This is a genomic window from Paenibacillus sp. URB8-2, from assembly GCF_013393385.1.
Taxonomy (GTDB): domain Bacteria; phylum Bacillota; class Bacilli; order Paenibacillales; family Paenibacillaceae; genus Paenibacillus_AQ.
In genome coordinates, this window is record NZ_AP023239.1 from 3,573,439 (window position 1) to 3,631,109 (window position 57,671).

Here is a 57,671-nt window from a genome sequence, read left to right on the forward strand (position 1 = left end):
AAAATCCTCCTCAGTTTTAGCAAAATTCTCATATCGAAATTTCAAAGCTTGTCCTCCTCACGCAGACAAAAAGCAGCTATTTCAGCAGATGTTGTACGGGTGGAGGGGACTTTCACGTAAAAAAGGTTTGGGCAGACTATTACGTCCGCCCAAACCTTTTTCTTCCCAATGCCCGCTGCCCTGTCCTGCACGGCTGCGGCGGCCTACAAGTTATTCCGCCTGCTCGCGGTCCAGAAACGCCCGGTTCTTTCGTTTGTTCTCGAACGCAATCAGCTTGCCCATCGCGTCCTCGACCGTCCCCCTGCTGGAATACACCGTGATTCCGATCTGCTTCAGCCTCTGCTGCGCTCCTGGTCCGATCTGAAGCACAAGCACCTTGCTACAGTCCTTCAGCATATCGACCGTCCGGCTGAGTTCATCCGTGTGATGCTCTCCCTCCGCCCGTGTGGTTACGTTGTCGCGGACTTCCAGCAGCGTCCATTTCCCTTCATCGTCGACTTCATAGATATAAAACCGCTCGCTTCTTCCAAAATGCTGATCGACAAGCTCCCCGTCGCTGCTTCCTACCGCCAGTTTGTAAGACATTCTGTATTCTCCCTCCTAAATCGCCGCTTGAAAGCCTTCCACCTGAAACTCCGCACGGCATACAGCCGCCTTTACGCGGCACTGCGTAGCGAAATTCTAGCATGAAAGCTGCAAATCTATCAATGAAAATAGATGCACCGGGAGGATAGTCGGAAGAGATAGTAAGAAAAAATGCAGCAATATAACGGAATTAACGGCTCATTGTCAGCTTACCAGCGCATTGGCGGCCAAGCTCTCGCGACCGTAACGGTCGGCTGTGAGAATCGCTTCCTTCAGAAGCGGGACGCTCACTTCAAACGCCAACTGCTTCTGAGCGTCGGGTTCAATGACCACACCCTCGGCCACCTTTGCCGCCAGGACGGAAATGTCGCCGCTAATGCCCAGTTGCTCCAGAGTGACAGGAAGCGAAAGCTCGTTCAAAAAAGAAAGCAGCTCTTTAATTTCCGGCAAAGACTTGCCCGCCAGTACAAACTGGACGATTAAGCCGAAGATGACCTTTTCTCCATGAAGGCTGCCGTGGGCAGCGGGCAGGAAAGTCAGGCTGTTATGAATCGAATGGGCCAACGCCACCCGTGGATTTCCTTGCGTAATGCTGCCTGCAAGTTCGGCCAGCGCAATGACGGCATCCACTGTCTCGGTGAACGCTTGCGTAATGGCGCCGCTGCCCGCCTCCCGAGAGGCCTCCACCGCCTGCTCATGAAGGAGATCGAGCGCTAGCCAGGATACGCTTAAACCTATGCTCAACGACAGATCGGGCCGGCCGGCGGCATTAGGCTCCGCTTCATGCCATTTGACGATCGTATCGGCGATGCCTGCCTTCAGATAACGGGCGGGGGCGGAAGCTAGAACAACCGTATCCGCCAGAACAAGCAGCGGGGATTCTTTAAGCGGACGGGGAGCCACATATCTTCCTTCTTCATCGTAAATAATCGTCAGTGCGGACCAGGCTGCGCAGGTTGCGGCTACCGTCGGAACGCTGATGACCGGAACACCGCCGTCCTCCGCGGCCGCCTTCGCCAAATCCAGCACCCGTCCGCCGCCGATGCCAATAACGCAATCGGCACCGGTCTCGCGTACGAGACGGGCGTAGCGGGCGATTGCTGCGGCGGTACATTCACCCTCAAACGTATGCACGTGATAATGTACGCCCGCGTCGTCAAGGCTTGGGAGCAAGTGCTTGCCTGTCAGTGCAAGCGCCGTATTTCCGCCGATAATGAGAGCGTTTTGGCCAATTTCGGCGATCAGCGGACCTGCCGAATCGAGAATGTTCTTCTCGCGAATATAGGTCTTCGGGGCTTTCAACGTTATCATAAAACCGCTCCTCCTCTGATTTTGCCAACAAAAAAGCCAGCCGTCCGGGTTTCCCCTTGGATGAATATCGGCTTGGCTTCCTGTTGATCCGTCAACTAATTTGGCTGTCTCTGAAATAACGGTAATAACGGCCGCATTCGGCCAGCAGCTCCTGGATTCCGCCTTTGCGCGTGATCGCCATAATATCGGCCTGCCGGAGTTTCTCCTGCGGATACTCGCCGATTCCCGAGCACAGCAGAATGCGGCAGTCGCGAAGAAGATGTATAGTGTCTTCAAGAATAGCTCCTTTGTCCGCCCCTTCGCCGCAGTCGGCCGTGCCGTTGCAGTACGCCTGGATTTTGCGGATGCCCAGCAGCTTGCTCTCCCGGCCATGAACTTCATAGATCAGAAATTCTTTGGCATGGCCGAAATGCATGTTTACCTTACCGCTTCCACGTGAAGCCACAGCGATTCGTATGCCCGTCGCCGCATCTCCGTTATTTGCAAAGCGTCGCCGGTGCCTGCTTTCCAATTCGGCATCCAGCTCTGTGAGCAGCTGCTCCCTCTCCTTGAAGGAATAGACCGGCAGCGGATCGCTATTTCCGGTATCGTACAGGTCCTGTCCCCTGTCTTCACCCAGCAATCCAACCGCATCGGCCCGGCACTGGCGGCAATGCCTCATAACCGGTATAATCGCCGCCGACTCCTCCTGCACCTTGACGGTCAGCTCCGGATCGGGCGCCTGTCCGCCTTCCCGCTCATAGCGGCTCCCCGGTGAAATGATAAGCGGCATAATGTTATGCGAGAATGCCCCCAGATCCCGGACCGTGCGCGACACTTCGGCAAGATGGCCGTCGTTCACCCCTGGAATTAACACGGAATTCACCTTGACCCGAATGCCTCTGGCGGCAATCTCGCGGATTCCGGCAAGCTGTCTTTCAATCAGGATGGCGGCGGCTTCCTGCTCCCGATAAGCTTTCCCTTTGTAAAAGATGGCCTGGTAAACCTGGCTTCCGATCGCGGGATCGATTGTGTTCATCGTAACCGTAACATGGTTGATCCGGTAACGCTCGATCTCGTCCGCGTAATCGGCCAGCATCAGGCCGTTTGTGCTTAGGCACAACTGCAAATCCGGCATTCCTTCGGCCAGCAAGGAGAACGTCTCAAACGTCTCTTGCGGATTGGCCAGCGGATCACCCGGTCCGGCGATGCCCACAACCGTCAATCGGGGGAGAACCTCGACAGTGCGCTGAACCTTCCGGTAAGCCTCCTCCGCCGTAAGCACGCGGCTGACGACGCCGGGTCTGCTCTCGCTCACACAGTCGTATTTAATATTGCAGTATTTGCAGCTGATATTGCATTTAGGAGCAACGGCGACATGCATTCTGGCAAAATATTCATGCGCCAATTCATCGTAACAAGGATGCCTGGTGCTTTGCTGCAAAAAACTCACCGCCTTTCATCTCTTTTGTCATGGCAACTGAAAAAGGCCAAGCTCCGTCAACGATGTGACAGGGCTTAGCCTCCAGTTTACCAGTGAGCTCAACCGTAATGACAAGTAATTTTATCGGAATTGTTTATATATTGATGATAATACTTGTTATTCCCGTTTGTCAACAAAATTTTCCAGATATGTTTCGGGAAAAGATTACCGTACGAACGGAAACAGCAGCTTCTGATTTTCCGGCCACAGCATATTATCAAGATCAATCAGCTTGGTCCCTGTATCAACCCGCTCAGGCACTTTGATGCCCTGGAGGATTTCAACGGCATTCTTGACCGCCAGATAACCGTTGCTGAACGGGTTCTGGATAACGGTCGCCTGCACGATGCCTTCCTGAATCTGCTCCATCATGGTTGGGGAGCTGTCGAAAGCGACCATCTTGATACTGCGGAGACCGCGCTCCCGAAGCACGGCCGCTGCTCCCTGCGACGCCGTCTCGTTCAATGCCGCGATGCCGCGCAGGTTCGGGTGCTTGATCAGCATCAGCCGTGTAAGCTCCTCGGCTTCCGATGTAACGGAGGGCGTATAGGAAATATCCACCACATGCACGGACGGATAACGGGCGACGTAATTCAGAAATCCCTTCTCACGCTCGTCCGCGTCCCGCGCGCCGTAATCAATCTCGCTCTCCGATCCGCTCTCTTGCTTTTCCGGAGTGTTCGTAAAATTCAAAATACCGATTTCACCGGAGCCGTTCAGCAATTGAACAAGCCGTTCAGCGGATTTCTGCCCCGCTTCATAGCCGTTGGAGCCGATGTAGGTCGTCACTCTGGCCGAGCCGACCTCGGCGTCGACCGAAATGACCGGAATCCGGTAGTAGGCCGCCTTGTCGACAACCTGGGCCAGGCCCATATAGCTGCTAGCCGCGAGGATAATCACGTCCGCCTTCTCCTTGATGGAATCTTCGACCATGGCGATCTGCTCCTTCACATCGCTCTCCGTACCTGGAGCCTTAAAGGTCAGCTTCACGTTGAATTCCTTGGCGGCGGCCTCCGCCCCCATCTTTACCGTGTTCCAGTAATCGCCCCTGTTCATTTTAACGATCATGTGAATGTTGCGGGTCTTGTCTGTGGCGATGTGCGGCGGGGACGATCCCAGGCAGGAGGACAGCGATGCCGCCATAAGTATCCAGAGTAACAGAGTCAGCCATACCCGTATCCTTTTCATAGAGATTTCGCTCCCTCCGTCGCCGTTTCGCCGTCGCCATCCGCATCCCGAGCCGGAAAAGTAACCGTAACCGTGGTGCCCGCTTCAAGCTCACTCTCGAAGGATAAGCCGTACTCCCGCCCATAGTACAAGCGGATTCGCTCATGCACATTGCTTACGCCGACGCCGGACCCGCTCCCGCTTTTTACGCCGCCCTTTAAAATGCCCTTCAGCGTTTCCCCGGACATTCCGAGACCGTTGTCGCTGACTTTAATCACGACCAGACCGTTCCGCAGCTCCGCCGCGATTTCGATCAATCCTTCGTCGGGCATCATTTCGATGCCGTGATACAGCGCATTCTCGACAATCGGCTGGAGAATCAGCTTGACCGTGAGACAGTTCAGCACTTCCGGCTGCGCCTTGATCTCGTAGCGGAATTTATTTTTGAACCGGAAGCTTTGGATGACAAGATAATGGCGGATATGATCGAGCTCCTCCCGGAGCGTAATAATATTCTTGCCCTTGCTGAGACTGATGCGAAAAAACTTGGAGAGCGACTGGATCATCGTCACAACCTCCTCATTCTTGCTGCGCTCGGCCAGCCGGATGACGGAATTAAGCGTATTGTACAAAAAATGCGGATTGATCTGGGATTGCAGCACTTCCAGCTCGCCCTTGCGCTTCGTTTCCTGCTCGTAAATAATCTGGTCCATCAATTTGCGGATGCGCTGGAGCATCAGATTGAACCGTTTGGACAGCTGCTCTACCTCGTACGCCCCTCGGACATTGATCGAGGTATTCAAATCCCCCTCCACGACCTGCTGAACGGTACGCTCCAGCTTGGAGATCGGGCGGGCAATTCTGGCGGACAGCAGCACGGATACAACGATGACGCACAGGATGGACAGGGGGAGGAACAGCAACATGAATTGATTGAGATCCCGTTTGGTCGTCACAATCTCGTCGTAATAGGCGACGCCGACGATTTTCCAGCCGGTCTGATTCAGCGTGCGCACGGTGATGAACCGCTTCTCTCCCATGGATTCGTCCAGATAGCTGCGGTAGGCGTACTCCAGCACAGGCTCTACATTTTCATATTTCAGCCCGGCGTAAATAAGCTGCTGCTGCGGATGGTACACGATATTGCCAAGCGAATCCAGAATATAGGCATACCCCCTTTTTCCCAGCTTGACCTGCTTGCTCAACTCGTCGATGGTGCGAAAATTGAAGTCGACAAGCAAAATCCCTCTCTTTCTTGTTCCATGTTCCGTGTAGGAGATCATTTTGCTCATGGACACAACCCAAGTGTAACGCTGCTTGAATAAATTCTGGACATGCGGCTGGGAAAAAGAAATGACTCCCGTCTTCCCCGGGGCGATGAACCAGCTTTGTTCTACCATTCGGGTGTTGCGCCTCATCGGCGCGGACGGAACGTCCAGCACAAGGCTGCCACCCGGCGTAAAGACGGCAAAGGATACCAGATCCTCCCGCGATTCGAGCAAAGTGGACAGGCTCTCATGCAGCATCGGGGAATCAATGGACGCATTCTGCTCAATTTGTTTCTCCGCTTTCTCGTATATATTGCGCATGCCGTTCACATACAGCCCCAGGTTGTAATTGACTTGCTCAATAATTTGCTGCATATTCAGGCTCGCATTCTCCTCCGCGGTCTTCGCGAACTTGTTATACAGCGTAAAGCTGACGATAACCGTTACAAGCACGGCGATCGAAGTCAGGGTTAGCGTCAGAATCACTTGAATGCTTAGCAGCCGGGAGGTGAATTTGCCCCTGCGTGTGCCGCGCCGCTGCGGACGAAGCGGAAAGAGATGGGCCCGCTCTTTGGGCATGAATTACCCTCCTCTGGCGCCGTTCTTGTATTCTTTGGGCGACTGGCCGTACTTCTTCCGGAAGCAGAAGCTGAAATAGTTCGGATCGGCAAAGCCGATTTTGTCCGCGATTTCAAAAGCCTTAAGCTCCGACGTGCGCAGCAGCTCCTTCGCCGCTTCAAGCCGGATTTGCAGCAAATAGTTCACGAACGTCATTTTGGTTTCTTTTTTGAAAATACTGCTGAAATACCCGGTGCTGATATGCAAATGCTCGCACACCTTGCCGATCGAAATATCGGATTCGTGATAATGGCTCTTGATAAAATTCTTCGCCTGCTCGACCAACTGCTTGTAGCTGGATTGCCGCTCCAGGGCGATATGGTTCATCAGCCGGGTGCAGACACCGATAATCCACTGCTTCGCATCCTCCATGTTATTGAATTTATTCATATCCGTAAGGGAGGTAATGCCCGAGCCGAACAGCTCGTTCGTCTCGCTTCCGGACTCTTTGGCCATCCGCAAAATGGAAGTGATGATCTCCAGCAGAAAAATGCGGTATTCGTTCGCGGTCACCTGACTTCCGTCCAGCGTTCCGAACAATTCATTGATGATGTCCGTCAGCTCCTGTACGGTCCCCAGCTTCACGGTGCGGATAAGCGACTGCTCGGTCAATTCGTCATAGACGGGCAAGCGGCTGGTACGCGACTCGACGTCTTCAATCCAGATCACCCGGTTGTTGCCGAGAATGAGCCGGTAATCCAGCGCCTGAAGCGCGTCCGCGAACGAGTGGAACAGCATCTCCGGCGTCCGGCATACCGTTCCCGCGCCGATGGTGACGGTCAGCTTCAAAAAGCGCTGCACGTTCTGGCGGATTTCCTCCAGCACCTCAAGGGTTCTGCCGGTCATCTCGCTTTCATCCTTTCCCGCGAGGGAAGACAGCATGACAAGATCATCGCGGTGGATGAACACTCTGCCGAAGCCGTGCTTCATGCAGATTTCTTCGGCAATGTTGAGTACGGCGAACAGCTGCAGATTGCGGTCACCGGTATCACGCAGGGAGACCGGATGCTCCGCTCCCGCTACTGCCTGTCCGCGAATATAATCCAGACTGATCACGGAGGGCTGAAACCAGTCTCCGGAGAGAGAGATGCCGTACTCCATGCTCTTCGCCGCAATCTCATCCGGCCGGAGTCTGCGGGACACGAGCGAGGAAAGAAACTGCTCACGCAGTACGAGGCCACTGAAAAACTTACGTATTTTTCTTTGACGGCTTATGTCTCAAACAAAAAGACATCCATTTCCCACCTTTTAGGAACGGATGTCTTCTTTTTTAGGTCAAGTACGGCTCCATCATTCGGTAATTCTTAGTCTGTTAACTTTAAGATTCGTTTTAAATTCACAGCGAAAATTGTCATCGCCCCTTGCATTTCCATGCCAAGCAGACCCGAGGATGTCGCGACATCATACCCGTGTCCATGTTTGAGTTCACTGTTCTTCGCTTCAATTTTGTAGCGTTCCTTGGATTTTTCCTTGAAATACTCTGAATCTTGGAACGTCATTTGCTCGGTGTGCTCATCGGATTTAATACTTACCGAATAGCTTTTGCTTTTAGCGCCTTCTTTGTAGCACCCTTCCTTGAACGGACAATGCTTGCATAGTTTCACATCAAAATAATAGGTGTCTGTTTGATTTTTGCCGACCCCTTTTTTACCCTGCCGAGCCTTTCGAATGGCCATATGTCCAGCTGGACATACGTACATGCCTGCATCTTTGTTGAATAAAAATTCGTCTTCTTTCTTACGCGCACCTTGCGTGACGAGGGGATTTAGTTTGGCCACAAGTTCAATTTCATTTGTTTTCGTGTACGCAATATTATCTTTTTCGGAATATGCAGTATCCCCAATCACCGTTTTGACCTGCATGCCAGCTGCCTTGCTTTTTTCGATAAGGGTCTGCAATTGCTTGCCGTCATTCTTTTCACCGGTTGTAATGACAGCCGCCGTAATAAGGCGTTCCTCAGTCATCGCTAGATGAGTTTTGTATCCAAAAAATGCGGAATCTGCGCTCTTGTGGCCAACGCGCGCATCCGGATCCGCCGCCAGGCGAAGTTGCTCGACGTCATCCGCAACCGTTTCTTTCAGCAGGTTAAGCGGCTCCAGAATTTTTGGCACTTGTGCAATGCCACTCTCATTTTCGATGAAGTTGACGAGTTTTTGGCAGTACGCAATTTCATCTTCGAGTTCGCTCGTTGTATTCTTTGCCGGCATTTTGACCTTGACTGACTCATCCATGGTGTACACGGCTTTTCGCAATTTCCGTGCACGGTCTTGTAGAATTTCTTGAGGCGTTTTCTGGTTGTAACGTGCTTTCGTATGCGTGGCGTCGACGATGATGGAATTGCTCTTTAGGATATTTTGCTCGATGGCAAGTTCTACGGTCTTGCCGATGAGCATGTCCAAAAGGTTGATATCTTTCAAACGTAGTTTACGGAACTTCGTTAAGGAACTCGGATCGATGACCGGGTCTTCCGGCGCCATGCCGAGGAAGTACTTGAACGACAGGTCGTACTTTGAACGCTCCACGATGTCGACGTCAGAGAGTTCAAAAATGGCTTTCAGCAGTAAATATTTAAACATGCGCACCGGATCAATGGCGTTGCGTCCATTATCCAAGCAATACTTTGTTTCCAGTTCTTCGTATATGAAAGTGAAATCCACCAATTCATTGATTTGACGGAGTATATTGTCCTTCGGGACAACGATGTCATACAATGCCGCATAAGGACTCAAAACTAAGGTTTGTTGTTGCCGAATCATCCACTCACACCCGCTTTTTTGTTAGATGACTTCAGTATAAAACAAAAAAGGTACAGCCTCTTCAATTTTCTTGAAGATCTGTACCTTTTCCTATGAGACGGACTTTTTCAGTGGCCTCCGCAGTACGGGGAGGCTTTTGCGGTAATGCTCGCTGAGCACATGAATGTTCTCCTTTTCGGCGATTTCCGCTTCAATCGTTCCCTTGACCTTCAGCAGCACATCGATCAGCTCCTGGGAAGAGAACGGCTTCAAAATATATTCGTCAATTTGCAGCTTGATGGCGCGCTGCGCATACTCGAATTCATCGTAGCCCGTCAAAATAATTATTTTCGTGCCAGGGTGACGGCTGCGGATATATTCCGCCAGCTGCAGTCCGTTCATAAACGGCATTTGAATATCCGTGACGACGACGTCGGGCAGCACCCGGTCGATGAGTTCCGCCGCTTCTTTGCCGTTCTCCGCATGGTCGATTACCTCAAAGCCGTAGCGTTCCCAGTCGATCTGTCCGATGATCCCCTCTCTGACATCCTCTTCATCTTCAGCCAAAATCAATTTGTACAAAACCCTGATCCTCCTCGTAACCCTCACAGTATGCGCTTTCATTTTTTATTGTAAGGCTGACGGGTTTATAATTCAAACAAGAAGAAACGAAAAAATGCACCCCATCTGCAGACCCGTGTTTCAATCCTCCGCCGGGTGTTTAAATAATAATATTGTGTCTTGTCCGGCGTTCACTATTTCTGACTTTTAGCCCTTGCTGTCTCTCAAAAAAAAAGCCACCCCTGCGAAAAGGCGGGATGGGGATGGATGCCAAGTAACGTATACGTTATTACAAAACGATTTATAACAGCGATTTGCTAAAGCGATAACCGTTCTGGTCGAATCCAAGATGACGGTAGAAAGCGTGCGCCGGGGCGCGTTCCACCCGGTTGCCGCTGCACAGGTAAATTTGCTTGCAGTTCAGGCTGCGCGCCCATTCTTCCCCAGCTGCCATCAGCCGTCTTCCCAAACCGCTTCCTCTGAGTTGTTCCTCTACGATAATTGCGGTAATCTCGGCGACGGAATCCTGGTTCTTGCAGTAAGAGAGAACCTGACGGAGTTCAATCATTCCGACGGTCTGACCATCCACTTCTGCGACAAGCGTGCAGCAAGCCGGATCGTTCTGCACAGCTTCCAGTCTCTCTTTCATTACGTTAAGGGTTGTCGGATAGCCGAATCCTCTCAGCAGTGCCGTAATTGTCTCCAGATCGTTCATACCGATGTTGCGAATCTGCAGTACTGGTGCCTGAGTACTACTGTTCATCCTCGTATACCTCCACTTTTAGCAGGGACGCCGCTTCATTGGCAGTCGCCCGCGCTTTCTCCACATTATCGGCCGCACAGAGCGCGACCGCCATCCGCCGTCCCGGGCGGACTTCCGGTTTGCCGAATACACGGACCTGCGTACGGGGAAGCCGCAGCGCTTCATTCAGTCCGGTAATGGCATAAGCCTGTCCGGCAGCATCTTTCCCGGCTTTAAGCGTCGCCGACGCTCCCGGTGACAGCAATTCCACCGGTCCAAGCGGGAAACCGAGAATCGCTCTGACATGCAGAGCAAACTCCGACAAATCCTGAGTAACCATCGTCACCATTCCGGTGTCATGCGGTCTCGGGCTTACTTCACTGAAAAGAACGCCCTCACGCGTCAGGAACAGCTCAACGCCAAAGATACCGTAGCCGCCCAGCTCGTCCGTCACGTTACGCGCAATTTCCTGCGCTTGGGCCAGCTGTTCTTCCGTCATTTCATGCGGCTGCCACGACTCCACATAGTCCCCATCCTTCTGGATATGCCCAATCGGCGGGCAGAACACCGTACCGGAGGAGGAGCGGACGGTCAGCAGCGTAATCTCGCTCTCGAAGACGACGAAAGACTCCACAATGACCCGCGTTCCTTTCGCTCTGGCTCCCTCAAGGGCCGTGTTCCAGCAGTTCTCGGCATCCTCGGGTTTCCGGCAGACACTCTGTCCTTTCCCGGAAGAGCTCATAATCGGCTTGATCACGCACGGCGTTCCCAGTTCCCCCACCGCCTGCCGCAGCTCTTCAAGACTGTCCGCGAACCGGTACTCCGCCGTAGGATACCCGAGCTTCTCCGCGGCGAGACGGCGGATGCCTTCCCGGTCCATGGTCAGCCTGGTCGCGCGCGCGGTCGGAACGACGCAAAATCCTTCTTCTTCCAACTCCAAAAGAGCGTCCGTGGCAATGGCTTCAATCTCCGGAACGATAACATCGGGCTTCTCGGAACGGATAAGCTCCTTAAGCGCCTCTCCATCCAGCATATCAAGCACAAAGGAACGGTGGGCAACCCCCATCGCGGGAGCGCCGTCGTAACGGTCTACGGCTACCGTCTCCACGCCCAATCGCTGGGCTTCAATGATCACTTCCTTGCCCAATTCTCCGCTGCCCAGCAGCAGCAGCTTGCGGCTGTAAGCAGAATAGGGAGATCCCCACATGTCGGTATTCAACCTCTTTCGGCAAAATCCGCTCCTTCCTGCAATTCCCATGCAAAAAGCAGCAGTTTCTCTGCAAATTTTCAGGCTACTTTATTTTCTTCCAAGACGCGGCAGATTGCAAGTGTTCTTCGACAATTTCCTTCAATCTTCACACTTCCATATTCATCCTGTCGCCAAAAGCGGTTTCCAGCTCCCGCAGTCCGTGAACGAGAAAGTTCCAGCGTTCCGCCGAATCACCTCCTTTCAGCATCGCGGACATGGCCAGATCCTGCTCTTCCAGCGTTTCCCTCAGCGCCACGACCGCCCTTGCCAGCGCCTGCACCGCAAGCGATTCGTAGTGATCGAGCAGCAGCGTCTCCAGCCTGGATGCGGCCTCTGCTAGGGCTTCCTTCAGCAGCGGCTCGGTCGCGTTCCTTAAAGCGTCCCGGCCGCCGCCTTCAAAGAAATGCTTCGGTGATTTGAACAGTCCCCACAGTTTTCCCCAGTCGGCCGGAGGCAGATCGCCTTCCAGACCTTTCGGAGCCGGCCAAGCCTCATCCTCTTCCGATGCGGTGGACGGAGGGTCCGCCGGCAGACCGAGCTCCAAGGCGGCGGCTGCCGAAGCCTCACGGACCAGCCTGCGGCCGGCTGCCGTAAGGCGGAGAGTCGTCGCCCACAGCTCGGCCTCCAGTTCCCGGCCCGCGGTCCGCCACAGCTCCCGGCCGCAGGCGGCGAAAATCTCTTTCAGCCCACCGGCGCCTTCCCGCAGCAGCGACGGGTGGAAAGATTCCTGATACATCCGGCCAAACGCGAATCCGATCCGCTGCCGTACATGGAACAGCAGCTCCCCGCCTTCGCGGCGCAGGTCTCGCAGGGGACGCTCCTCGGCTGTCAGCCGCATAAGCCGTTCGTCCGCCCTGAGGCGGCGTTCTTCCATACGGCGGCTCTCGTCCTCCCGTTCCGACTCCGCTTTTAGCGCTATGTCCCGCCATTCCTCCGCGCGGCTGCAGACCGATGTCAGACTGTCCAAGGCCGCCTTCAGCGACAGCGCGGGCAGCTCTTCACCGGCGAACCGCCAAAGGGCGGTCTCAAAGGCGCCGAACCGCGACGCTTCATACGACGAGCCGCCCGCCTTCCCTTCCAGCGCTTGCATGCTGGAGAGTGCATAAATGCGCGGGTTGCCAAGCCCCGCAGACCGGAGGTTCAAGGCGACATGCTCCTTGACTTCCGCCAGTTCCTCCTCATCCGCCGCAAGATCGGACGCGTTGACGATAAAAAACATTTTGTCCAGCGGGAAGCTCTCCCTGATCCGGCCAAGCTGCGCAAGCAGCTGGCGGTCGGTCTTGGAGAAAGCATGATTGTAATAAGTGACAAAACAAATCGCGTCAGCTTCCTTCATATAGCCGAAGGTGACGCCGGTATGCCGGGCGTGCAGCGAATCCGCCCCCGGCGTATCGACCAGCACGATGCCGCTTGCCGTCAGCGGGCAGGCATAGTAAAGGTCGATTCCCCGCACGAAGCAGGCCCGGCTCTCTTCGGCGACCAGACTGCGATACTCATCAAGTTCTACCGTCCGCATCGTTCCCAGGAGCGGCTCCGCCTCCTTCCAGCCCCTTGCCGCCGCCTTCAAGAATCCGGCGTGCGGCAGAGCCGAAGGGTGCAGGCCCTGTGCTGGCAGCTCAGTAACCGCATCGGTCCATGCTCGGGGTTCCGGTTCTTCCATCTGAAGCACTCCAAAGGAATGGCGGATATCGTCCCATATTTCATCCCGGTTCTTCATGGTCACCGCCGCCGTTCCATGCCGGAACGGTCCCTCCGGCGCCAAGATCCGGTTCACCGCGGCCGTGGCGGGATGGGGAGACACGGGCAGCACCACTTCGCCAAGCAAGGCATTGGCGAAGGAGGATTTGCCGGCGCTGAATGCTCCCAACAGCGCCAGCGTGAACCGGCCGCCGGCGAGGTCCGCCGCCCGCGCCGCCAGAGCGCGCGACGCCGAAGCCATCGCCGGCTCGCCCCGCAGCAGCGAAGCCGCGCTGCCCAGCAGCTGCGCGGCTTCGCCCAGCCGGCGGCGTCCCTCCGCCGGCGCGGGTCCGGCCGCGGCGCCCTGCGCGGCCGCTGTGCCTTCCGCCACGCGGCGCGGCGGAAGGAAGCTCCTGCGGGGCGGCCCCGGCAAGGGGCGCCCGCGGGAAGCGCTCACCTCCGGCAGCAGGCCGGGGGTGAGCGTACGGAGCGGCGGCAGCAGCGCCGCGAGTTCGGCCGCGCGGGCTTCGTACGCGCGGGAGAGCGCCGCCAGCGCGGCGGCGGCACGCGCCTGCCGGGCGCGGGCGTCCCTGCGGCGCGCAAGCTCCGCGCGGCGCGCTTCGAGGAGCGGCGGCAGCTTCGCCAGCAGGCCGTCGGCCGTGCCGAGGGCGGCGCGGCGGTAGCCGCTCCGGATGTCCGCCGCCAGGCCGCGGCAGAGCTGGAGCAGCGCCTCGCCCGTGGCGGGCGCTCCCGGCTTCACCGCTTCCGCCAGCCACTGCGCGCCCGTCTGCGGAAAGCCGCTTTTCAGCGCCAGCTCATCCGCCTCGGTCCACAGCTCCAGCTCTTCGCCCCATGCGCGCACAAGCGACAGCACATGGCCTTCAAGCTGCGCCGATACCTGACGCTCCAGAGCATCGCCGAGCAGCGTAAGCCGGCTCGCCCGCTCTCTATCCCGCTTGGCCGCCGTGGTCAGCAGCCCCGTCCGGAAGCCGGACCTCAGGCTGTCGGCGTAGCGGCTTACCGCATCCCGGATATCGGCGGGCATCAGGTTGGCGTTGCCGAGTAGAGCGTCCAAGCTGCCGCGAAGTTGAAGCCGCGCCCGTTCAGGCAGCGTTTCCAACTCCTTCTCCTCTGCTTCAAGTTCGGCCAGCTCCCGTTCCAGGCTGACGGAATCTTCGCCGCCGAGTTCTTCCAGCAGCGCTTCCCTTTCCTCCCGCTGCCCTTCGCGGAACGAGGACAGATAAGCCTCGGCCGTATGCTCAATCGAGCGGGACAGGCTGTATTCCAGAAGCGTTTCCCGCCGTTCCAACAGCTCAGTAATCAGGCGGGGAAGGCTTTCCCAATGGCTTAACGGGTGTTCTTTTTCCTTCAGTGAAGTAAACAACATACCGGCAAATTTCACGCCCCAATTCCGAAAAGCATTTTCTGCCTGCTTCCGGTAGCCCTCAATGGATAATTCCCTTTCCCGGTGCTTGTCGATCTGATTAATAACCAGGTATAGCGGCTTGCCCCAATCGCTCAAATTTTTGGCGAAAGTAAGGTTATTCTCGGACTGCACATGATTGTAATCCATGATATAGAATACGATGTCCGCCAGATGCAGCGCCGACCGGGTCGCGCTCTGATGTCCCTCGTCCGTGGAGTCCACTCCCGGGGTATCCATCAGCACGCCATGCGGTTCAAGAAGCGGCACCTTGTCCCAGACTTCGATTGCGGTGTAGTCTCCTCCAAGACGGCAGTAATCCCGAAGCTGCTCCGACGAAACTTCCTTAGGTTCTCTTATACGGCTACGTGACGTCTCCCGATAGATCAACGCCCGCGGACGGCCGCAACGGATAGAGACAATATTGGCGCTTGTCGGAACCGGTCCCGAAGGAAGGATATCTCTGCCGCATAAAGCGTTGATCATACTTGATTTTCCTGCCGAAAAATGACCGCAGAAGGCGATAGTCAATTCCCTCTTCCGCTCTTTTTCCAGCAAATCCGCGAAAATATGCGCGCTCTCTATGTCTCCCTGCCGCTCCATCCATTCGGTGAGCTTTTGCAGATACCCGGCTGCATCCGTATTTCCACCGCTATGTACGCTCTCACGTTCCGCACCCACGTATATCCACCTCTGCAGCCATGGTATAGTCCAAAACTAGAATAATTCCATTTTATCACCAGATTGGCACAAATCAAAGGCTTTGTACCTTATTGGCAATGCGGACAATGTGAAAAAATTGAGGAACCCTTCGGAGCAGATGTGTGGAGATATTTGGACATAAAAAAACGGAGCCCCCAATATGGGAACTCCGTCTCTTCTTAGCTTAGGCGCTTTCGAGCACCGGCAGCAGAATTTCAAATACTTTGCCATGCTGAAGGATCGTCAGCCCGCGGGATTTGTCTTTCATAACCACAACCTCAGGCTTTTGCGCCATGCGCTCCAGGTAATGCTCGGGTACGTCGCCGGAATGGCTGATCGTAATGCCCTCCACTTCCTGTTCTTCGTTCTCTTCCATCGAACTGTCTACTACACGGTCGAAAATATCCGAGAACAGCTCAAAATTGTCAGTGTATACGGAAATGCATTTCATTCCTATCCCATCCTCTTCTTCTCTCTGACTTTAGCCGCCACGCTTCGCTATTTATTATCTTGTCTGACTCGCGACGTTTTCATACGTTTCTTGCCTTCCCGGCACATATCCAGAAGCGGGCAAACCTGACATTTCGGATTCTGCGCTTTGCAGTGATATCTTCCGAAAAAAATCAGCCGGTGATGGGTCAGCGTCCATTCATCCTTTGGGACTGCCTTCATCAGCTTCTTCTCGATCTCAAGCACGGAATCCTTCCAGCCCGCGAGCCCCAAACGCTTGGATACCCGCTCCACATGAGTGTCCACGGCAATCGCCGGTACGCCGAAGGCGTTGGAAACGACCACATTGGCCGTCTTGCGGCCGACTCCCGGGAGTGTCACCAGCTGATCGTGAGCCTCCGGCACCTGTCCTCCGTACTGTTCGATCAGGATAGCGCACAAATTCTGAATATGTTTCGCCTTATTGCGGTACAACCCGATTCGGCGTATATCCTGCTCCAGCTCTTCCAGCGGAACGGATACGTAATCCAGCGGAGTTCTATACTTCTGGAACAAGTCCGCAGTGACCTTGTTCACCGTTGCATCCGTGCACTGAGCTGACAGCAGCACCGCGATCGTCAGTTCGAATGCATTACTGTGATTCAGCTCGCAGTCTGCATCCGGAAACATTTCGCCAATCGTATCCAAAATGTGACGGACGTCAGAAATCTTCATGTTTCTACCTCACATGTCGGTATATCGGTCAGCAAGCTAAAATGGCTGCACCGGCTATCCAAGGAAAGTCCAATAAAGTAAGTATTATAGCAGGGTGGTCACATACATTACAAGATTGTATCGCCTCATTCTCAAAAAAAACGCCCTGACGCAGGAAGCCATGCGTCAAGACGGTATCTCTTGCAGAAAGCCGCCATTCCTTACTGCTTCACAATTTCAACTACGATATTGTTATTGAAATATAGTGTAATTTTATCATTTTCTTTGAGAGATTGCACGGACAAAGTCGTGTCGCCTTGGTGAATGTATACGTTTGGCGATAAGGTAAACCGGTAATTTTCGTCATCTACCGTATCCCGCTTAACGACAATACGGCCTGCGGCGGCATCGTAGCTTGAAAAGCTGCGGCTTTGTACGGGCAGAACGCTCACGATTGTCGTCGTTCCGTCGGCATCCTTGCGAACCTCCACTCTTTCGGATAACGAGAGAGATCCGAGAGTGCCAGAAGCCGCGCTGTCGCGGACAATTTTGACGTTGCCTCCAGCTCCGAACGTTTGGACGGCGCCCGAATAATCTTTGACGCTCAGCGATCCGGCTGCGGCATCTATCGCCGTAACCTGGCCTGACGTAAGCTTGACGGATTGAATCGACAGAGGTGAGTTTCCAAGCGCGGGGACATTCACATAATCTCCGGCTTTAAGATCACTAAGCTTGATCGTCTGCCCCGCCTCGTCGGTCAGCGGAAGCGAGAGCGTATAAATATCAATATTCCCTCCGGATGTCTTGACGCCCAATTTGTTGTTCGCCGCATCGACATACGCCAGTTGAAGCTGCTGGGATGTCTTCACCTTGAGCGAAGTCAGCACATCCTGGCTTGTCGACAGGAAGGCAGTCACGACACTGCCAGCGGATACGTCGGTAATAGAAAGCCCGGTCCGTCCGAACATCTCGACCATCGGCGGATAAGGCAGGTTCAAGGAGCGGCCGTCTGCCGTTTTCAGCACAAACATTTTGGTCGCGGTGTTGACCGAGGTTAGCGTACCTTCGTATTTGCTTACAATTTCCAAAGAGAGCATACGCTGTCCGAGGGCGCTGACATTGACCTTCCGGTTCTCTGTCAGCATCGAAGCGATGCTGCTCAGCGTCGGCAAATTGCCATTCGCATTAATAAACTTCGTATTCGCGTCAAGCTGATAGACATGCGCTTGATTGCCGCTGTCCGTGACCGTCAGCAGATTCGTCTTGAAGTTAAAGCTGACGACCGACGTTCCAAACAGCTGCTCCAGCCGGCGGTTAACAACGGTGATCTTGGTAACCTGATCGCTGCCGTTTAACGTCAGTTCCACAGTGTCGCCGTAAGTGGCATCGGCAATGAGGTTCGCCGCGGCCGGTTTGGCATAGCCCTGAATGACAATGGCAGTGCTCGCCGCCAGCAGTTGAACGCCGCGTGTGCCATCCGCTTTCTTATAAACGACGGAGGAGTCGGTCAACTCGGTCAGCATTCCCTGCACCGTCCGTTCAACCGACTGCGTCACCTCGACGGAAGCGATTAAACTGTTCTTGATCGTGTAATTCACCGCGGTGCCCGCCTTCAGTTCAGAGGGCTGCAGAATGGCTTTCTGGTAACTGAACAGGGCGCTGTCCGTCCATTTGAACGTCTCCTCCGTTCCGGAAGCGTTCGTGAAGGTTATCGTCTTGGCGGTAAGGTCGATGCTTTTGAGCGTTCCAGATGCCGTTTTATTGACGACTCCGGAGGTGACCTGAACTTTAAGAACTTTGTTCTGTCCGGTAAATGTCTCGCGTGTGATCGACACGATGCTGTCCTCCGAAATCGAGGAAGCCGTAATCGCGCTGCCTCCCGCGTCCACAAAGGAAGTAGCGTTGTCGAAAGCATATTCCGGATAGCCGTCGGCATTTTTCAGCCAAAACTTATTGGCGCTCGGAGAAAGTCTCGCGAACGTGCCTTGAATCGTCTCCACCTGCGGTTTCGCATCGGTCAGCTCTACATAGGAAGCCGCTCCGTTCTTTCCGATGACCGTCACCTTGGTATAGGGCTGGATATCGTTCAGCGAGATCGCCGTATCGGCGGCGCTGGTAAAATAAGCCGTGCCGGAGCTCAATGAATATACTGCGGAAGCCGCACCGCTGTATACCGTCATTTTACCATCCTTCAATTCGGTCACGATGCCGCTTGCCGTGTTGTCGTACACGGCCGCCGATTGGGCTTCCGCCCGGCTGAAAAAGGTGGCGAGCTGCGCACGCGTAACCTCTCCTTGCGGATTGAAAATATTCCCTTTCAGTCCGTTCGTCAATCCGAGATCAATAGCCGTGTTGATATATCCGCGTTTGTCCGAGGAAATTTTGGCGTCATCCGCGAAACCTGAGGGTTCATTTGCGACTGACAGCGCATCAGACGTCTTGCCGAGGGCGCGAATCAACAATTCGGCAATCCACTCGCGCGTAGCCTTGCGTGTCCCCCAGGACGTCTTCAGATTGTCCGCCGTCATTTCCGTCGCCTTGTCCAGGACATTCTGCTGGAAGGCCAGCACGACATAGGGTTTGTAATAATTGGACACATCAAAGCCGGTCGGCAGCGCCGTGGCTACACTGTTGGCCGACGCCTTGTTTTCCAGCTTCATGAATCGCAAAGCCATCAGCACAGCTTCCTGTTGGGTAACGGGGTCGCCTGGACGGAACTTTCCGTTGTTGCCCACAATGATTCCCTGAGCGGCCAGTTTGTAGATATGCTTCTCGGCCCAAAAGCCGCTGCTTACATCGGAGAAAGCCCCCGTTTTGGAAACCGTCATTGATGCGGTCGCCGAAGCGCCCGCGGCCGAAGCGCCGTCTGCGAATACCGCTCCAGCCCCGCCGAAAACCATTGCCCCGGCGAGCAGGAAGGATATCGTCTTCTTCGTGTATTCCCTGCTGTTATTATTGTGTTTATTATTTCCCGACAATTTGGAATGTTCCCCTCTCTGCATCTAGATAAAGGTCGCTTTCATTAGCAAAATTCGACATAACGCCGCACTATTCCTGCGTCAGTTTACTGGCTGTTGTCTCTGGTCATTGGATGCAGCAGATCCGCGTGCCCCATCAGGCTTTCGACCTGCTCTCCATCCACCAGCAGTTCAATGCTCTGTACCTCAGGGAACTGGAACAGCGTCTTGGTCAGCGCGCTGAGCGCAAATGCTTCGCCGCCGGCCCCAAGCTGGGCTTCCGCCGGTTTATGAATGTCCATCACGATTTGTCCGTTCTCGAACTTCAGGGACTTCAGCTCCATTTTCCCCCATAAGGAAATCAGATCCGCGTTATCGCTGTTTTGCAGCGCTTTGAAGGCTTCGGTATATTTTTCGGTATCGTTCTTGTAAGCGATGGTCGCCTTTGCCGGCTTCAAATCCATCATTTGAGGATCTGTGTAATAGACATCGATGCTCTTGCTCTGTTTCTCCTCCGACGTCGCATCGCCCGGTGACGGCTCGGCTGTGGAATCCGCAGTTCCCGCTGTCGGCTGAGCCGTAGGATCAGGAGCAGCGCTGGCCGCCGGCTGCGCCGAAGCCTCAGTGTCCCCCTCCGCTCCGCTGACTACTGCCGGAGAAGAGATGCCTCCCTCATTAGCCGGCGCTGCAGACGGCTTGCCGCCGCATCCTGCCAGCATAATCAGAAGGGCAGACGCGATGCCGATAAGCCCCATTTTTTTATTCAACATTTCAACGCCTCCCTGATAAATTCTTCACTTTTTCATATCGTGGGTAAATATATAAGAAGAGCAGACCTTCTCGCAAAGCATTCTCTATCCCTTACGGGCAGAAGCCTGTCTTTGCGGCGCCAGTCTGCCGCAGGTTTGTTAACTGATTCCCAGATACTCTTTGATTCCGCTCACGATCGAGGCGGCTACCCTGTCTTGCAAATCGTTCGTAAACAGGAGCGCTTCGTCTTTCTTGTTGCTGAGATAGCCGACCTCAAGCAGAACCGCCGGCATTTTCGTTTCACGGATCACATGAAAATTGCCGTACTGCACGCCCCGGTCGCTCAGACCTGTCGCCTGTACCAAATATTTGTGCATGACTTTGGCGAACGCTTTGCTCTCATCCCGCTTAAAGTACGTTTCCGTGCCGCTGGCAACCGAAGTGGAGCTGCTGTTGGCATGAACCGAGACGAACAAATCAGCGTTCAGGTTATTGGCAATGGCCACCCGGTCCTTAAGTTCGAGAAAGGTATCATCGCTGCGGGTCAGCACAATGTCGATGTTGGCCTCTTTTTTCAGCAGCGCCTGTGCTTTCAGGACTACCGCCAGATTAAAGTTCTTCTCATACTTTCCGGTTACTCCGATCGCGCCTGAATCCTTCGCGCCGTGTCCGGCGTCCAGCACGATCAATTTTTTGCCGTTGCTGCCTGGAGGAACCGTGGTGTCGTTCGTGGTGCCGGTGCTGCCGGCTGCTGCCAGCCCTCCAATGGCGTTCAAATCCACAATGGCCAGCTTTGACGAAGAATCCACCGACGTGCTGTAACCGAAATCTTTGGAATAATTAAGCTGGATGACAAACCGTACCGTATACGGATTGCTGCTAAACAGCGAATAGCGGATTTCCTTAACATCAGGGTATCCCGTTGCATCAAGCTTTCCCTGGAGGTTGGGGTCCAGGCTCTGACCCGAGCCGAAGGCGTCGGAGAAGGTGGCATTCGGAATATCGACCACAATCCGGTCCGGATTGTTCAGTACGGAAATCTTCGGTTCCGAGGATCCGTCCATCGCAATAATCATCTGATTCCCACTGAAACTTACGCCATTAACCATTGTTAGACTACTGGCGGAATCCGGTGGAGACGTCACTGTGCTTGTCCCTTCTCCGGATGAATTGCTTCCTGTGGATGACCCGCTACCCTGGGAAGACGCCGGTGTTGTAATCGTTACTGTCTTCTCCTTGTTATCCCATTCCACAAGCAAGCCGAATTGCTCCGAAATGAAGCGGATCGGCACCAGCGATGTGTCTGTCCTCAGAACGGGCGCCTCGGTAAGAATGACGGTATCGCCGTCAACCGACGCTGTTTTTTGGCCTACCGACAGCTTGATTACCTTTCCTTCCTGCTCAATTGTGACCGTCTTGGCGCTCTGGTTCCATTCCACTTTGTAGCCCAAGTTTTCGACAATCATCCGAAGAGGCACCATGATGGTTCCGTTCACGTTCTCGACCGGGACGCTTTGTCCTGCGGTCAGTTCCTTGCCGTCGAGGAAAATCTTGTTGTTTCCAGAAGCGGCATGTCCATTTTCCGGCATAATGAATACGAATAATAGCACCAGCAGCATAAAACTTAACTTCTTCATCCTTCACCTCTAAGAATCTAGTATTCCGCCCCGGAACGGCGTTCTTGGTGGTATCCTTCGACGACCTTTGACATTTATTAGACGCCGGTCGACTTAAAAAGTTGCGAAAGTTTTCCATTCCCTTCGGCACTTCAGGCGACCATCCCCACGCCGGCGAACGGTCTATAGACCCAAATATTCAACGATGCCAGCAGCAATTTCCCGGGCCAGTGAATTCTGAAGCTCCTCCGTATACAGCGCCGCTTCTTCTGCCGGATTGGTCAAATAACCGGCCTCCAGCAGCACCGCGGGCATTGAGGTTTCCCTTGTCACATGCAGACTCTTGGTTCTGACTCCGTTATCCTTGAAGCCTGTTCCCTCTACCAGATGCTTGTGCATGACTCGGGCCAGCGGCAGACTTTCACTGCGGGAATAGTAAGTTTCGCTGCCGTTGACCTTGTTCCAGTTGGACGCGGTCGTCGGCATCGCATTCGCATGCAGCGATACGAACACGTTCGCTCCCGCCGCTTCCGCTACATTTACGCGATCCTGCAGTCCCAGCGTCACATCATCCGTCCTTGTAAAGACGACAGTCACTCGTCCATCGCTTTGCAGCAGAGCCCCGGCTTTCAAAATCACCGCTAAATTGAAATCTTTCTCTACTCGTCCCGCTGCGCTGATCGCCCCGGGTTGTGTACCGCCGTGTCCGGCGTCCAGCACAACAACAGGTTTACCTTCGACGCTGACTATACCTCCAGCATTACTCGGGTTCAAATCCACGGTGATAAGTCCGGCGCTGTCATCAACGATCATCCGGTACGGTAAAGTTTCCGTCGTTTGAATTTCAAACCGGACGGTGGACGGATTGCTGCCGGACAACGAATATCCGATGCCGGCCACCAGCGGATATCCCGTAACATCAAGCGTACCTTGGGAAGCCGGCGCACCGGATGCCGCCCCTCCCCCTGCGGCAAAATCAGCAGCCAGCGCAGCGCCCGGCAGCTCGACTACAATTCCGGTCGGGTTATCCATGGCCGTAATATTCGGCTTCACACTGCCGTTGACGGCAATGATTAGCTGATTCGCGCTGAATGCCGCCCCTTTTACTTGTATGGTTGCAGCCGTTCCAGTCACGGCCGGAACCGTGGAAGATTGGGGTACCGAAGAGGCAGTACCCGTCACTATGCCAGTGGTCGGAGTCGGTGCAGGTGTAGGAGACGGCGAACTGACTGCAGCCGGGCTTACCGACGGAGACGGCGTTGGAGACGGCGCCGGAGGAACCGGGGTAGGACTTGGCGAATTTCCCGACAAGTAAACAATTTTATCTTCATTGTCCCAGCCGACTCCAAGCCCGAACTGTTCCCCGACAAAACGGATTGGAACCAGCACCGTCCCGCCGCTTTGTTTCGGTGCAGCATTCAGGCTGAGCGCAACGCCGTCCGCATCGGCCTGTTTGCTCCCGACAAACAGCTCAATCTCCTTAAAATCCTGACGAATGGTCACTTTGCGCGTCTTCTGCTCCCAAAGCACTTCGTACCCCAGATTTTCTGTGACGACGCGAATCGGGATCATCACGCTTCCGTTGACATTTTCCAGCACAATGCCTTTGGGGAGCGCCAGCTCCCGGTTGTCCAGTACAATTTTTCCGCTGCCTGCCGCGGCCGCTTCTTGTCCCGACCAAGCGGCAAATAACAACAGGGGCAGCAGCAGCGCGAACATTTTCAGACAAGCCTTCCTCATTCTCTTCTCCCCTTACTCCCTAATTGTAGAACAACTGCGATAATCTCCTGACGCAGGCGTTAGCCAAAAGTTACACGCGAAGCAGCAATTATACCGATTTTTCAAAATCTATGTAAAACTTCTATCGAAGTATCTCGAGGTGTCGCCGTATCCTGCTTTTTTGCGGTACTCCCCTTGAAATATCCGGAAGTTTAATCCTGTTGTTTATACATTCTGCTATTATAGCAAAAAAACTTCCATTCCCGGTGTCGGAAATGGAAGTTTTGTGTAAATTTTTATGAGATTTGTGCCTGATTAACGCTCAAACCCTTCTTAGGCAAAAAGCTTGGCAGCATTCTTCTGCTCATAAGCTGCAATTTCGTCCTCGTGCTGAAGCGTCAGGCCGATGTCGTCCAGACCTTGCAGAAGGAATTGACGGCGATGCTCGTCAAGATCGAAAGCGATGTTCAATCCGTAGGAGTCATTGATCGTTTTGTTCTCAAGATCGACGGTCAGTTCATAGCCGTCATGGGCTGCCGTACGCTGGAACAGATCTTCTATCTGCTCTTCCGAAAGCTTGATCGGCAGAATGCTGTTCTTGAAGCAGTTGTTATAAAAAATATCGGCAAACGACGGCGCCAAAATCACCTTAAAGCCGTAGTCCAGGATCGCCCATGGAGCATGTTCTCTGGAGGAACCGCAGCCAAAGTTAGCTCTCGAGACCAGGATGGACGCACCTTTATAGCGGTCCTGATTCAGCGCAAATGCGGGATTATCCTTGCCCGCTTCGTCGAAACGCCATTCAAAAAACAGAAACTGTCCAAATCCCGTCCGTTCGATCCGTTTGAGGAACTGCTTCGGAATAATCGCGTCCGTATCCACATTGACCCGGTCCACGGGTCCGACAATTCCGGTTAATTTCTTAAAAGCTTCCATCTATGTTACCCTCCCGATTGTTCTCGAATTCTTAAGAGCTGACGGCTTCCGTCTTGAAGTTCCAATCACGTACATCCGTGAACCGACCTTTGATCGCAGCAGCAGCTGCCATTTCCGGCGATACGAGATGCGTACGTCCTCCGCGGCCTTGGCGGCCTTCGAAGTTCCGGTTGGAAGTAGATGCGCAGCGCTCTCCCGGCTGCAAAATGTCTGGGTTCATCGCCAGACACATGCTGCATCCCGCTTCACGCCACTCAAAACCGGCTTCCTTGAAAATCTTGTCCAGACCTTCTTTCTCGGCCAAAACCTTCACTCTTCCCGAACCCGGCACGACAATCGCCGTCACATTCTCAGACACCTTATGGCCCTTAGCAACCCCGGCTGCCGCGCGCAAATCCTCGATCCGGCCGTTGGTGCAGGAGCCGATGAAGACATAGTCGATGGCGATTTCGGAAATCGGGGTTCCAGGCTGCAGATCCATGTATTCCAGCGCCTTTTCAGCCGCTTTACGTTCGTTCTCGGTAGCAAAGTCAGCCGGATTCGGAACCGTAGACGTAATGTCGGTACCCATGCCCGGGCTTGTGCCCCAGGTTACCTGCGGAATGAGCGAGTCCACATCAAACTCGACAACGGTGTCGAATTCGGCGCCTTCGTCGGTCAGAAGCTGCTTCCAAGCCGCAACGGCCTCGTCAAATGCTGCGCCTTGCGGAACGTATTGACGGCCGCGCAGATATTCGAATGTCTTCTCGTCGGGAGCGATCATCCCCGCTCTGGCTCCGCCCTCGATGGACATATTGCAGACGGTCATCCGCTCTTCCATCGACAGCTCGCTAATGGATTCACCCGTGTATTCAATAACATAGCCTGTGGCAAAATCCGTGCCGTATTTGGCAATCAGTCCGAGGATCATGTCTTTTGCCGTTACGCCGTGATTGCGTTTGCCGATAAAGCGGACTTCCATCGTCTTCGCTTTGGCCTGCTGCAAACATTGAGTCGCCATAACATGCTCTACTTCGCTTGTGCCGATACCGAAAGCAAGGGCTCCGAAAGCGCCGTGAGTAGAAGTGTGGCTGTCACCACAAACAATCGTTTTGCCGGGATGCGTCAGTCCCAGTTCCGGCCCCATAACGTGTACGACCCCATTGTCGAGATCGTCAAGACCGAACAGCTTGACTCCGAAATCGGAGCAGTTCTTCGAGAGCGTGTCGATCTGCTGTTTGGAGATCGGGTCCGTAATATTGTAGCGGTCCTTGGTAGGAACGTTGTGGTCCATCGTTGCAAAAGTCAGCTCCGGGCGGCGAACCTTGCGTCCGCTCAGTCGAAGTCCTTCAAAAGCTTGCGGCGAAGTTACCTCGTGCACCAGATGCAAATCGATATATAGAATGCTAGGTTTGCCTTCTTCTTGATGGATAACGTGATTGTCCCAGATTTTCTCGAACATTGTCTTCTTGCCCATGATTTCACCTCGTCATAGATTCGTTCATTAAGTAAGGGAAAAGCGATTCTCCCTTGGAATGATATAAATATAACATGAGACTGTTTATTACGCCAAGATATAATATCTATAGTACCTATAGGCCCCGCTTATAAGCTGGGATAGCTCTGCTATTTTGCGGAAACAAAATGAATAACCCCGAGAACAATCAAAAATAAATCTACTCCAAACACCTCACTAAAAAGCCGGATTGTCGGTAGTTCGAACTGCTGAAAATGGTTTTGTGATTGTTTTAGATATAGAACAGCAGCAAAAAAGGAGCCGGGGAGGCTCCTTTTTAACTCTCCTGAATGCTGATTCCAGGATTAATTAAATTGAGCGATTTCTTGACCTCATTGAACCGGTATCCGGCGATAATGCATCTTTTGGATTTTGACGTAATATTGCTTTCAAAATACGCGACTTTGAATGTTTGATCCAGTACGACCACCTTGTCCAAATTCAAAGAGTTGCTTCGGTCAACCAAGGAAAAATTATGCCCGCTATTATTTAGTACTTCGTTCCAGAATGTTAGCGTGCCGATCGTATAAAATATGCTGTCCGCGGTATGCACCAACACTCTATCGATACTCTTGGAATAACTGAGCATTAAGATGGTATCGATTTCAATATTGGTTATTCCGCTCTTCCCGCCAACATCTTGTGTTACCGATAATAACGTCATAGTCCTCATCTCCATTTATTTAAGAAGCTCTTCCGGAACATCTCCAGAATAAACATACCAGGCACTTGCAGTATCGACAGTGGTAACAGCAACAAAGCTCAAAAGGGCAGCCACTTGCAGCATAGCACTATGCTTCATTCCTTTGACTATTTTTCTCATCCTATTGCTCACCTCCTTTCAAGCTGCTTACAAGCGAAATTCCTTGAATAAAAAAGGTTGCCGCGATCACGGGGGAGGCTACAATAAAATTGACGAGTACAATCAAACACGAAATGATCTTTAACTGCGGATAAAAGGACTTGGGGATGCGGGACTGCTTTTCGATTCCGGAGGGAGCAAAGATAGCGACAAGCAATAAACTCGCCATATTCAGAAACAGTACATAACCTCGTTCTACATTGAAAAAGGATATGGCTGTGAGCATCGCGCTTGTGACCAGCACACACAACATACCCGTCTTCAAATGAAAGCCGCCTGAAACCTGTCTTAATAAAGGAAAGGCAATTAAAGCGATAACGGCCCCTCTCGTATTACCAGTAAGCAACGAAACAGCTAATGTTAATAAAATGATCATAAAGGCATTAATAATGATGCTAAGTGAAAACCTCATCACGTTAACAGAGATCGGATGATCAGGAATTGACCGTTTAATCCCTTGGGCGAGTTTTAGAGAAATAAACTCAATCACGCTTTTTTTCCTTTCTTACCGCGTAATATAAAAAGAATATGACGGCGACTGAAACGAATAAAGCATCAAAGACATTGTTTCTTCTTTCCAGTAAAAAAATGGTAAGCGCTAAGGCGCAACCGATAACTAGATATAAAGCGAGAGTTTCACGCTTCAGACGCAGCTTTTCAAATTCAAATGTAAAGCCGCCCCCGAATATGTAGAAAACCCTAGAGCCGGCAATTCCCAGGAAACTGCTTAACGTCTGCAGAAAGTAGCCTTTTTCCGGATGAAGCTGCAGCTCGGAGACTGCCAGAACACCAAAAGATAACTGGACAATCAGAACCTGCAACAGTACATACAAAAAGTATCCTGTTACCGAGATAATCCCCGACCATACCAGCGGGATCTTCATGACTGTCGCCAGCAGCAAAGTAAACAGCAATATATTGATCAGCGGCACAAATGCGGGCGTTTGCAAATCCTCTCTTAAATAGAAGCTTTGTAAATCCATCAAAAGAATCAAAAAAAGGGCCTGAAAAATGAACTCCGACGGATGCATTCTAAATAAGTACATCATAATAAAATAAACTGCCACAAACTCTAAAGTAGAAAAAAACACGAAAGCTAAAGGCTCAAGTGACCAAGACAATACCAACACCGCCTGACATTTTTTTCACTGGACTATACTAATTATATATCTCCTTGCATATTGACGTATACTGCTATTTTACTATATCAGACAATTTTAGACATGATATAGCTTAAGCTTCTTCTATAGGTTATTCTTATAAGAGGATGAATGTAGAAGGAGACCGCAAGAATGGAACTCAGACAACTGCTTTACGTACTGCAAATCGCAAATGAACGGAATTTTTCTCGGGCTGCCGAGAAGCTTCACATCGCCCAGCCATCGCTAAGCCAGCAGCTGTCCAAGCTGGAGAGGGAACTCGGGGTTATGTTGTTCCAGCGGAACACAAGCGCAGTTGAGCTTACCCATGCGGGAACTAAATTCGTGGAACAGGCGCAAATTATTATCGATGCCGTGGAACTGCTGCGCCAGGAAATGACCGATATTTCGGAGCTACGGACAGGCCGTGTCGTTGTCGGCAGCATGCCGATTACGGGAGCCCACCTGCTGCCCCACGTGCTGCCGGTATTCAAGCGGAAATACCCGGAGATTGATATTACCCTACTGGAAGATTCATCCATGAATCTGGAAAAACTGACCGCAAGCGGCCAGACGGATCTCAGCCTTCTGTCGCTGCCGCTGGAAATTCCGGCCCTAGCCTACGAAATTCTTGGCGAAGAACGCATCGATCTTGCCGTTCCGCCGGAACATCCTCTGGCCGAGCGGGCGTCCACCGGGGTGAGAACTTCGCTTGAGGAATTGAAACAGGAATCGTTCATTGTCCTTAAAGAAGGCCAGGGCTTTCGAAAAATGACCGTGGACCTGTGCCGGCAGGCCGGATTCGAACCGTCCGTCGTCTTCGAGAGCAATAATATGGAGACCGTGCAGTCGCTCGTTGCCGCAGGTATGGGTGTTACTTTGGTTCCACGCTTTATTTCCCGCGCTCCCCGCAGCGAGTTTGTGCCCGTCTATTTGCCTTTGGCCGAGCCGGTGCCCAGCCGAACTTTGGTTGTAGCTTACCGTAAGGGACGCTATTTGTCCAAGGCGGCCGAAGCTTTTATCGACACATTCCAAACGACGGTAGCCGAACTGGCGCAGGAATAGCCCTGAAAGGTTTCAAACTGGCCAGATGCGTCTGCAAAATAAGCCGTTCATCACTAAGGAAGCGATGAGCGGCTGTGAATAGTTGACTTTAGTTCTGATATTTCCGGAAATTACGCTCAGAAATGAAATGGTTTTGAGTATCAGGCACATGCGAGGTAGCTTCGTCGACCGGTCCTCTTGAGTGGGGACTGCCGGTCTCTTCCTCGATAAAATCGCGCATAGCCTGCCGCTGCTCCTCCAGTGCTTGTTTTCTTTCTTCAAGCTCCTGCCGGTTATCTTTAGTCATTAGATCCACCTCCTGATCACGGATTAGATCTATTTTGCCCGCTCGCCCGAATGATAAACATTTTTCGTACATCATCCTTTCCAAGTACAATAGAGGAATTCCCTTGGCAAACCTGGCTCTACATGGTATTCTAATTGTCAAATAGATAAACGTGCAGACGGGACCAGTACGAACGAGTCTACCGCGCCAGAGAGTAAATTCCGATCGGCTGAAAGAATTTACCGCGGATAACGTTCCGAATCCTACCCCCGAACGGCCTGCCCCGCAGGACGATCTCCTCTCGTTACGAGGCTAAAGTCGGATGGTCCCTCATCAATGAAGGTGGTACCGCGGAAGTGAACCCAAGCTTTCGTCCTTTGCTCAGTCTAAGGATGGGGCTTTTTTTGTTGTTCAATATGGATAAATAGGAAGTGAAAGGCAATGTCTACACGATTAGTGGTCAAAATCGGCAGCAGCTCGCTAACCGCGGCCGAGGGCGGCCTGAACCGCGAAGCGGTCGCTTTTTTCGCCTCTGAAATTGCGGATTTGAGGCGAAGCGGCTGTGAAGTGCTGCTGGTAACCTCCGGGGCGGTTGCCGCAGGCTTCCGCAGCATCGGATACCCTGCTCGTCCCAAGTTGCTGCATGAGAAGCAGGCCGCCGCAGCCGTGGGCCAGGCGCTTTTGATGCAGGCCTATCAGGAAGCGTTCTCCGCGCACGGTCTTACCGCTGCCCAGATTCTGCTGACCCGCACGGATTTCCGCAGCCGCCACGCAATGAACAACGCCGTAATGACTGTGGAAGAACTGCTGAGGCAGGGCGTCGTTCCGGTATTCAACGAAAATGACACCGTGTCCGTCGACGAACTGAAATTCGGCGACAACGATATGCTGTCCGCGCTGGTCGCCAATCTGCTCAAAGCCTCACGCCTTCTAGTGCTTACCGATATCGACGGCCTGTACAGCAGCAATCCGCGGTCCAATCCGGATGCCGTCCGCTACCGGCTGGTGGAGGACATTACGCCGGAAATCTATGCGATTGCCGGAGGAGCCGGATCGGCCGTCGGCACCGGCGGCATGCGCTCCAAGATCGATGCCGCCAAGATCGCCACACGCGGAGGCGTGCCCGTCTTTGTGGGACGAGTCACCGAGTCCGGCGATTTGCGATTGGCAATGCAGGGAGAAGGCAAGGGCACATACTTTGCCACAACATTGTCTTCCCTACCCGTCAAGAAGCAGTGGCTTGGCTTCATGTCCACCCCTCTCGGCTCGCTTATTGTCGATGCCGGAGCCGAAGAGGCGCTCGTGCACGGCGGCCACAGTCTGCTTCCTGTCGGCGTCAGAGATGTGCAGGGCAGCTTCCATGCGGGAGATGTCGTCGAAGTGTTGGGTCCCGACGCCAATCTGCTCGGGAGAGGCATTGTGAATTACGACGATGCCCAGCTTCGCAGTATTCGTGGACTGCCCAGCGGAGAAGTCATGCGCCGACTTGGTGAAGAAGTACACCGGCTTGAAGTCATTCATAGGGATGAATGGATTACGCTTAAATAAACGAAAGCTACAATGGAATTGATGAGGAGGAACGATGATGAGTGAAGTTGCAAGCAAAGCGGCTTTGGCCAAAAGCACGGCAGGTGCGCTCGGCAGGCTGACTACAGGGCAGAAGAATGAAGCGCTGCTGGTAATGGCGGATGCGCTGCAACGGGAAGCCGATGCAATTATCACGGCCAACGCCGAGGATCTTGAGCGGGGTAGACAAGGCGGCACGCCGGAATCCATGCTCGACCGGCTGGCGCTGCAAACCGTACGGATCGACACTATCGCCGAAGGGCTCCGGCAAATCGCCGCCCTGCCCGACCCTGTCGGAGACATTCTTGAAACAATGGAGCGTCCGAACGGGCTCATTATTGAGAAAATCCGCGTGCCGCTCGGTGTCATCGGAATTATTTACGAAGCGCGCCCCAATGTTACTGTCGACGCCGCCGGCTTGTGCCTGAAGACAGGCAACGCTGTCGTGCTTCGCGGCGGATCGGCCGCTCTCTCCTCCAACCGTAAAATCGTCGAGGTGCTGCACACCGCTTTGGCCGAGACGAGCCTCCCTCCTGAGGCGCTTCAGCTTATCGAAGACCCGGACCGCTCGTCCGTTGATGAAATGCTAAAGCTGAACGGTCTGCTTGATGTGATTATACCGCGCGGCGGAAGCTCGCTCATTCAGAACGTTGTTAAGAATGCCACCGTTCCCGTCATTGAGACGGGCGCAGGCATCTGCCATACTTATCTGGATTCCAGCGCGGTTCCGGCAATGGCTGAATCGATCAGCCTGAACGCCAAAGTGCAGCGGCCTTCCGTCTGCAACTCGATGGAGACCCTGCTCGTTCACCGCAGCTTCGCGGCCGAGCACTTGACCAAGCTCGGAGAAGCTTTCCGCAGCGCCAATGTTGAGCTTCGCGGATGCGCACGGACACGGACGCTCATTCCGTGGGCCCTCACGGCCACCGATGAAAATTATGCGACAGAATATAACGATTATATTCTCAACATTAAAGTGGTTGACGGAATCGACGAAGCGCTGGAGCATATCGCCCGGTATGGAACGAAGCATTCAGAGTGCATTATAACGGAGGACGAAGAGAATGCCGAGCGGTTCCAAGATGAAGTCGACGCCGCGGCCGTTTACCATAACGCATCCACCCGTTTTACCGACGGATTCGAATTCGGATTCGGCGCGGAGATCGGCATCAGCACCCAGAAGCTGCATGCACGCGGACCAATGGGTCTTCCGGCGCTGACTTCAACCAAATATAAAATTTACGGCAACGGACAAATCCGGAGCTAGGCCCTTATCCGGCAAGGAGGATGCTAGACAATGTGTCAACAAACAGCTAAGCCTTTGATTAACCATAATGTCGTCTTTCACGGCGCCGGCTCCATGGCGGAAGCAATCGTGCGAGGTCTGATCGCCCGCTCCGTTATCTATGCCGACAATATCATTATGCTTAACCGCAGCAGCAATGAACGGCTGGCTGAATTGCGTTCACGGTACGGTGTTACCGGAAGCAACGACCCGGAGCAAAAAGAAGAGTATTTGCGCACAGCCCCGGTCATCGTCCTGGCCATGAAGCCCAAGGACGCGGCAGCAGCTCTGCGCATTCTCGGACCGCGCCTACAGGACGGACAGCTGATTATTTCCGTCATCGCCGGCCTCTCCATCAGAACGATTCAGGGTCTTCTCGGCAAAAAACAGCCTGTTGTCCGCACCATGCCGAACACCTCAAGCTCGATCGGCCTCGGCGCTACGGGAATCTCCTTCTCTAAAGAGGTATCCGATGAGCAGCGGCGGCTATCGCTAAATATCTTCGAAGCGGTTGGCCTTACTTCCGTTATTGAGGAAGAGCGTATGGAGATACTGACCGGCATATCCGGCAGCGGACCCGCCTATATCTATTACATGATGGAAGCGATGATTGCCAGCGGCATCCGTGGCGGACTGTCCAAGGAACAGAGCGCCGAATTGACTGTCCAGACAGTGCTCGGTGCGGCCCGTATGGTCCAGCAAACCGGGGAAGAACCGGCCGCCCTTCGCAAAAAGGTCACCTCTCCGGGCGGCTCCACCCAAGCTGCGCTGGAAGTGCTCGACAAGGGCGATTTCTTCGAAACGGTCATTGCGGCGGTCAGCCGCTGCGCGGAGCGTTCACGTGAGATGGGAGCAGCGCTGGAAGCGGAATTATCCGCAGAGACTGAAAAGGAACGGTAAACTCAAAATGAGAATCCATAAGAAATTGTAGTATATACTCCTTAAAGATAAATTAGCCATTCTAACCACAAAACCGCAGTTCCAAGACCGAATCTTGGAACTGCGGTTTTTCATTTATAATTTTCATTTTTAAATGGAAAGCCAATGATATCCTTACGCCGTCTAACTTCCCCCGCGGAACCGCTGGGAATACGCCTTAACGTCCTGCGCGTTCTTCACTCGGTTGCGGCTCCACTCCAGCAGAATCCGGTCGATATAACGAAAATATACTTTGCCTGCGAACACCGACTCCTTCAGTGCGAGCAGAATAAGCTCCTCGGGGTAGCGGTCCTGGTCCAGCCAGCCGGAGATCGTCTCGCATTCCATCGGAGAAAGCGGGCGGCCGAATTCCTTCTCGAACACAACGAAGAGACTGGGGCTTTCCGATTCACCGGAAACTACGCCTGTTTGAATCCTTTCGCCCTTCTCCAGTGACGATGACCGGGCACCTCGCTGGAACGAATTGCTGTCCGCCCCTAATGCCGCAGAATTTCGCTGCGACGAAAGATAGCGTCCTAGTTTATCATACAGCCCGGAAAAGTCATAGCGCTCGTAATGAAGCCCCTGACGCTCGTCGCTGCCCGCTTCAATCTTCAAGAACCCTTCTTTAATCAGCTTCTGCAGTTCACCTGCAATGACAGACGCGCTGCGGCCGGTTACAGCCTGAAGCTCCTCCAGCGAAGGAAAGTCCTTTCCTTCAATCTGGCGAAAAGAGAGCAGATGAATAAGCAGCAGTGTCTCGCTGCCGGTTAAATTAAGCTTGCGGTAAGCGGTGAGAAGCGCATAAGGAATAACGGCCATCCCGCTCTGCAGCCCGAAGGTTACGCCTTCGCTCCAGCTGGTTCTTTCTTTGCCGTCCATAAGCGCCTCCTCTCATTCTTAAGGGTAGAGACGGTACAACATGCGTGGAAACGGAATCGTCTCGCGAACATGATCCAGACCGCAAATCCAGGCCACAGTCCGTTCCAAACCAAGACCGAAACCGGAATGCGGAACAGAGCCGTACGTACGAAGATCCATATACCATTTGTACGTATCAAGCGAAAGCTCATGCTCTTTGAAGCGCTCTTCAAGGAGCACAGGATCATCGATCCGCTGCGATCCGCCGATAATTTCCCCGTATCCTTCCGGAGCAATCATATCCGCGCACAGCACGACATCCGGACGATTTGGATCGGGCTTCATATAGAAAGCCTTGATTCCGGTCGGATAATGGGTAATGAACACCGGCTTGTCGTATTCTTCGGCAATCGCCGTTTCATGCGGCGCGCCGAAGTCCTCGCCCCAAGGGATGTCGAAGCCTTTGCCGTTCAGGAATGTGATCGCATCGTCGTAAGTAATGCGCGGGAAAGGCGCCTTGATATTTTCCAGCTTGGAAATATCGCGGCCGACCGCCTCCAGCTCTGCCTTGCAGATCTTCAGAACGGACTGCACGACATGGCTGATGAACTCCTCCTGCACACGCAGACTTTCTTCATGCTCCGTGAAAGCCATCTCCGGCTCGATCATCCAGAATTCGATCAAATGCCGGCGGGTTTTGGATTTCTCCGCCCGGAAAGTCGGTCCGAACGAGTATACACGGCCCAGCGCCATCGCCGCGGCTTCCATGTAGAGCTGTCCGCTCTGGGTCAAATATGCGTCCTCTTCAAAGTACTTGGTGTGGAACAGATTAGTCGTACCTTCCGCTGAAGTCGGGGTCAGAATGGGAGGGTCAACGAGCGTAAAGCCGTTGATATCGAAATACTCCTGAATCGCCCGGATAATTTCCGCCCGGATCACGAGAATCGCCCGCTGCTTCGAGGAGCGGAGCCACAGATGCCGGTGATCCATTAAGAAATCGACCCCGTGCTCCTTCGGCGTAATCGGATAATTCTCGGTCAGGTGCAGAATCTCGATTCCGGTCACCGTCATCTCGAATCCCGATTGGCTACGGGGTTCTTCGCGGATGATTCCCGTGACGTACAAGGAGCTTTCCTGGGTCAAACTTTTGGCGTCGTTCCAGACCTCCTCCGGGACCTCCGATTTCACGACGACTCCCTGAATATAACCGGTTCCGTCCCGAAGCTGCAGGAACTGAATTTTACCGCTGGAGCGTTTGTTGTTTACCCAGCAGCCAATGACGACGCTTTCTCCGACATGATCTTTCACGCCCAGGATAACAGTTTTGTTAGCCATGACCTCAATCTCTCCTCTTTAGAAGTGCGGTTAAAAGGTCCGACAGCCAAAGGCCGCTTACCCGGGCCTTTGGCTGTGGATTCCTTTTTCTTTAAAAATATAAGAAAGAATAAGCATAGCGCTTATCCTTGTCTTATATTTCTACGAGAAACGAGGAACGTCCTCTGAAGGACGTTCCAACCGTCTCTTATGATCTTATTGTATCTCTTTACGCTTGTTCTTGCACGATGCGAAGTGTATCGCGAGCAATCACGAGTTCTTCGTTGGTCGGAACGACAAGCACTTCCACCTTGGAGCCGCTAGCGGAAATGCGGCGAGGGTCGCCGGAGCGGACCTTGTTCGCTTCTTTGTCCAGCTCGATTCCAAGGAAGGTCAAGTTGCTCAGAACCTTCTCGCGAAGCAGAGACGCGTTCTCGCCTACGCCCGCAGTGAAGACGATGACGTCAACGCCGTCCATCGCCGCCGCATAGGAACCGATATATTTGCGCAGACGGTATTCGTACATTTCAAAGGCCAATGTGGAATTCGGCTCGCCCTTTTCATAGCCGTCAATGATGTCGCGCATGTCGCTGCTCGTTCCGGAAATGGCCAGCAGACCGCTATGCTTGTTGAGCATGGAGCTGGCTTCGCCGGAAGTAAGCTCTTCCTTGTTCATGACATAAGGAACGATCGCCGGGTCGATGTCGCCGCTGCGCGTACCCATCATGAGGCCTTCCAGCGGGGTCATACCCATCGAGGTATCCACCGAAACTCCGCCTTGAACGGCGGTAACGCTGGCGCCGTTGCCGATATGGCAGGTGATGATTTTGAGGTCTTTCAGCGGACGTCCGAGGTACTCGGCCGCAGCCTTGCTTACAAAATCATGGGATGTGCCGTGCGCGCCGTAGCGGCGGACTTTGTACTTGTTGTACAGCACTCTCGGAATGGCGTACATATAAGCTTTCTCAGGCATCGTTTGATGGAATGCAGTATCGAATACAACAACCTGGGGAACACCCGGCATATTGACTTCCGAAGCGGTAATTCCCATAACAGCCGCCGGGTTATGTAGCGGTGCAAGGTCGAACAGCCGGCGGATTTCCGATTTGGCCGCTCCGTCTACCAGTGCCGATGCCTTAAAGGTCTCGCCGCCGTGAACGACGCGGTGACCGACAGCATTGATCTCTTTGATAGAATCGATCACGCCATGCTCCTTATCGGTCAGATTGGCCAACACTTTACGAATGGCTGTTGTATGTTCCAGAATTTCGCTTACTTCGGTAACTTCCTGTTTGCCTGTCGGCTTGTGGGTCAGGATCGAGGAATCCATACCAATGCGCTCGACCAAACCTTTGGCCAGCACGGATTCATCCGTCATGTCATAAAGCTGATATTTCAGCGAAGAAGAACCTGCGTTAATTACTAGAACTTTCATACACGGTCACCATCCTTGTCATACTTGAAGAAGCCTTCGCCCGATTTCATGCCCAGTTGTCCCGCACGCACCATCTTTTTGAGAATGGTCGACGGACGGTACTTCAGTTCGCCGTACTCGCGGAACATGCGCTCCAGAGCGGCAAGTACCGAATCCAGGCCGAAGCGGTCAGCCATTTCAAGCGGGCCGTATTGGAATTGGTAGCCGATACGCATTGCATCGTCGATGTCTTCAGGAGAAGCTACGCCTTCTTGCAGAACATGCATAGCTTCATTAATGAACAGGCAAATGAGGCGTGAAGTTACAAATCCCGGGGATTCGTAAATCATTACGCCTTTCTTCTCGACTACGTCGTCAACAAAAGCTTTCGTATGTTCAAAAGTCGTGTCGGATGTCTTGAGGCCGCGGACGATTTCCACGACGTCAACCTTGGCGACGGGATAAATAAAGTGCATGCCGATCACGCGTTCAGGATACATTGTAGAGCTTGCAAGTTCGGTCAAGCTGAGTGTGGAAGTGTTGCTGGCAAGAATGATATTGTTCGGACACACTTGGTCCAGCTGATTGAATACTTTCTTTTTCTCATCCAGATCCTCAATGATCGTTTCGATTACCATGTCGCAGGCGCTAAGTTCCGCGAAATGTGTCACTTTTTGGATGCGGCCAAGGATAAGCTTCTTCTCAGCTTGGGTAATTGCCCATTTCTCCAGTTGCTTATCAAGGCTAGTCTCAATCATGCTGTAGGAGTAGTCCAATTTCTCCGGCGTCTTCTCCACCAGCAGCACGTCCAGACCCTTGGCTGCCAACATCTCGGCAATCCCTTGTCCCATCGTGCCTCCGCCGATGACACCGATTTTCTTAAAATTCATAAAAAGCCTCCATCCTTTCAGGTATCTCTACATTTTTGTAGCACCTTTTTATCTGTCGAAAAAAACAGCATACTCCGACATATAATAATATCTTAGCATGTCTGAAAAGTAAAAAAAAATAACCGGCATCAAGAATTATGCCGGTAAAAGGACACTGTCACGAAATTGACAACGAAATTGTTCTCCAGAGAGCACTTCTTCCTTCATCAGGATATCCAGGGAATAATCGAAAACATTTCGTTTATTTTCCAGAAGTGAACGGGTTCGTTCCATCAGTTCGTCCAAAATTTTACTATTCTCTTTCATCAATTCTTCTGTTGTTACCATTTCCAGCTTGGCGATTCCAAGGGAGGTAAGACCGGACTTCATCATCATTTCCACAATACCGAGGGCCTGATCGAAATCGCCGCGGGAGCCTGTGCTCCGTCCGCCGTAATACATTTCTTCGGCAGCTGCTCCGCCCAGAGCGATCATGATCTGCTCCTCAAGATAGTCTTTCGTATACAGATACTGCTCCTGCTGCGGGTTATGCCGCACATAGCCGAGCGCCTGACCGCGCGGAGTGAGTGTTACCTGACTAACGCTGCCGGGTCGCAGAAGCTCGGCCATAATGGCATGTCCCAGCTCATGAATCGCTACCCGCTTCTTCTCTTCTTGGTTCGTCTCGCGGTCCGTCTTCTCGCCCATCATCACCTTGTCGATTGCCATCGCCAAATGACGATGCTCCACTTGGATCAGATTATCGCGCATCATATAGATGGCTGCTTCGTTCATGACGCTCTCGAGCTGGGCTCCGGAGAAGCCGTAAGCTTCCTCCGCGATTTTATCCAAATCGACTTCGGAATGAAGCGGTTTGTTCTTCGCATGCAGTTCGAGTATCGACCTGCGGCCCTTTTTATCGGGCATGTCCACCTGAATGTGACGGTCAAAACGCCCCGGCCGCAGCAGTGCGGGGTCCAGCATTTCTTTCCGGTTAGTGGCGGCGATCAGCAGTATGCGCGGTGTATCCGAGTTATAGATGCCATCCATTTCGGTCAGCAGCTGGTTCAGCGTCTGGTCGTACTCCCGCTGCTGCCCTCCTTCGCGTTTGCCTCCGATTACATCGATTTCGTCGATGAAAATAATCGCGCTCTCCTTGTTCTCCTTAGCGGCGCGGCCCCGGGCGTCCTTGAACAGATCGCGGATGCGTCCGGCGCCGACACCGACATACATTTCCACGAATTCACTGCCGGAAGCCGCAACGAATACCGAGTTCGTGTAGTGGGCCGCAGCCTTCGCCATCAGCGTCTTGCCCGTTCCGGGAGGCCCTGTAAGGAGAATCCCCTTAAGCGGACGGATACCGAACTTGCTGATTTCTTCATGCCGGATCAGAAAATCTAGCGCCTCGCGCAGCTCCTGCTTCGCACTATCCTGTCCGCCGATTTCTTCAAACGTCAGCTTTGCCGGACCGTTCTTCTTGCGCTTCTTCTCCGCGCCCGCATTAACAGCGATACCGCCGCGCAAAAGGGTAATAGCCAGCAGAGCGCCGACCATGGCAACAGCAACAATTATCGGAACGACATTAAAACCGAGAAAGGCTAAAAAAATCAGCAGCACAGGGACAAATCCGATCAATACTTCTTTACTCCATTTAGGCATTGTTCCATACCCCCATCGTTTCCGGCTCGCGCGGTAAAATGATAAATTTGCTCTCTTTGCCGTCCGTCAGACTTACATATACATTTTTGTCGTCGATTTCCGTCGTGGCGGTAACGTTCGTGTACTGGGTGGACAGCTCTTTGAGCTTCTCCGGAATAAGCGTATATTTACGGCTTTCCATCGCCTCCGCTACGGAAAACATCGCTTTATCCCAATATTCGTCAAGCTTTTGGTTAGAGTGCTGTTCCACATCCAAATTCACGGTCCGTCCGCCAATCGCGGACTTGCCTTCGGTATTTATATATTGAACCAGTTCACGTAATTTCGTGCCCGGCTGCAAATCAAGTTTCAGAGTAACTGCATTGCGGTTAATAGAGATATGGGAAGCGTTGACTCCCTTATAGCTGCTTACAATCTTTTCAAGCGGCTCCTGAACGGCAAATTGACGATACAGAAACCAACCGCCGAACAGCAGCGCGGCTGACAGCAGCGCGGTCAACAATACAGGCATTAGACGAAGTTTCAAGCAACGTCCTCCTCTCAAATGATGACAAACTTTATAACTTTCCAAGCAGCGTGCTCAGCGCCATTCCGAGTCTGGCATGCTCTTTGCCATGCCTTGATACATCTAGTAGTATATCATAGGTGTATATACTAGAACGAATTAATTGTGAATAATATTTAAAATTTTATCTTCTATTTTTTCCCTTTATAATTCATGGCGGGCCTAGCGCTCCGAAAAATAAAATCTAAAAAAAGAACCAGCCATCCCTGAAAGGGTTTGGCTGGTTCTTCGTTTACGCTTCATTAACGGCTCGGAAGGCTGTAGCCGTCGCCGATCTGCTCACCGTCCGAGAAGCGGTAAAACCGATAATAATATCGGTCTCCGTCTTTATAAAAAAGCTGCCAGGCGTACTCGCCGTTGTAAGCGCCGGGAAGCAATCGCTCAATCTTGATGCCGGGAAGCGAGGAGGCGATAATCTGCCGCATTTTTTCCTCGGATGTGCCTTGAGACAGCTCTTCGGCATGCACGGCATTCTCTCCCTCTACCGGCTTTCCTTCAGCAGTAAAGCGCACCCACACCATCATTTCGGTTCCGGTCTTGTTTTTGCCGGTAAGGACCCAGTAAATGGCGTTTTCGTCCCAGACCGATTTCTGAGCTTGGTCGATTTCCGTAAGCCCCGCCCTGCTTATTGCCGTGGCTTCAGCTGCGCTGCGCTCGCTCCATTGATCCTTCAGCACGTAAGCAAAAAATTGATACAAACCGAACAGAAGGAGCAGGGCCAGGAACGCCCCGTATAAAATCCATTTTCTCCTTTTTCTCAACGTGCAGCTCTCCTTCTAAGAAGAAACGGCAACGCCAACCTTATACAGGCGGCGCTCATTTCTTGTAAAAAGTAACCTTTAGCTCCAATCTACTTACCGCTTCAGCAGGCCCTCGAACGCTTCCTGGGCTTTTCGGCGGATCTCCTCTTCGTCAAGCGTCAGGGACTTCCCGTTTTTGACAACTTGCTTGCCGTCCACCCATACATGCTCGACGTCCTTGGCGCTGGCCGAGTATACGGCATGTGATATAAGATCCGTATGCGGCAGCAGATGCGGCTGGTCAATATCGATGGCGATGAAATCGGCCTTCATTCCCGGCGCGAGGCGGCCCACTTGATTAAGGAATACGGACTTCGCGCCATACTCCGTTCCCATACGCAGCGCTTCGCCGGCTGGAACCGCCGTCGGATCGCCGGACACTCCTTTATGGATCAGCGCGGCCAGGCGCATTTCTTCAAACATGTCCAGGTTATTATTGCTTGCCGGACCGTCCGTTCCGAGCGATACCGTAACGCCCGCCTTCAACAGCTCGGGTACGCGAGCAACCCCGCTGGCCAGCTTCAGGTTACTGCCCGGATTGTGGGAAACGCCGACAGACTTACGGGCAAGAATTTCAATTTCCTCGTCGTTCAGATGGACGCCGTGCGCCACAAGCGACGGGCGGGTGAACATGCCAAGCTTCTCGAGATGGGCTACGGGCCGCAGTCCGTAATCCGCTTCGTTCTGCTCCACTTCCCGCCGCGTTTCAGACATATGGGTATGAATAGGCAAGTCCAGGTCATGGGCAGCCTGAACGAATTTCTCGAAATAATCCGGAGGGCAGGTATACGGAGAATGCGGCGATATCATGGCCGTGATTCTTCCGTTCGCTTTACCGTGCCACTCTTTTGCAAAAGCAATCGCTTCCGCAAGCTTCTGGTCCTGCACTTCCGGCGGGCACAGTCCGATTACGCCCCGCATCAGGACGGAGCGTATTCCGGAAGCTTCAGCCACTTCCGCGACCCGGCCCATGTGATCGTACATATCGAGAAACGTCGTTGTTCCTCCCTTAAGCATTTCCAGTACCGACAGGGCGGTTCCCCAGTAAACGTCGTCGCCAGTGAATTTCCCCTCCATCGGCCACATTTTCTCCTGGAGCCATACCTGAAGAGCAAGATCGTCTCCGTAGCCGCGCAGCAGAGACATCGCTGCGTGCCCATGCGTATTGACCAATCCGGGCAAGAACAGAAGACGGCTTCCGTCAAAGGAAGGAACGTCTTCTTCAAGCGCAGGCGGTTCTTCCCCTATGTATGTGATCAGATCGTTATCGATAACCATATACCCGTCGATAACAGGCTTATCAGCGCCGGGCACAGCGAATTTGCCGCCGCGGATCATCCATTTATTGCCCATCAACTTCCTCTTCCTTTCCTTCGTGAAGATAATACGCCAAGCTTTGCAGGTCTGTCGTAAAGTCGGCAGCGTGCACGCGAACCTCGGATGGCGTCTTCAGGATTACCGGCGCAAAGTTCAGAATTGCTTCAATGCCGGATTCAATGAGAATATCCGCGACATTTTGCGCTTCCTGATCAGGCACGGTAATGATGCCGATGCGAATGCCCTGCTCACGGACGGTATTTGCAAGCTCGTCCATGGGCTGGACGGTCAGTGTATTGATTTTGGTTCCGACTTTCGGCTGATATGAATCGAAGACGGCCGTTATTTTCATCGTATCTTTCAAATATGCATTGTAATTGGATAGAGCATGGCCCAGGTTGCCGGCTCCGACCAAAGCAACGTTGATCGGCTGATCCAGCTTCAGGATATGGCGGATTTTCTCGATCAGGTACGGAACGTCATAGCCGATTCCTTTTCTGCCGAAGTCTCCGAAATAGGCCAAATCCTTTCGTATTTGCGCAGGATTTAAATCGAGCCGCTGTCCAAGCTCTTGAGAAGAAACAGTAGCGATTTCGCGTCTGTGCAGATCGTTCAAAAACCGCAGATACACAGGCAATCTGCGGACAACGGCCTCCGATATTTTGTCCGATTTCATGTGTTCTCCTCCTAAAAGATTATCGATCCCTCCCAAACCCTCCCTTCCAAGGGAGGGCCCCAAGGGCTGCCGCCCTCTGGACACCCGCTAATGGCAATTGGCGTTGGCGGAAGTTGGGCGGAACCTTGATCAGACGGGTGAAGGATCGCTTATCGTCCCGTTCGGGACACGCTTTACGAATGGCGGGATTTAGTTATAGGACCCGCCAAAAGATTAAAACCGGACAGATCGGCCTATGTTGTACAATGGCCAATCCGTTTCTAAAAGCGGCAAGGCTAAAATCGGGTGATCGGCCTATGTTGGACAATGGCCAATCTGTTTCTAAAAGCGGTAAGGCTAAAACCGGTGATCGGCCTATGTTGTACAATGGCCAATCTGTTTCTAAAAGCGGTAAGGCTGAAACCGGAGATTGGCCTATGTTGTACTATGGCCAATCCGTTTCTAAAAGCGGCAAGGCTAAAACCGGGTGATCGGCCTATGTTGTACTATGGCCGATCCGTTTCTAAGATGCTCCGTCATGCTGCAGCCATTCGGCGATTCGCGGAACCATTTGCTCTGTTGTCATATGCTCCATTTTGGGTCCCGGCAAGGAGTACAGGAAGTATTTCCCGTAATAAGATTCGATTACTCTGGTATCATATACGATAACAATTCCGCGATCCTGCGCGGTCCGCACAAGGCGGCCGAATCCCTGTTTGAAACGGATGACGGCCTGAGGCACGGACAGCTTCATGAACGGATTCTTCTTCTGCGCCTGCAGTAGTTCGGCTTTGGCTTCCGCAAGCGGGTGGTTCGGCGGCTGAAAAGGCAATCTGACGATCGCCAGGCAAGTTAGCGCGTCGCCGGGAATATCCACCCCTTCCCAGAAGCTGCTCGTTCCCAGCAGAACGGAAGCGGAATTTTCCTGGAAGCGGCGGAGCAGCTTGCTCCGGCTGCCTCCTTCGACGCCCTGGCCCAGCACGGCGATCTCCTCGGAGGCCAGCGCCTCCTTGAGCGGGTCGTAGACCTGGCGCAGCATCTTGTACGATGTGAACAGAACCAGCATGCGTCCCCTCGTCGTTACCGCGGCCTCGGCCAGGGAATGAACCAGCATATCAACGAACCGGGCGTCGCCCACCGTACCCTTCACGCTGGGGAAATCCCGCGGAATGACCAGAAGCGCCTGATCCCGGTATCGGAACGGAGAAGGAAGCTGTACAGTAGACAGCCGTCCTTCCTCATGAGCCTCATTCAGACCCAGATTGTCGATCATAAACTGGAACGATTTATCGACGGACAAGGTTGCAGACGTCAGAACGATGCTTTTTTTCTTATCGAAAAAAAGTTCCTTCAGGTGGGTGCTGACATCGACGGGCACGGCATAGAGCTGCAGCGATTTGCTGCGGTAATTTCCATTTGCCTCCAGCCAATATACAACATTTTCATCGTTCATGCCCATAAAAAAACGCACCTGCTCGCGGATATCGCCCAAATCTTTGAATAGCCCGCCAACATCGGTTACAAGGCTGTCAGCCGAAGACTGACCTTCCTGATCGCGCATCTCGGACAGCATTTTGTCGCCCTTGCGGATAATATCGCTTAATGAAAGATTCAGTGTATTCTCAAGCAAAGCAAGCTCTTCCCAGCCTTTCGGCTTCTTGGAGGGAAGAAGGCGGTGCACAAGCTGCCCCGCTTCTCCCGCCCCCGAGTCGGCGCGTTCCGGCATCAGAGTGAACAGCTTCTCGCTCAGCAAATCCCACGACTCTTTTACGGTAAGGAGATCGGGATACAGCCTGTCGATAACGCCGCTCCACTCGGAAGCCTGCTCGCTGCCCGAGCTTTGAAGAATCTGACGCAGCGCTGGGAGCTGACCGTTCCGGCTGTCTTTGTACAGACGATTCAGCGTATGAGACACGGTGAAGTGCTTCATATGCATGCCCAGGTGCTTTCCTGCCACTTCCTCCAGCTGATGCGCCTCGTCGATCACAAGGTAGTCATAAGAAGGAAGGAGCTGATGGCCCGCTTTTACATCGGCAAACAATTTGGAATGGTTGGTAATTACCACGTCGGCATTCCCCGCCTCATGCTTGGCGCGATGATAGTAGCATTTACGGAACCACGGACAAGCCCGCCCCAGGCAGGAGTCGGTATCGCTCGCCACCGTTTCCCAAAAGTCGCCGCCCCGGCTGCTCATATTCAGCTCTTCGTCGTCGCCCGATTCAGTCTGAGTGAGCCACACGATCATTTGCGCGGCAGTCAGCGTGTCCTCTCTCGGGGAGACGAAATCTCTTTTATTTATTTTATGTTCAAATTTACGCAGACACAAATAGTGTCCTCTTCCTTTAAACACCGCCGCTTTGAACGGAAAGGGCACGGTCTCGGTCAATAAAGGAATATCTCGTTCGCGAAGCTGGTCCTGAAGATTAATCGTATGAGTGCTGACCATCACTTTTTGACCCGTACGGACGCTCTGGTAAATGGCAGGCAGCAAATAACCGAGCGATTTGCCGGTTCCCGTGCCCGCCTCGATCAGCAAATGCTTCTCTTCTTCCAGCGCTTGGATCACTTCGCCGAACATGATCTCCTGAGCCTGCCGGCTTTCGTATTGGGGCAGGATGCTTCGCAGCCGCCTGACGACCTCTTCCATGTAGTCTTCAAAAGACAGCTGCTCCGCTGGATTATCGCCCTCCTCCCGCGGAGGAGGCAGATCCGTCCAATCCTGGGCGGCCAGCGCAAGCTGACGATAGAAATGAAGCTCGCCTTCAGGCTGAAACGATTCCATTTCGCGTTCGCCGAGCAGTCCCTCAAAGAACCAGCTTAAATCGCTGTCTTCTCCTGCAAACAACTCGGTCAGGCGCTGCACCGTAAGCAGTGGCTGGCTGTACAGCTCGTCCAGACATTTCAGCAGCACGTGCGCTGTCGCAAGCGCGTCGCTGTCCGCCTGATGCGGACGCTCATGGATAATACCGAAATGGGAGCTGACGGATCCAAGCTGGTAAGTGGTGAGCGACGGAAAACAGATTTTCAGAAAATCAATCGTATCGAGAATACGGCCCTGAAACGGCAAATACCCGCACCGGTCCAAGGCGTTCTGCAGAAAATGAAAATCGAAAGAGACATTATGCCCGACAAGCACGACATCATTCAGCAGGGGCACCAGTTCCATCATCATCTCTTCAAGTTCAGGCGCGTCCTGCACATCGCTGTCGGTAATGCCGGTTAAACCGGTAATAAAAGGGGGTATCGGTCCTCCGGGCTTGACGTAGGAACCGTATACACGCGAAATGGTCCGGTCTTCTTCTATAATGGCAAGTCCGACCTGAATAATTTCACCTACGGACTGGGTTCCCGTTGTTTCAAAATCAAGCACGGCAAATTTCATGATGTTTTAAACCCTTTCATTTGAGACTCCCTATCAGCATAACAGATGTTGCGAAAAAAGGCGATGCACACCGCCGTTAGCAGCAGTTGCATCGCTCCAAAATTACCGCCTGAATTACAGCAGTGAGACCAGTTGGCTTCCGATTTTAAGCTCGCCTCTTCCGCGCCGGCAAACCTCCAGATTGGCGTCTGGCTCGGGAAACGCGGGATCATATTTCAGCGCCAGACCGAACAGCTCCTTTGCTTCCTCAAACCGGCGGCCCGACCCCGCAATACAGCCCATTGCGTTGTATAGATGCGCCTTAAGCTTCCGGCTCTGAACAAGGGGCAGCATGTGCTCCAAATGTTCCCATGCCGCACCGGCTTTGCCCAAATGGAGATGGGACATTGCAAGGTACAGCCGGGCGGGCAGGTTGTCGGGATAAAGAGAGATGACGATGTCGAACTGTTCGATGCATTTCGGATACATCAGCAGCTTGTAATACCCCTGACCGCGCGCAAAATTCTCCATCTCAACCCCGGAGGCTTCACCGCCAAGCGGCTCCGGTTCCGGCTCTTCGGCAAGCTCCGCATTCTGGCGGAACAGACTGAGCGCCTCCGCAAAAACCAACCACTCGTCCAGCGCTTCATCGCTGAGCTTGCGGAGCATGCGGTATTTGCTTAACAGCTCACGACGCCGTATTCCCTGGGCTTCTGGCAATTGTCTGGCGATATCGGAAAGCATAACGTTCATTTCGGCAAACATCTGTTGAAACACGGGAGCCATCCCTCCTTGAGGAAAATGAGATCAGTGCAGCTTGCCTGACTTCATTGTTCGCCTGAGGACGCTCTTTCATGCGTGGCAGTGATTGCATGGTTGGCCCGTGATGCCCGAATCAGGCAATCGTCGCGTGAAGCTCTTTGTTGTCCAGCTTAACCGGACGGTTGTTCTCATCCACAAACACGACCGTAGGCTTGTGCCGTTCAAGCTCTTCCTGGGAAAAAATCCCATAGGAAATAATAATTACCGTATCGCCAGGTTGCACAAGTCTTGCCGCCGCGCCGTTCAGACAAATGACGCCGCTGCCGCGCGGACCCGGAATGACATAGGTTTCCAGACGGGAACCGTTGTTGTTGTCCACAATCTGCACCTTTTCATTCTCCAGCAGGTCGGCAGCTTCCATAAGAGCCTCATCAATCGTAATGCTGCCTACATAGTTTAAATTGGCTTCGGTTACCGTCGCCCGGTGAATTTTCGATTTCATCATATGTCTAAACAAGAGCTGCGACCTCCTTCGGCGTAAAGATGATATTGTCGATCAGACGGGTTCGGCCGAACCGGACGGCCAGCGCCATGATAATTTCTCCTTCGGCTTCGGTGAGCGGGAAATTACCCTCAAGCGGTTCAAGCTCCGGAAATGTCAAGATTTCCGCATAATCAATATCAGCAAGCGGCGAGCCGGAAATAATGGTTGACAGCAGCTCCCGGACTTCACCGGTCGTAGCAGCGCGTCCTTCCTCTACCGCTGCGCGGGCCTCCCGAAGCGAACGGGACAGCACCAGCGCCTGACGGCGTTCTTCGGCCGATAAATAGACGTTACGGGAGCTGAGCGCGAGCCCGTCTCCTTCGCGTACGATAGGACAGGGAACGATCTTCACATTCATGTTCAAGTCGTCGACCATTTGCCGAAGCACCGCCACCTGCTGGGCGTCTTTCAGTCCGAAAAAGGCATAATCCGGTTGAACCAGGTTAAACAGCTTGGCTACAACCGTTGTTACACCGTCGAAATGACCCGGACGTGAAGCTCCGCACAGTCTCGTCGTAAGAGAAGAGACCACGATTTTGCTGCGGATTTCCCGGGGATACATCACCTCTACCGCAGGAATAAACACGATATCGACACCCTCGCGCTCCGCAAGCTCCAGATCCCGCCGTTCGTCGCGCGGATAGGCTTCATAATCCTCATTCGGTCCGAATTGAATCGGATTGACGAATATGCTCATGACTACCGTACCGCACATTTCGCCCGCACGGCGCAGCAGACTTGCGTGACCATCATGCAGATAGCCCATCGTAGGCACCAGCCCTACGGGCCCTTGTCCCGCATCGCGCATGAATCCGACGGCCTCCCGCAGCTGCTCTATCGTTCTAACGACTCTCATTATGATCTCGCTCCTTTTCCGGCTGCGCCGTACAATGATTCCAGAACACCCTCATCCGCACCGAAAGCATGGCTCGCTGCAGGAAAGGCGCGCTGCTTGACATCCATCACATACTGGCCGAGCGCGTCGCGGATAATACCGCCGACATCAGCGTATGTCTTCACAAACCGCTTCTCCCTGTAAGGCGAAGCATACCTCAGCACATCATGGTACACGAGCACCTGCCCGTCGCAATAGCGGCCCGCTCCGATCCCAATGGTCGGTATGGAGAGCTCCTTCGTGATGGCTTCAGCCACTTCCTCGGTCACGAGCTCCAGCACGATGCCGAACGCGCCCGCCTTCTCCAGCGCTTTCGCCTCGTCCATCAGACGCTGCGCATCCCTGGCGTCCTTGCCCTGCACCCGGTATCCGCCGATCGTATTTACCGATTGCGGCGTAAGCCCGATGTGGCCCAGCACCGGCACGCCCGCGGAGACGATAGAGGACACGGTTCCACAAATTTCGAGCCCGCCTTCCATTTTTACCGCATGGGCATGTCCTTCCTGCATCAGACGGCGCACATTCCGCAGGCTTTCGTCAATACCGCCGTGATACGTCATAAAAGGCATATCCGCCACAATGAAGGTATGCTCAGCACCCCTGGCAGCGGCCCGTGTATGATATACCATATCGTCGATTGTTACAGGCAGCGTCGAATCATATCCGAGAACAACGTTGCCAAGCGAGTCGCCTACAAGAATCATATCGACTCCTGCCTCTTCAGCCAGGCGGGCCGAAGGATAGTCATACGCGGTCAGCATGCTCAGCGGCACGCCTTCCGCCTTCATTTTTTTCATTTTCACAATATTCAGTGGTTGTTTTTCAGCCATTCCCTTTTCCCCTTTTGCGAGTCACCGCGCCGTTTCAGCGCAAACAAAAAAACCTTTTAGCGTATCTGCTAAAAAGGTCCGAAGGGCAAAAAAGAGTCACTCGCGATCGTCCCTTCTGTCTCGGTCCTTGCGGCTCAGAGCAGAATCCAACGTAACCGTTCATTACAGTTACAAGAAGTGCCATACCCAGAGTGCAGTTCGTATAACCGATACCGCCTCTTGCGAACAGTATAACAAATTCATCGTACAATTACACGATAAAAATATGACAACGAATGGAATTCTTTGTCTAAATCAGAACGATTTCGCCGGTGCACACGCTCGTAACCGTTCCGTTCTCCTCCCGAAGCAGCAGTCCGCCGTCTTCTCCAAGACCGATAGCAGTCCCTTCAAGCCAGCCCTGCGGCGTCTTCAAACCGATCCTTCTGCCCAGAGTAACCGACTGTTCCTCCCATAAGCGGGCGATGGGCTTCAACCCTTGATCCATATACAGCCCGTAATGGTATTTCAGCTCCCGGAGTACTTCTTTGGCCAGCTCCCCGCGATCGACCGGCATTCCGCCTTCGATCAGCAGTGATGTCGCAATTTCCCTGAGCTCCGCCGGATAGTCTTCCTCCGTTAGATTGGCGCTGATGCCGATCCCGGCGATGCAATATTGGAGACCTCCCGGTCCAAAGCTTGATTCCAGCAAAATACCGCACAGCTTTCTGCCGCGCGCCAGAAGATCGTTCGGCCATTTGATGCCCGCTTCAACGCCAGTCATCTTCCGGATGGCGGAGCAGACGGCGACGCCTGCCAGAAGCGTCAGCTGGGGCGTAGACTGCAGCGGGATGGCCGGACGCAAAACAACGCTCATCCAGATGCCCTTGCCTTTCGGAGAGTGCCATTTCCGGCCCATCCGTCCCCGCCCGCCAGTCTGTTCCTCGGCCATGACGGCCGTCCCTTGCGGAACGCCCTTCTCCGCCAGAAGCTTAGCTTCCTCCTGGGTAGAGACCACCGAATCCAGGCGGTGCAGGCTGCCGGCCCATTCCAGATCCGGCAGGCTCTCCGCTTCGAAGGCGGCTGACTTAATCTTCTCCATGCTCATGATGATTCATCCTTTTCGCTTTCATAATCAGGGCCGTCCGGTCGTTGGGCACGTCGCCGGACGCCGCCGCCAGCAGCAGCTTCTGCAGCAGCTGCCCCAGCCATGGCCCCGGACGCTTGTCCAGGGCGGACGTCAAATCGCCGCCCGTCACCGCCAGATCGGCCAGCCCGCGAACGGGCATCTCGCGCAGCCACTGCCGGGCGGAAGAGACAAGCCCGGCGCCGGGGCCGCCTTCTGGAAAGGCGGCCAGCAGCGTCAGCCACCCTTCGGCGGCGTCCGCGCCGAAGGCCAGCACGGCGGCGAGGAAGCGCCGCCGGAAGTCCGCGGGGCCTTCCTCCGGCCCCGCCTCCGCCGCTGCGGTCCACGCCTCGCGGACCCGCAGCACCTGGGCGACGCCGCGCCGCGTCGCCCCGGGAACGTCCATGCCCGCAGCAACCTCTCGGCCTCGCCGGCCGAGGTGCCCAGGGCATGGAGGAGCAGCGCCCACCGCAGGAGGGCGCTCTCCAGTTCCCCGATGCCGGAGAGACCGGCGGCCGCAGCCGCCAGTCTTTCGCCGGTCCAGGGGAACGGGGCTTTTCCGCGCGCTAGCAGCCCGCTGCGCGCAAGCATCCCCAGGCCGCTGAGGGGCCTGGGGCCTTCCACGATGCGCGCCAGCTCCGCGTAGACGCGCTCAACGGCGATATGCGCCAGTCCGTCCCGGCGGCGCAGCAGACCGCGCCACGTGTTCTTCACGACGCGGAAATCCAGCGTGGACGCGAACCTCACGCAGCGGAGCATGCGGAGCGCGTCTTCGTCAAAACGCTCCTCGGCGGTGCCTACGCAGCGGATCAAACGGCGGCGCAGGTCCTCTGCCCCGCCGAACGGATCGATCAGCGCTCCGTCCAGCCCCATGCAGATCGCATTGATCGTAAAATCCCGGCGGCGGAGATCCTCCCTGACATCCTTCACGAAGGTTACGCTCTCCGGTCGCCGGTGATCGGCGTAGCCGCTCTCGGTCCGGTAGGTCGTTACTTCAAACGGGAAATCGGCCTCCAGAACGGTAACGGTCCCATGCTGCAGGCCCGTGGGCACGCATCTTGGAAAGAGCGACATGACCGACTCCGGCCTGGCGGAGGTGGTAATGTCCATATCGTTGACGGGACGCCGGAGCAGTTCGTCCCGGATACAGCCGCCGACCCAGTATGCTTCATGCCCCGCTTCGGTCAGACGGACGATTATAAGGCCCGCAGCCTCGGCCATCCGGGGGTCGGCCATCTTCCAATTCATAATGACACGGCTCCATTCTTAGCGGACCGCATTTGCGGTCTTGCGGTCCAGTACGCGGTGATAGATGCTTTCGTATTGATCGGTAATGGCGTCCTTGCAGAAATCCTCGCACGCGCGCTTCAGGCAAGCCGTGCGGAACTTCCGCGCCAAAGCCTCATCGGTCAGCAGTTGAACGGCGTATTCCGCCATCGTAGCCGTATCGGCGATCGGTGCCAGAAATCCGGTTTCGCCATGCAGCACCAGCTCGGGTATGCCCCCTGCCTGAGAACCGATCGTCGGTACACCGCAGGCCATTGCTTCCAGGGCGACGAGCCCGAAGCTCTCTTTCTCCGAAGGAAGCAGCAGCACATCCGCTAGCGAAATGACCTGGGCGATTTCATCCTGCTTGCCCAGAAACCGCACCTTGTCTTCCAGACCCATTTCGGCGATCTTGGCCTGAATCTTCGGAAGCTCTGGACCCTCGCCTACAAGCAGGAGACGGGAAGGAACCTTCCTTGAAACCCTGGCGAATATATCCACGACATCCGAAACACGCTTGACCGGACGAAAATTGGAGATGTGCATCAAAATTTTTTCATTTGGTAACGCAAAATCCCCCCGCAAATCGGAAACGTCTCGTGGATAATACACCCTTTTGTCTACAAAGTTGTAGGTCAGGTCAATCTCGTTCGTGATATCAAGCACCCGGCGCGTCTCATTGATAAGATCCTGTGACACTGCCGTCACCGCATCGCTTTCGTTAATGCCAAGCCGGATGAGATCCTTGAGCGATTCGTCCTGGCCCAGCACCGTTATATCCGTACCGTGAAGCGTTGTAACTACTTTGACCCCGCCACCTACCATTTGCTTTGCCAGAAAGGCACAGACGGCATGCGGAACCGCATAATGAACATGAAGCAGATCGAGCTTCTCCATTTTGGCTACCTGGGCCATTTTCGTCGCCAGGGCAAGATCGTAAGGCGGATAACGGAATACGTAATAGTCGTTGACTTCAACCTCATGATAAAAAATATTTTTCTGAAACGTTCCAAGACGGAACGGAACGCTGTGAGTGATAAAATGAACCTCATGGCCTTTTTCGGCCAGAAGCTTTCCGAGTTCCGTAGCCACTACGCCGGAGCCGCCGAGAGACGGATAACAGGTAATGCCTATTTTCAACAACCGGTCCATACGTCCGTCTCCTTTATTTATTGACAAATCGGTCCGCGCATATCCGCTTCTTGCGGGTGCCGCCCCGTTACTGTTTCTTATCTTTTAAACAAATCAACCGCATATGGAACTTTTGAAGCGAAGCCCTCGGCAAAAGGAAATCCTCTGCGCTGTCCGAGCAGCATATCTCTTGAGCGAACCCGTTCGATATAACCGTCGTTGAGCGGCGTCGCCACGACATCCTCCCCCGGCGTTTTCTGAAACTGGGAGAGGTAGCAGGATAAAGCCGATTCCTTGACTCCGTAAGTGTCGCTCACATCGACGACAAGATCCGTACGCCCCAAATCATTAATGAAGTAGAAGTACAGATGAGGAGCCGGAACGGCCTTCAGCGCCGGCATATACCTACGAAGCTTTGCATTAAAAACCGCCTCCTCCACAAGCCTGCTGCAGGCTACATGATCGGGATGGCGGTCTTCCCAGTAGGGAGCGAACACGATATCGGGCGAGGAGCGGCGGATTTCCGCCGTTACCGCCGCAATTTGGTCTTCCGTCAGGCGCAGTCCTCTGTCAGGCAGTCCCAGGTTGGTGCGCGATGCAGCGCCGAGCGCGGCTGCCGCCCGGGCGGCTTCCTCCTTGCGGATCAGTGTCGTCCCATTGGAGGACATTTCCGCAGCGGTCAGATCGCATAGCCCGACCTTTAGCCCGGCTGCCGTATGTTTGGCAATCGTTCCGGCCATGCCGATCTCCGCATCGTCGGCGTGGGCACCGAACACGAGAATGTCGAGCTTCATTCGTCGACTCCCGGCTTGTACTTGTGTACCAGATCCCGCCAGGCGAAATCGCCGCGGTCAATCGCCTTGACCAATATTTCCGCAGTTGCGATGTTGGTCGCGACCGGAATGCCGTACACATCGCAGAGTCGAAGCAGAGCCGAGATATCCGGTTCATGCGGCTGCGCCATCAGCGGATCCCGCAGGAAAATAATCAGGTCCAGCTCGTCCTGCGCAACAAGCGAGCCGATCTGCTGGTCGCCGCCGAGCGGCCCCGACATATAGCGGTGAATGCTCAGCTTGGTCGCTTCCATAATACGCTGCCCGGTCGTGCCGGTCGAATACATTTCATGTCCCTGAAACACATGTTCATAAGCTGTTACAAAATTAACCATTTCATCTTTCTTGCGGTCATGCGCTATAAATGCGATCTTCATCGGTTTCTCCCCTGTCTATTCGATAAAGTGATCAAATCCGTAAATCATTCCCGTATATCCCATAACTTTTTCGATGCCCAGCTTGACACCGGGCATATATCCCGCACGTTCGTAGGAATCGTGGCGGATCTTCAGTGTCTGGCCGAAGCTGCCGAACACAACCTCCTGCTGGGCAAAAACGCCCGGCAGCCGAACGCTGTGTATCCGGAAACCGTTATAATAACCTCCACGGGCGCCTTCGATGATTTCCTCCTCTTGCGGGTTGCCCTGACGCAGTTCCTCCCGCGCCTCGGCAATAAGCTCAGCGGTCTTGATCGAGGTGCCTGATGGGGCATCCAGCTTCTGATCTCCATGATACTCAATAATCTCTAGATTAGGAAAGTATTTTGCAGCCTGCGCCGCAAACTTCATCATCAGAATGGCCCCAATCGAGAAATTCGGGGCGATCAGCCCGCCGATTCCCTGTTCCCGGCACTGCTTGTCCAGTTCTTCAATCTGCTCGGATGTAAAACCGGTCGTACCGATTACCGGCCTTACACCGTATTTAATTGCCGACGCCGTATTGGCATAAGCCGATTGCGGCGTCGTGAAATCGACCAGCACATCCGCACCCCCGGCCACCAAAGCGGCTTCGAGGTCCCCGGTGACGGCTACCCCTGCTTCCGGCAGGCCTACCAGCAGGCCCGCGTCGATATCATGCAGCGAACGGTCTACAGCGGCCGCAAGCGTCAGCTCTTCATCCTGGAGAACCAGCTTCACGACTTCTCTGCCCATTCGGCCGCCCGCTCCCGAAACAACAACTCTGATTTTATTATTCATTTACGTTTATGACCCCCGCTTTCATTCTGCTTATGATTACTGCATGTACTTCTGCAGCGATTTCTGAAGATCTTTCATCAATTCCTTTAAACCATCATCGTCCGGATGCAGCGAGATGACTTCCTTCATGGCCGCAATTGCCGGCAAATGCTCGTTCATCCGGCTGTAGGCGATTGCCAGCCATACGTAAGCGTCCCCGTAAAGGGGATCAAGCTTCACCGCCTCGTTCAACAAGGTAATCGGCCGGAATGGATTGTTCTTGGCGTCTATTTTGTCCTCCAGCAGCCGTTTGGCTTCCTGCACGTACAGCATTGCTTGCAAATGCTGCAAATGCAGACTGTACTCCGTCTTGGCGCCGTCAAGCTTAACTGCGGCCCTGGCATGTTCTGCCGCCTTTTCGAGCCTTCCGCTGCGCGCGTAAGTGATTGAACAGCGATACCGGACTTCCGGATCATTCGGGTCGGCCGCTATCGCGGCTTCGAAGCACAGAATCGCTTCCTCGAAATCACTTCGCAAAATACAGCGGTACGCTTCTTTCACATATTCACCGGGACTCATACGTACCACCCTCCGTCATATGATTCATCATATGCGGTGGCGCCTAATCGGTGTTTTTTTTCGTCCAGCGGTCTGCGTCGCGGGTATTGAATTTAAGCATGACCTTGTCCATGGCTTCCGTCAAATCGATGCCGAGGGAATTCGCAAAGCAAACGGTTATGAACAGAATATCGCCCAGCTCCAGCTCAATCGAATTTTCCGGCTCGTCCGCCTTTTTCGGCTTCTCTCCGAAAGAATGATTGACTTCCCGGGCCAATTCCCCCACTTCCTCGGACATGCGTGCAAGCATCGAAAGCGGACTGAAGTAACCTTCCTTGAACTGAGAAATGTAAGCGTCCACTTCCCGCTGTATTTCGGCGAGACTTTTCTCCATCTTCGGGCGCCGCTCCTTTCGCTCTGCCGCATATTGCCTTTTCGTTTGCCCCTATGTTATCGTAAAGACGTTTTGAAGACAAATCTTTTTTGCTTGCCTTACGTTTGTTTATAGGTATACTTTCGCGTTAGCGGAGAAAAACTGCCGTTATCACGGCATAACGGAGGAATCCATGAATACTGCAAAATTGAGTTCGATCATCAAGACGGTCGCTCCGATCATGCTGGGGACCGCTGTGTACGCTTTTGGACTGCTTTATTTCATTATTCCCAATCAGCTTATGGAAGGCGGCGTAACCGGGATTACCATTCTCCTGAATTACGGCTTCGGCATACCGGTGTTTCTGACCACGCTGTTGCTTAACCTTCCACTGTTTCTGCTTGGCTGGAAAGTGCTCGGCGCGCGTCAAATCGTCTATACCGGCGTCGGCATCGGATCGCTGTCATTCTTCTTGTGGGTATTCGAGCGGATGATCGCGCTTGGGTGGGTAGAGCCCTTCCGAACGGAGCATGATTTTATCCTGGCCTCCCTTTACGCCGGAGTTACGCTCGGCCTCGGTCTCGGCATCGTTTTCCGTTTCGGCGGCACGACCGGCGGCGTAGATATCGTCGCCCGCATATGCGGCCGCCGTTTCGGCTGGAGCATGGGGCAGGTCATACTGGCGATCGACGTTGTTATTATCGGCTCCTCCCTGCTCTATATCCCGAGAGAGAAAATTTTGTATACGCTGGTCGCCGTCTTCATCTCTTCCCGCGTGATCGATTTTATTCAGGAAGGCGCATATGCCGCCAAGGCATTTACGATAATCAGCGACTTCGGGCAGGAAATCGCCGAGCTGATCACCACGGACATGGATCGGGGCGTCACCTTAATCCCGTCGATAGGCGCCTATTCCAAGCAGGCCAAGCATACGGTATACTGCGTCGTTTCCCGTCAGGAAATCCGGCAGCTCAGCCAGCTGGTCAAATCGGTCGATCCGCGGGCGTTCGTCATAATCAGCGATGTGCACGACGTTCACGGGGAAGGCTTCCGGGAAATTTGAATAGTAATCAGAAACCGATAAGCAGACCAAGCGGGACCGGGCATGGAAGATTCCAGACCCGGTCCCGCTTTTTGAAATATTCCTTTTCGCTCAACTTGCGATTCCGTTTTATGTGAATTCATCGAAGCTTTATTCAGAACGGCTGCCACCGGCTTCTATCCCCACGGTATTTTCTGTACCCGGTGTAGGCAAGCGCAGCGAGAATAAATCCCGCGCCCAGCCATCCCGCCGGGCCGTATTCCCTAGGAGCGAGCGGAAGCGACAGGGTCGGTTCATCCTTCTCTTTCCCGAACATCACCCTTGCGGCCTCCCGCCCGTTCGAGACGGCGTTCATGAGCTCTTCCCGTCTCGGCGGCCGGGACGCCGCCGCCAGCCCGGAGGCATAAGAGAGCCAGGCATCGAACCGGTTCACTTCTTCCGGCTTACGGGCAATGATGATGGCCGGCCGAATTGTATCGTAGCGCTCCTGTATATGGGAAACCGCCGTTTTCCAGCCCGTCAGATCGTTTCCGACCGCGCTATGTTCCATATCGTTCAGATCCTCAAGGATCAGCTTGTAATATTGAAGCCACATCGGCTGGCGGGGATGGGCCAGACTATTGGCGGCCAGACGTAGTCTGGCGGCGGCCGTCTCCCACCGCTGCTGCTGCACATTCACCCCCGCGGCGGCGGCTTTCATATCCAAAATCGCCCCCGAGAGTGCATTAACCCCTTCAACGGATGTAAGTCCTTCAAAAGAAGACGCCACGAACAACCTGGAAATCGCATCAATCGTTTCCCTTGCCTTGTTGATATTTCCTTCCGCAACATACCCGTACAGCGCCTCAGTCTGCTGCTCTAGCTTCAGCGCGCCTGCTTTGGCGGCAACCGGCGGCTGAGTCTTCTGCGCCGGCGTTTCCGCCATGCCGGAAACCGTCCTGCCCACTGGCAGGAGAACCTCATTGTAGCCTGCAGCGCTTGCCGCATCCCATCCTGCCGCCGCCGTGCAGACCAAGGCGAGCAGCGTCATAAATACCCAATACCTCCTGCGCAGCATGAGACATCCCTCCTGCCTTATGTGTATGCGCAGGGACAAGGGTTAGAACATCCTTGTTATTTGGATCGC

At 53.7% G+C, this 57,671-nt stretch carries 53 protein-coding genes and 1 pseudogene (1 of these 54 running past the window's edge); 5 read left to right on the plus strand and 49 right to left on the minus strand.

Annotated features, from left to right (window positions below; translation table 11 throughout):
• Window positions 1-210 precede the first annotated feature (210 nt).
• The 23 genes and pseudogenes from PUR_RS16440 to PUR_RS16550 all read right to left on the minus strand — a co-directional run bounded on the left by PUR_RS16440 (window position 211) and on the right by PUR_RS16550 (window position 28,099).
• The gene (locus tag PUR_RS16440; protein WP_179036176.1) at window positions 211-585 is read right to left on the minus strand and encodes a NifB/NifX family molybdenum-iron cluster-binding protein; all 375 of its coding nucleotides are present in this window, start codon (window positions 583-585) and stop codon (window positions 211-213) included.
• A 204-nt stretch (window positions 586-789) separates the two neighbouring features.
• Window positions 790-1,896, minus strand: coding sequence for an iron-containing alcohol dehydrogenase family protein (locus PUR_RS16445; protein ID WP_179036177.1), 1,107 nt, complete (start codon window positions 1,894-1,896; stop codon window positions 790-792).
• A 91-nt stretch (window positions 1,897-1,987) separates the two neighbouring features.
• Window positions 1,988-3,328: a nitrogenase cofactor biosynthesis protein NifB gene (nifB, locus tag PUR_RS16450; protein ID WP_179036178.1), complete on the minus strand. Its 1,341-nt coding sequence runs from the start codon at window positions 3,326-3,328 to the stop codon at window positions 1,988-1,990.
• 195 nt (window positions 3,329-3,523) lie between these two features.
• Window positions 3,524-4,546 carry a substrate-binding domain-containing protein gene (locus tag PUR_RS16455; RefSeq protein WP_179036179.1) on the minus strand — a complete coding sequence of 341 codons (1,023 nt, stop codon included), beginning with the start codon at window positions 4,544-4,546 and terminating at the stop codon, window positions 3,524-3,526.
• Window positions 4,543-6,372, minus strand: coding sequence for a sensor histidine kinase (locus tag PUR_RS16460; protein ID WP_179036180.1), 1,830 nt, complete (start codon window positions 6,370-6,372; stop codon window positions 4,543-4,545). Before PUR_RS16460 ends, PUR_RS16455 begins: the two co-directional genes overlap by 4 nt.
• Window positions 6,373-6,375: 3 nt before the next feature.
• The gene (locus PUR_RS16465; protein WP_179036181.1) at window positions 6,376-7,554 is read right to left on the minus strand and encodes a helix-turn-helix domain-containing protein; all 1,179 of its coding nucleotides are present in this window, start codon (window positions 7,552-7,554) and stop codon (window positions 6,376-6,378) included.
• 161 nt (window positions 7,555-7,715) lie between these two features.
• Window positions 7,716-9,167, minus strand: coding sequence for an IS1182 family transposase (locus PUR_RS16470; protein ID WP_179033663.1), 1,452 nt, complete (start codon window positions 9,165-9,167; stop codon window positions 7,716-7,718).
• Between the two features lie 117 nt (window positions 9,168-9,284).
• Window positions 9,285-9,728, minus strand: a pseudogene (locus PUR_RS16475) (response regulator); the annotation flags it as partial.
• A gap of 280 nt (window positions 9,729-10,008) precedes the next feature.
• Window positions 10,009-10,470, minus strand: coding sequence for a GNAT family N-acetyltransferase (locus PUR_RS16480; RefSeq protein ID WP_179036183.1), 462 nt, complete (start codon window positions 10,468-10,470; stop codon window positions 10,009-10,011).
• Window positions 10,460-11,656, minus strand: coding sequence for a formate-dependent phosphoribosylglycinamide formyltransferase (gene purT / locus PUR_RS16485; protein WP_179037956.1), 1,197 nt, complete (start codon window positions 11,654-11,656; stop codon window positions 10,460-10,462). The genes PUR_RS16480 and purT overlap by 11 nt, the downstream gene beginning before the upstream one ends.
• Before the next feature lie 148 nt (window positions 11,657-11,804).
• Window positions 11,805-15,479 carry a dynamin family protein gene (locus tag PUR_RS16490; protein WP_179036184.1) on the minus strand — a complete coding sequence of 1,225 codons (3,675 nt, stop codon included), beginning with the start codon at window positions 15,477-15,479 and terminating at the stop codon, window positions 11,805-11,807.
• A gap of 205 nt (window positions 15,480-15,684) precedes the next feature.
• Window positions 15,685-15,951 carry a hypothetical protein gene (locus PUR_RS16495; RefSeq protein WP_025335516.1) on the minus strand — a complete coding sequence of 89 codons (267 nt, stop codon included), beginning with the start codon at window positions 15,949-15,951 and terminating at the stop codon, window positions 15,685-15,687.
• A 47-nt stretch (window positions 15,952-15,998) separates the two neighbouring features.
• Complete coding sequence (gene nth / locus PUR_RS16500) at window positions 15,999-16,664, minus strand: endonuclease III (protein WP_179036185.1); 666 nt, start codon at window positions 16,662-16,664, stop codon at window positions 15,999-16,001.
• A gap of 200 nt (window positions 16,665-16,864) precedes the next feature.
• On the minus strand, window positions 16,865-19,621 hold the full coding sequence (locus tag PUR_RS16505; RefSeq protein WP_179036186.1) for an S-layer homology domain-containing protein: 2,757 nt from the start codon (window positions 19,619-19,621) through the stop codon (window positions 16,865-16,867).
• 86 nt (window positions 19,622-19,707) lie between these two features.
• Window positions 19,708-20,370, minus strand: a complete 663-nt coding sequence (locus tag PUR_RS16510) for a GerMN domain-containing protein (RefSeq protein ID WP_332107907.1) — start codon at window positions 20,368-20,370, stop codon at window positions 19,708-19,710.
• 138 nt (window positions 20,371-20,508) lie between these two features.
• Window positions 20,509-21,987, minus strand: a complete 1,479-nt coding sequence (locus tag PUR_RS16515) for an N-acetylmuramoyl-L-alanine amidase family protein (protein WP_179036187.1) — start codon at window positions 21,985-21,987, stop codon at window positions 20,509-20,511.
• 162 nt (window positions 21,988-22,149) lie between these two features.
• Window positions 22,150-23,706 (minus strand): N-acetylmuramoyl-L-alanine amidase, encoded by a 1,557-nt coding sequence (locus PUR_RS16520; RefSeq protein WP_179036188.1) that lies wholly within the window; start codon window positions 23,704-23,706, stop codon window positions 22,150-22,152.
• 312 nt (window positions 23,707-24,018) lie between these two features.
• Entirely contained in the window at window positions 24,019-24,621 is a 603-nt protein-coding gene (gene leuD, locus PUR_RS16525; RefSeq protein WP_179036189.1) for a 3-isopropylmalate dehydratase small subunit, read from the minus strand.
• 31 nt (window positions 24,622-24,652) lie between these two features.
• Window positions 24,653-26,077 carry a 3-isopropylmalate dehydratase large subunit gene (leuC, locus tag PUR_RS16530; protein ID WP_179036190.1) on the minus strand — a complete coding sequence of 475 codons (1,425 nt, stop codon included), beginning with the start codon at window positions 26,075-26,077 and terminating at the stop codon, window positions 24,653-24,655.
• 316 nt (window positions 26,078-26,393) lie between these two features.
• Window positions 26,394-26,780, minus strand: a complete 387-nt coding sequence (locus PUR_RS16535) for a hypothetical protein (RefSeq protein WP_179036191.1) — start codon at window positions 26,778-26,780, stop codon at window positions 26,394-26,396.
• Between the two features lie 15 nt (window positions 26,781-26,795).
• On the minus strand, window positions 26,796-26,939 hold the full coding sequence (locus tag PUR_RS16540) for a cyclic lactone autoinducer peptide (RefSeq protein ID WP_179036192.1): 144 nt from the start codon (window positions 26,937-26,939) through the stop codon (window positions 26,796-26,798).
• 1 nt (window position 26,940) lies between these two features.
• A complete protein-coding gene (locus PUR_RS16545; protein ID WP_179036193.1) occupies window positions 26,941-27,468 on the minus strand; it encodes an accessory gene regulator ArgB-like protein in 528 nt (175 codons plus the stop codon).
• Window positions 27,461-28,099, minus strand: a complete 639-nt coding sequence (locus PUR_RS16550) for a hypothetical protein (RefSeq protein ID WP_179036194.1) — start codon at window positions 28,097-28,099, stop codon at window positions 27,461-27,463. The genes PUR_RS16545 and PUR_RS16550 overlap by 8 nt, the downstream gene beginning before the upstream one ends.
• A gap of 171 nt (window positions 28,100-28,270) precedes the next feature.
• Here PUR_RS16550 and PUR_RS16555 point away from each other — a divergent pair, with 171 nt between their 5' ends.
• A complete protein-coding gene (locus PUR_RS16555; protein WP_179036195.1) occupies window positions 28,271-29,182 on the plus strand; it encodes a LysR family transcriptional regulator in 912 nt (303 codons plus the stop codon).
• Between the two features lie 88 nt (window positions 29,183-29,270).
• Here the strand turns inward: PUR_RS16555 and PUR_RS16560 are convergent, their stop codons facing one another.
• Window positions 29,271-29,468: a hypothetical protein gene (locus tag PUR_RS16560; protein WP_179036196.1), complete on the minus strand. Its 198-nt coding sequence runs from the start codon at window positions 29,466-29,468 to the stop codon at window positions 29,271-29,273.
• A gap of 420 nt (window positions 29,469-29,888) precedes the next feature.
• On the opposite strand from PUR_RS16560, the gene proB reads away from it, so the two are divergent.
• The 3 genes from proB to proC are packed head-to-tail and all read left to right on the plus strand — an operon-like array spanning window position 29,889 to window position 33,198.
• Entirely contained in the window at window positions 29,889-30,995 is a 1,107-nt protein-coding gene (gene proB, locus PUR_RS16565) for a glutamate 5-kinase (RefSeq protein ID WP_179036197.1), read from the plus strand.
• 37 nt (window positions 30,996-31,032) lie between these two features.
• The gene (locus PUR_RS16570) at window positions 31,033-32,280 is read left to right on the plus strand and encodes a glutamate-5-semialdehyde dehydrogenase (protein ID WP_179036198.1); all 1,248 of its coding nucleotides are present in this window, start codon (window positions 31,033-31,035) and stop codon (window positions 32,278-32,280) included.
• Between the two features lie 30 nt (window positions 32,281-32,310).
• On the plus strand, window positions 32,311-33,198 hold the full coding sequence (proC, locus tag PUR_RS16575; protein ID WP_179036199.1) for a pyrroline-5-carboxylate reductase: 888 nt from the start codon (window positions 32,311-32,313) through the stop codon (window positions 33,196-33,198).
• Between the two features lie 162 nt (window positions 33,199-33,360).
• Here proC and PUR_RS16580 read toward each other — a convergent pair whose 3' ends face one another.
• From PUR_RS16580 to PUR_RS16690, 23 genes are all read right to left on the minus strand, one after another.
• Window positions 33,361-34,098 carry a DnaD domain protein gene (locus tag PUR_RS16580; RefSeq protein WP_179036200.1) on the minus strand — a complete coding sequence of 246 codons (738 nt, stop codon included), beginning with the start codon at window positions 34,096-34,098 and terminating at the stop codon, window positions 33,361-33,363.
• 18 nt (window positions 34,099-34,116) lie between these two features.
• Window positions 34,117-35,412 (minus strand): asparagine--tRNA ligase, encoded by a 1,296-nt coding sequence (gene asnS / locus PUR_RS16585; RefSeq protein ID WP_179036201.1) that lies wholly within the window; start codon window positions 35,410-35,412, stop codon window positions 34,117-34,119.
• A 208-nt stretch (window positions 35,413-35,620) separates the two neighbouring features.
• Window positions 35,621-36,826 carry an acetate/propionate family kinase gene (locus tag PUR_RS16590; protein ID WP_179036202.1) on the minus strand — a complete coding sequence of 402 codons (1,206 nt, stop codon included), beginning with the start codon at window positions 36,824-36,826 and terminating at the stop codon, window positions 35,621-35,623.
• Window positions 36,823-37,695 (minus strand): 3-hydroxyacyl-CoA dehydrogenase family protein, encoded by an 873-nt coding sequence (locus PUR_RS16595; RefSeq protein ID WP_179036203.1) that lies wholly within the window; start codon window positions 37,693-37,695, stop codon window positions 36,823-36,825. Before PUR_RS16595 ends, PUR_RS16590 begins: the two co-directional genes overlap by 4 nt.
• 135 nt (window positions 37,696-37,830) lie before the next feature.
• Entirely contained in the window at window positions 37,831-39,333 is a 1,503-nt protein-coding gene (locus tag PUR_RS16600; RefSeq protein WP_179036204.1) for an AAA family ATPase, read from the minus strand.
• Window positions 39,326-39,859 carry a hypothetical protein gene (locus PUR_RS16605; RefSeq protein WP_179036205.1) on the minus strand — a complete coding sequence of 178 codons (534 nt, stop codon included), beginning with the start codon at window positions 39,857-39,859 and terminating at the stop codon, window positions 39,326-39,328. Before PUR_RS16605 ends, PUR_RS16600 begins: the two co-directional genes overlap by 8 nt.
• A gap of 281 nt (window positions 39,860-40,140) precedes the next feature.
• Window positions 40,141-40,659 carry a cell wall elongation regulator TseB-like domain-containing protein gene (locus PUR_RS16610; protein WP_179036206.1) on the minus strand — a complete coding sequence of 173 codons (519 nt, stop codon included), beginning with the start codon at window positions 40,657-40,659 and terminating at the stop codon, window positions 40,141-40,143.
• Window positions 40,660-40,752: 93 nt separating this feature from the next.
• Window positions 40,753-42,054, minus strand: coding sequence for an amidohydrolase (locus PUR_RS16615; RefSeq protein ID WP_179036207.1), 1,302 nt, complete (start codon window positions 42,052-42,054; stop codon window positions 40,753-40,755).
• A complete protein-coding gene (locus tag PUR_RS16620) occupies window positions 42,041-42,691 on the minus strand; it encodes a redox-sensing transcriptional repressor Rex (RefSeq protein WP_179036208.1) in 651 nt (216 codons plus the stop codon). The genes PUR_RS16615 and PUR_RS16620 overlap by 14 nt, the downstream gene beginning before the upstream one ends.
• A gap of 502 nt (window positions 42,692-43,193) precedes the next feature.
• The gene (gene dinG / locus PUR_RS16630; RefSeq protein ID WP_179036210.1) at window positions 43,194-46,052 is read right to left on the minus strand and encodes an ATP-dependent DNA helicase DinG; all 2,859 of its coding nucleotides are present in this window, start codon (window positions 46,050-46,052) and stop codon (window positions 43,194-43,196) included.
• Window positions 46,053-46,166: 114 nt separating this feature from the next.
• Window positions 46,167-46,808, minus strand: coding sequence for a tetratricopeptide repeat protein (locus PUR_RS16635; RefSeq protein ID WP_179036211.1), 642 nt, complete (start codon window positions 46,806-46,808; stop codon window positions 46,167-46,169).
• 118 nt (window positions 46,809-46,926) lie between these two features.
• Window positions 46,927-47,310: an aspartate 1-decarboxylase gene (gene panD / locus PUR_RS16640; protein WP_179036212.1), complete on the minus strand. Its 384-nt coding sequence runs from the start codon at window positions 47,308-47,310 to the stop codon at window positions 46,927-46,929.
• On the minus strand, window positions 47,303-48,193 hold the full coding sequence (gene panC, locus PUR_RS16645; protein ID WP_179036213.1) for a pantoate--beta-alanine ligase: 891 nt from the start codon (window positions 48,191-48,193) through the stop codon (window positions 47,303-47,305). Before panC ends, panD begins: the two co-directional genes overlap by 8 nt.
• On the minus strand, window positions 48,193-49,062 hold the full coding sequence (panB, locus tag PUR_RS16650; RefSeq protein WP_179036214.1) for a 3-methyl-2-oxobutanoate hydroxymethyltransferase: 870 nt from the start codon (window positions 49,060-49,062) through the stop codon (window positions 48,193-48,195). The genes panC and panB overlap by 1 nt, the downstream gene beginning before the upstream one ends.
• A 289-nt stretch (window positions 49,063-49,351) precedes the next feature.
• Complete coding sequence (locus PUR_RS16655) at window positions 49,352-50,149, minus strand: biotin--[acetyl-CoA-carboxylase] ligase (protein ID WP_179036215.1); 798 nt, start codon at window positions 50,147-50,149, stop codon at window positions 49,352-49,354.
• Window positions 50,130-50,444, minus strand: a complete 315-nt coding sequence (locus PUR_RS26390) for an HD domain-containing protein (protein WP_332107908.1) — start codon at window positions 50,442-50,444, stop codon at window positions 50,130-50,132. Before PUR_RS26390 ends, PUR_RS16655 begins: the two co-directional genes overlap by 20 nt.
• On the minus strand, window positions 50,405-51,415 hold the full coding sequence (locus tag PUR_RS16660; RefSeq protein WP_332107909.1) for a CCA tRNA nucleotidyltransferase: 1,011 nt from the start codon (window positions 51,413-51,415) through the stop codon (window positions 50,405-50,407). Before PUR_RS16660 ends, PUR_RS26390 begins: the two co-directional genes overlap by 40 nt.
• A gap of 18 nt (window positions 51,416-51,433) precedes the next feature.
• Entirely contained in the window at window positions 51,434-52,585 is a 1,152-nt protein-coding gene (gene bshA, locus PUR_RS16665) for an N-acetyl-alpha-D-glucosaminyl L-malate synthase BshA (RefSeq protein ID WP_179036216.1), read from the minus strand.
• Between the two features lie 77 nt (window positions 52,586-52,662).
• The gene (gene bshB1, locus PUR_RS16670; RefSeq protein WP_179036217.1) at window positions 52,663-53,358 is read right to left on the minus strand and encodes a bacillithiol biosynthesis deacetylase BshB1; all 696 of its coding nucleotides are present in this window, start codon (window positions 53,356-53,358) and stop codon (window positions 52,663-52,665) included.
• Window positions 53,355-53,774, minus strand: a complete 420-nt coding sequence (gene mgsA / locus PUR_RS16675) for a methylglyoxal synthase (RefSeq protein WP_124693617.1) — start codon at window positions 53,772-53,774, stop codon at window positions 53,355-53,357. The genes bshB1 and mgsA overlap by 4 nt, the downstream gene beginning before the upstream one ends.
• Window positions 53,775-53,789: 15 nt before the next feature.
• Window positions 53,790-54,593: a 4-hydroxy-tetrahydrodipicolinate reductase gene (gene dapB / locus PUR_RS16680; RefSeq protein ID WP_179036218.1), complete on the minus strand. Its 804-nt coding sequence runs from the start codon at window positions 54,591-54,593 to the stop codon at window positions 53,790-53,792.
• Window positions 54,594-54,629: 36 nt separating this feature from the next.
• A complete protein-coding gene (locus PUR_RS16685; RefSeq protein ID WP_179036219.1) occupies window positions 54,630-55,151 on the minus strand; it encodes a tetratricopeptide repeat protein in 522 nt (173 codons plus the stop codon).
• A 43-nt stretch (window positions 55,152-55,194) separates the two neighbouring features.
• Window positions 55,195-55,524, minus strand: coding sequence for a nucleotide pyrophosphohydrolase (locus PUR_RS16690; RefSeq protein WP_124693614.1), 330 nt, complete (start codon window positions 55,522-55,524; stop codon window positions 55,195-55,197).
• Between the two features lie 172 nt (window positions 55,525-55,696).
• Here PUR_RS16690 and PUR_RS16695 point away from each other — a divergent pair, with 172 nt between their 5' ends.
• Entirely contained in the window at window positions 55,697-56,566 is an 870-nt protein-coding gene (locus PUR_RS16695) for a YitT family protein (protein ID WP_179036220.1), read from the plus strand.
• A 133-nt stretch (window positions 56,567-56,699) separates the two neighbouring features.
• Here PUR_RS16695 and PUR_RS16700 read toward each other — a convergent pair whose 3' ends face one another.
• Window positions 56,700-57,602 carry a sporulation protein YpjB gene (locus PUR_RS16700; RefSeq protein ID WP_179036221.1) on the minus strand — a complete coding sequence of 301 codons (903 nt, stop codon included), beginning with the start codon at window positions 57,600-57,602 and terminating at the stop codon, window positions 56,700-56,702.
• A 56-nt stretch (window positions 57,603-57,658) separates the two neighbouring features.
• Window positions 57,659-57,671, minus strand: partial view of a DUF1405 domain-containing protein gene (locus PUR_RS16705; RefSeq protein ID WP_179036222.1) — the final stretch only. Its footprint extends 590 nt past the window's final position; 13 of the gene's 603 nt are visible here — the last part of the coding sequence; its start codon lies off the right edge, out of view; its stop codon occupies window positions 57,659-57,661.

What these genes read in the sequence shown, in the direction of transcription:
- bshB1 (WP_179036217.1), bottom strand. Translation starts at nt 53,358, where the DNA reads ATGAAGCTCGACATTCTCGTGTTCGGTGCCCACGCCGACGATGCGGAG.
- PUR_RS16600 (WP_179036204.1), bottom strand. Translation starts at nt 39,333, where the DNA reads ATGCCTAAATGGAGTAAAGAAGTATTGATCGGATTTGTCCCTGTGCTG.
- PUR_RS16695 (WP_179036220.1), top strand. Translation starts at nt 55,697, where the DNA reads ATGAATACTGCAAAATTGAGTTCGATCATCAAGACGGTCGCTCCGATC.
- proB (WP_179036197.1), top strand. Translation starts at nt 29,889, where the DNA reads ATGTCTACACGATTAGTGGTCAAAATCGGCAGCAGCTCGCTAACCGCG.
- PUR_RS16700 (WP_179036221.1), bottom strand. Translation starts at nt 57,602, where the DNA reads ATGCTGCGCAGGAGGTATTGGGTATTTATGACGCTGCTCGCCTTGGTC.
- panB (WP_179036214.1), bottom strand. Translation starts at nt 49,062, where the DNA reads ATGGCTGAAAAACAACCACTGAATATTGTGAAAATGAAAAAAATGAAG.
- dapB (WP_179036218.1), bottom strand. Translation starts at nt 54,593, where the DNA reads ATGAATAATAAAATCAGAGTTGTTGTTTCGGGAGCGGGCGGCCGAATG.
- PUR_RS16660 (WP_332107909.1), bottom strand. Translation starts at nt 51,415, where the DNA reads ATGAATTGGAAGATGGCCGACCCCCGGATGGCCGAGGCTGCGGGCCTT.
- PUR_RS16555 (WP_179036195.1), top strand. Translation starts at nt 28,271, where the DNA reads ATGGAACTCAGACAACTGCTTTACGTACTGCAAATCGCAAATGAACGG.
- PUR_RS16535 (WP_179036191.1), bottom strand. Translation starts at nt 26,780, where the DNA reads ATGACGTTATTATCGGTAACACAAGATGTTGGCGGGAAGAGCGGAATA.
- PUR_RS16495 (WP_025335516.1), bottom strand. Translation starts at nt 15,951, where the DNA reads ATGAAATGCATTTCCGTATACACTGACAATTTTGAGCTGTTCTCGGAT.
- PUR_RS16655 (WP_179036215.1), bottom strand. Translation starts at nt 50,149, where the DNA reads ATGAGCATGGAGAAGATTAAGTCAGCCGCCTTCGAAGCGGAGAGCCTG.
- PUR_RS16440 (WP_179036176.1), bottom strand. Translation starts at nt 585, where the DNA reads ATGTCTTACAAACTGGCGGTAGGAAGCAGCGACGGGGAGCTTGTCGAT.
- PUR_RS16685 (WP_179036219.1), bottom strand. Translation starts at nt 55,151, where the DNA reads ATGAGTCCCGGTGAATATGTGAAAGAAGCGTACCGCTGTATTTTGCGA.
- PUR_RS16690 (WP_124693614.1), bottom strand. Translation starts at nt 55,524, where the DNA reads ATGGAGAAAAGTCTCGCCGAAATACAGCGGGAAGTGGACGCTTACATT.
- PUR_RS16540 (WP_179036192.1), bottom strand. Translation starts at nt 26,939, where the DNA reads ATGAGAAAAATAGTCAAAGGAATGAAGCATAGTGCTATGCTGCAAGTG.
- PUR_RS16460 (WP_179036180.1), bottom strand. Translation starts at nt 6,372, where the DNA reads ATGCCCAAAGAGCGGGCCCATCTCTTTCCGCTTCGTCCGCAGCGGCGC.
- PUR_RS16595 (WP_179036203.1), bottom strand. Translation starts at nt 37,695, where the DNA reads ATGAATTTTAAGAAAATCGGTGTCATCGGCGGAGGCACGATGGGACAA.
- PUR_RS16560 (WP_179036196.1), bottom strand. Translation starts at nt 29,468, where the DNA reads ATGACTAAAGATAACCGGCAGGAGCTTGAAGAAAGAAAACAAGCACTG.
- PUR_RS16520 (WP_179036188.1), bottom strand. Translation starts at nt 23,706, where the DNA reads ATGAGGAAGGCTTGTCTGAAAATGTTCGCGCTGCTGCTGCCCCTGTTG.
- PUR_RS16590 (WP_179036202.1), bottom strand. Translation starts at nt 36,826, where the DNA reads ATGAAAGTTCTAGTAATTAACGCAGGTTCTTCTTCGCTGAAATATCAG.
- PUR_RS16570 (WP_179036198.1), top strand. Translation starts at nt 31,033, where the DNA reads ATGAGTGAAGTTGCAAGCAAAGCGGCTTTGGCCAAAAGCACGGCAGGT.
- PUR_RS16620 (WP_179036208.1), bottom strand. Translation starts at nt 42,691, where the DNA reads ATGAAATCGGACAAAATATCGGAGGCCGTTGTCCGCAGATTGCCTGTG.
- PUR_RS16480 (WP_179036183.1), bottom strand. Translation starts at nt 10,470, where the DNA reads ATGAACAGTAGTACTCAGGCACCAGTACTGCAGATTCGCAACATCGGT.
- PUR_RS16445 (WP_179036177.1), bottom strand. Translation starts at nt 1,896, where the DNA reads ATGATAACGTTGAAAGCCCCGAAGACCTATATTCGCGAGAAGAACATT.
- proC (WP_179036199.1), top strand. Translation starts at nt 32,311, where the DNA reads ATGTGTCAACAAACAGCTAAGCCTTTGATTAACCATAATGTCGTCTTT.
- purT (WP_179037956.1), bottom strand. Translation starts at nt 11,656, where the DNA reads ATGTGGGGATCTCCCTATTCTGCTTACAGCCGCAAGCTGCTGCTGCTG.
- dinG (WP_179036210.1), bottom strand. Translation starts at nt 46,052, where the DNA reads ATGAAATTTGCCGTGCTTGATTTTGAAACAACGGGAACCCAGTCCGTA.
- PUR_RS16455 (WP_179036179.1), bottom strand. Translation starts at nt 4,546, where the DNA reads ATGAAAAGGATACGGGTATGGCTGACTCTGTTACTCTGGATACTTATG.
- PUR_RS16580 (WP_179036200.1), bottom strand. Translation starts at nt 34,098, where the DNA reads ATGGACGGCAAAGAAAGAACCAGCTGGAGCGAAGGCGTAACCTTCGGG.
- PUR_RS16515 (WP_179036187.1), bottom strand. Translation starts at nt 21,987, where the DNA reads ATGAAGAAGTTAAGTTTTATGCTGCTGGTGCTATTATTCGTATTCATT.
- mgsA (WP_124693617.1), bottom strand. Translation starts at nt 53,774, where the DNA reads ATGAAGATCGCATTTATAGCGCATGACCGCAAGAAAGATGAAATGGTT.
- panC (WP_179036213.1), bottom strand. Translation starts at nt 48,193, where the DNA reads ATGAGAGTCGTTAGAACGATAGAGCAGCTGCGGGAGGCCGTCGGATTC.
- asnS (WP_179036201.1), bottom strand. Translation starts at nt 35,412, where the DNA reads ATGGCTAACAAAACTGTTATCCTGGGCGTGAAAGATCATGTCGGAGAA.
- PUR_RS16510 (WP_332107907.1), bottom strand. Translation starts at nt 20,370, where the DNA reads ATGTTGAATAAAAAAATGGGGCTTATCGGCATCGCGTCTGCCCTTCTG.
- leuD (WP_179036189.1), bottom strand. Translation starts at nt 24,621, where the DNA reads ATGGAAGCTTTTAAGAAATTAACCGGAATTGTCGGACCCGTGGACCGG.
- nth (WP_179036185.1), bottom strand. Translation starts at nt 16,664, where the DNA reads ATGAAGATTTCTGACGTCCGTCACATTTTGGATACGATTGGCGAAATG.
- bshA (WP_179036216.1), bottom strand. Translation starts at nt 52,585, where the DNA reads ATGGACCGGTTGTTGAAAATAGGCATTACCTGTTATCCGTCTCTCGGC.
- leuC (WP_179036190.1), bottom strand. Translation starts at nt 26,077, where the DNA reads ATGGGCAAGAAGACAATGTTCGAGAAAATCTGGGACAATCACGTTATC.
- PUR_RS16470 (WP_179033663.1), bottom strand. Translation starts at nt 9,167, where the DNA reads ATGATTCGGCAACAACAAACCTTAGTTTTGAGTCCTTATGCGGCATTG.